This is a genomic window from Streptococcus marimammalium DSM 18627 (assembly GCF_000380045.1).
GTDB lineage: Bacteria > Bacillota > Bacilli > Lactobacillales > Streptococcaceae > Streptococcus > Streptococcus marimammalium.
The window spans coordinates 1-42,972 of record NZ_KB904361.1; the positions used below are offsets into that span (position 1 = coordinate 1).

A 42,972-nucleotide genomic window follows, 5' to 3' on the forward strand; every position below is an offset into this window, starting at 1 on the left:
AACTGTTACACCGCTTCCTGTGCCTGTGAAGCTTGGAACTGGTGTGAAGGTCACTGTGCCATCTGCTGCAACAGTATAGCTTCCTTCATTTTCAATAGTCTTAGTTTTACTACCGTCTTCAAAGGTCGCTGCAACAGCATCATCCATTGGAACGAGTGGGTCACCGGCACTAAAGACTGGTTGACCAGTTTGAACTTGTCCTTGTTTTCCTGAAGATGTGGCGTTTTCTCCAGTTGGGGTGACGATTTCTACCGTTGGAGTATAAGTTGCAGTTACTGCTGTGCCATTCTTATCAGTAGCTTGTATAGATATACTTGGAGCTGTCCCTATAAAGTATTTTTCGGGAGTAAAAACAACGGAAATTGATGCTTTATCTAAAGAATAAGTTCCAATTTTTTTACTTAATGCATCATAAACAATAACGGGTTGATTCGTAGCTTGCCCACTAGAATTCAATAAAGTGATTGATGAACTATCAATCTGGGCTTTAGGAGTCTTAGCTCCTGGAATAAAATTAACTGTTTGACCAGGGTTAGCATCATTTTCATCAATAGTCAAAATAATTGGTGATGTTTGTGCTTGGCCTTGTACTCCAGTAGTCTCAGAAGATCTAGATGATGGGATAATAGCTATGACAGTTGGTACATAAACACCATCCATAGTAGTAAATCCATTAATATTCTCGTTAATGTTGTCCAAACCGTTCAACGGTGTATTTGATGTCCAACCAGTTGTTTGACCATTTTTGTCTGTTGCTCTTAAGACAACACCATCGGCAGTTCCTACAAAACTTGAAACAGGTGTAAAAGTAACCGTACCATCTGGAGTAACAGTGTAAGTTCCTTGTTCTTGTTTTGTGTAACTTGTTACCAGATTTCCATCTGGATCAACAATTTTAATTGCTTGGATAGTATCAATAGCATTTTCTGAGTTAAAGTCAGTCTTTAGTTTCCCATAAGCCGTGAAATTAATAGTAGTTGTTTGTGGTTCACCTTGATTTCCCGAGGTTTCTTTTCGTTCACCTTTTGGTGGGTGAATTGTTTTTATTAGAAAATCTTCTACCTCGCCAGAAGTTGCCAAATCAATTGGTAATTCAATTTCTTCCAATTTCAAAGCAATCCTAACACGAGCTCCAAGTGCTGATATTTCTGAATCAATCACTTGAGGAGTATTTTGAAAAATAAGATTAATAGGTCCATCAGTAGTAACTTCTATCATTTCAGAGGATTCATTTTCTTCAAATCTTCCATTATTATTAAAATCAATCCACCCTTTAACAAAAGCTCTATCATTTCCATTTCTATTGGCTTTAATTGAAAGAGTGTATTCTTGTTTTTCAGCTTGATGAATGACAAATGGATTGCCATCAGCAGATAATTGATTATCCCCTTCATCTTCAACATCATTGTTATCATCTCTAACCCACGCATCACCTGTTTCTTGGGTATCTGTTTGAACTACATCAAAATCAGGTTTTTCTAAGCCAAGAAATGGAGAAGTTTCTCCTGGAGTGCTTTTAATCGCATGAGCAACATAACCATATGAAGCTGGAGCATCACCAACATCAGTCAGTAAAAATCCAAGTTGGACAGACTGTCCACCAGAAGTATTCATGTACATTCCAACTTCTGTAGCACCTGTAGTAGCTACTATAGGAACACTATGAGAGTTTTTAGATGTTCTAACCCCTCCAAAAACTTTTGATCCAAGACCACCCGTTACTTGATCAGGATTCGCCCAGTATTTTGGCTTGAATCCAGCATTTGAAATACTAGATAAACCAGATTCAGAATTCACAGTGTATCTAACATTACTATCTCTTTGCTTGATATTAGCAATTTCCTCAAAACCTGACCCATTTGTAGTAAAAATGTTGGTCTCGTGAGGCCCGGCTTCTTCACCATCAACCATAAGAATAGTAGCAGGAACTTCTTGTCCTTTATAAATTGCAGTTACTTTTAATTGTAACCCAACATTAAAGCCTCCTGCTTCCACACCAAAGTTCGTAAGTCTATTTCCTGTACTCAGGCCTGCTAATCTTAAATGTGACCAATTGGGATCTTGAGCTTTTAATACAACTCTTGCAGGTTGGTTTCTACGACTCAAATTACTATTATCTGAACGATACCTATTAATAGCGTTTGGATCATAACCTTTTGTAGGATCTCCTCCTGTAAGTTCTTTATAGTAATCAGTAGATTCAAAAGGTTTTAATCCAATGACTTCTGCTCTGACAGTAAAACCCGGAGAAATTTCTTTTTGAAAAACTGATCCAATATTAAGAGCTTTATTACCGTTAATAACATCTACATTAGAAACATCATTATTATCAGTAAAATCAACCCAAACAATTTGTTGACTTAGCTTAACTAAGTCAAGATTTTTCTCTCTTGGTATTGTTACACCCATCTGAGCAGTTGTGTCAGATCTAAAATTTGTACCATAAGGAATAGCCTTTCCTTCATTTGAAGGACGATTCATTTTAGAAGTAGGAGGAATCTTACTTTTTTCAACAGAAAATGCTTTTGTCACTCCAGATTTTGGTTCTATAATCTGATTATCAATATTTTGAGATAATTTTGAATCTTTTAACGTTATTATTGCTTGACTATCTTCAATAGCAACATTTTCATTCTTATCATTAAGATTATCACCTATTACTTGTTCATTTTTTTGGTTTTCAATTGAAGCTATGGTATCGGAATTTTCAGAATTTAGGACAGTCTTAGTTGAAACATCAGTTTCTTTAATAATGATAGTACTTTTTTCTAAAACATGTGAATCAATGATACTATTTTCAGCAACAATATCTTCAGAGTTGCTAAAATTATCTACAACTTCTGACCTTACTAAATCATTAGTTAAATTTTTCTCTTTATTTGATTCTATAATAGTGATTGTATTAGGCGGGTCTGCCATTTCCACAGTAGTTAGATTTTCGGTTTCTTCCGGATTACTAATTTGTATTAATGTATCATCCAAAGATGAAACTGAATCATCAGCTTGTACGCTACTAGAAAAAACAGCAAAAACTGTTCCAATCAAAACAGAAGCAACTCCTATTTTGAATTTTTTGATGGTAAATCTCTGCTTGCTTTCTAAATTCCTTTTTTCTTTTGACATATATTCTCCTTAAATTAAAAATGCTCAAAGATACTAATATCATAACAAGTATAGGCTTTATGAAAGTATTTGTCAATTAGTCTTTGTTAAATAATTAATCATTATAATTGATTTTATTCACTACTAAAATTTTTAAAAAACCTTTCATCTAATCAAATTTATGAAATATTTATTAGTAAAGTAACCCTCTAGTATCTTTCTATATTATAAAAAAAATAATAATCTAACTTTAAAAAATCCTTTATTTTTTCTTGCTTAATATAATTAATTTTTTCTTTTCTATGATTGAGAGATTGTTTTGCGTTATAAAAATAAAAAGTTATGAATAAAATATTCTTGATAAAATTAAAATATTTTTTTATCAAAATAATATCAATTATAAAACTTTTCATCCCTCTTTAATGATATCAAAGTAATAATCAATCATTAATTAATGAAAAAACTCTTTGCTTCTATTAAAAGCAAAGAGTTAAGAATTAGACTATTATTTATTGTATTTTATTTGATGAGCTCATAAATAGCTTCAGCATAGATAGCAGCTGCTCTGTATAAATCCTCTACATCAGTAAATTCATTGGCTTGATGCATAGTATTTTCATAGCCAGGAAACATAGCACCATAGGCAACACCACGCTTGAGAAGACGACCAAAAGTACCACCACCAATAATTTTTTCTTCACCTTTTAAGCCAGTATGTTTTTCATAAACTTTTAACAAGGTAGCAACAAGTGGATCATCCATTGGCACATAGTGTGGTACATGCCCATGTTCTGATATAGTCACCTTTTCAACTCCAGAAAGCTTCTCAAGTGTTTCTTTAATCTTTTGTGGGGTTGTACCTTGAGGATAACGCATGTTTAAAGCAATAGTATTATCATTAGACATTTCATCAAAATTGAAAACACCAGCATTCATCGTTAATTCACCCATCTTTTCATCAGTATAGGCAATACCAACTTTTTCTCCATAGTAATCTTTATGAAGAACTTTATCAATCAAGGTCAAAAAGGCTTTTGCAGGGCCGTCAAAATCAAAATTAGCAATAAAACGCGCTAAGTATGTTGCACCGTTGATTCCTACTTGTGGAGACATACCATGAGCAGATTTACCAACCACACTAATTAAAATTTTACCGTTTTCTTCGGTCACTGTTCCAGAAATTTCAGGATTTTCTGCCACATATTTGTCAAAAGCAGATTTTGTCTCAATAAGTGTCAAGTTACCTGAAATAGCAGCTGTAGCAGATTCAGGAACCATATTTTCGCGCAGCCCACCTTTAAAGCTATGGAGAATAAGATTTCCTGAATTCTTGCCAGAAAAATGGAGGTATTCTGTGATATTTCCTTTTTCACCGTTGATGATTGGAAATTCAGCATCTGGAGAAAAACCAAAGTCAGGTAATTTTTGGTCATTATGTTTGAAATAATAATCCATATCTCCCCAGCCAGACTCTTCATCAGTTCCAACGATAAAACGAACTTTTTTAGAGACCGGAAGAGCCAAGTCTTTAATTATTTTTAGACCATAGTAACACGCCATTGTAGGGCCTTTATCATCAGATGAGCCACGCGCATAGAGTTTACCATCTTTAATAACTGGATTATAGGGATCTGTTTCCCAGTCACTCCCTGCTGGCACAACATCTAGATGGGCAAAAATACCTAAAACTTCATCACCTTCACCATATTCAAATTGACCCGCATAATTGTCAATATTTTTAGTGGTATAACCGTCACGCTCAGCCATTTCTAAAAAATGGTTAAGTGCATTAACAGGGCCTGGTCCAAAAGGATGAGAGGTATCTGCTTTATCATCCTCACGCTCAGACTTAATTCTTAGTAAGTCGATTAAATCTTTCATCATACTATCACGACGTTTTGCTACTTCTTGTTTAAAATCTACAGTCATTATGTCTCCTTATCTTTTTTCAATTAATTCATCTACAGGTATACGGAAATTAGCTTCTAGTTTTTCATCGCAATAGCCAACACTTAAGACAATTTCAGGTCTAAATCTTGGATCAATTCCCAAAACTTCATTAGCTTTTGATTTGTCAAATCCCATTAAAATATTTGAACCAATTCCTTGGTCGGTTAAGGCTAAGGCAAGGTTCATCGTCACTAGACCAATATTAAAGGATAGAAATTCTCCTTTTGTTTTTTGATCATATTTTTCAAGTATTTTTGGATAGACAGTAACGTAATTGCTCAGTTGCTCATCAGAAATTTTGTTGACAGCAAAACGAGCAATCTTTCTAGCACGTTTAAAAAGGTCAGTATCACTAAAAATGACAATGGCACACTGTGCTTCATTAATTTGTTTGACATTACGACCAAGCATAATATCTGCAAGTTCATTTTTCTTTTCTTTTACAATAACAAATTTCCATGGTTGAATATTAAAAGCACTTGGTGCCAAAGTGGCAATCTCAATAGCTGTTCTCACATCACCTAAATCAACAAATTTGTCGTTGAAAGAGCGAATGGCGTGACGCTTTTTGTTCAATTCTAGGAATTTCATGTTCTTCCTTTCTAATGATGTTAATAATAATATTTTATCATTTTTTACAAAGGATTTCAGTAATTGACAAAATTATATTTAATGAATTACTGAAGATAATCCCTATTAATCCAATTATTTTGGAATGTCTTCTTTTTGTAATTCTTCCAAAAGCATTTTTGCTACCTTTTTAGGGATACCAAGCATGACAATCTCTTCAATACTAGCTTCTTTTATCTTGGTCATACTTTTAAAAGTTTTAAGTAGTTTTTGTTTTCTTTTGGGGCCAAGTCCTACGATACCATCTAATTTTGAAGAAAAGGAATTCTTACTACGAACTTGCCTATGAAAGGTTATAGCAAATCGGTGAACTTCATCTTGAAGGCGATGAAGAAGAAAAAACTCTTTAGAATTTCGCTTTAGATTTATTACTTGTAAGGGATCACCAAATAGTAATTCATGGGTTTGATGCTTATCATTTTTTTTGAGACCAGCAACTGGAATCGTTAATTCAAGTTCCTTTAGCACCTCCTTAGCAACGGTCATTTGCCCTTGTCCTCCATCAACAATAATTAAATCAGGTTGAGCTAGTCCTTCATTTTTTAAACGACTGTATCGTCTTTTAATCACTTCTTTCATTGAAGCATAATCATCTGGCCCATTGACTGTTTTAATCTTGTACTTACGATAGTCTTTTTTGCTTGGCTTACCATCAATAAAAACCACCATCGCTGAAACAGGACTCGTTCCCATAATATTCGAGTTATCAAAAGCTTCAATATGATGAGGAGTAGCAATGTTTAATTTTTTCCCAAGATTTTCAATCGACCCTTTTGTTTTTTTTATATCTTTTTCTAAAAGGTCAAATTTTTGTTGGAGATTCATCTCAGCATTTTTTGTTGCCAAATTAACCAACTGCTTTTTTTCCCCTCGTAGTGGTTTAACCACCTTACTTGAAACCAGGGCTGAAACCATTGTTTCATCAATATTTTGAGGAATAAAAATTTCTTTGGGTACTAGATGCTTATTTTCTTGATAGAATTGACCGATATAGGTTAAGAAATCATCCTCAGGTTCATTGTAGTAAGGAAATAGATTGACATCTCTTTCAATCAATTTCCCTTGTCTTACAAAGAAAACTTGTACACACATCCACCCCTTATCAATTGCATAAGCAAAGATATCACGATCAAGCATATCTTGGTGCATAATTCGTTGCTTGGTTCTTAGTGTGGCAATTGCTTGAATAAGATTACGATACTCCGCTGCTCTTTCAAATTCTAATGTCTTAGCAGCTGATTGCATTTTTTCTTTAATTTGATTGACAATCTTATCATCTTTTCCATTGAGAAAATGTTTAACATCATTTGCCATAGCCATAAAAAATGCCTTATCAACACGACAAATGGTATGAGCCATACACTGTCCTAAGTGATAATAAAAACATATTTTTGCTGGTGGATTACTACATTTTTTGAAAGGGAAAATCCGATCCAACATTTTTTTTATATCGTTAGCTGCTCCTGAATCTGGATAGGGACCAAAATAGCGACCCCCATCTTTTTTCACTTGGCGAGTTATAATAATTCTAGGATAATCTTCGTTAGTTATCTTGATAAAAGGATACGATTTATCATCCCTCAAGCGAATATTATATTTGGGCTTGTTTTCTTGAATGAGATTAATTTCAAGTAGGAGGGCTTCCGTGTTTGAATTAGTGACAATAAACTCAAAATCATCTATCTCAGAAACAAGCATTTCTGTCTTGGTGTCATGACTTCCTCTAAAATAAGAACGGACACGATTACGAAGATTTTTAGCTTTACCGACATAAATAATCTGACCATTTTTATTCTTATGAAGATAACAACCCGGATTATCGGGCAATAATTCTAATTTGTGTTTAATACGTTCATTCATAATTTTATTATAACAAAAAAGGAGCAAATGCTCCCAAATAGACTATGGTTTATTCAATATTTAAAACCACACTTAGCAATTCTTTCATGTTTTTAATTTCAAAAGTTGGTTTAATCTCTAGTGTGTTTACTTTATTATCAGGGTTATACCAAACAGTATCAATGCCTGCTTCTATACCTCCTTTAATGTCGGCTAAAAGATTATCCCCAATCACAAGAGCCTCATGAGCTTTAAATTCTTCAATAGCTCCTTCTACATAGTTAAAAAAAGCAATATCAGGCTTATGATGACCGATTTTGTCTGAAATAAATACCTGTTTAAAATAATGACTAATCGGTGAATGATTGAGTCGATTTTCTTGAATGGTGGTAATGCCATTAGTCACTGCATAAAGTTGAAAATTTTCTTTGCTTAGTCTCTCTAATAAACTTGGCACAAAAGGATAAACATCGCCTTGTTGACCAAGATAGTACTCATAACGTCTTGCCCAGAAAAGACCATCTTCTATACGATTAAAATAAGCAAATAAATTGGCAAAACGTGTTTTAACCAAAACTTCTTTTGTGATTTCTTTTTTTGATAAAGACTCCCACATTGCCTTATTCATCGGTTTATAATAAGCTATATAAGAAGAAATTTCAGAGACATTAGCTTCTTTTAATAGTAAGGTCAAAGCTTTTTCTTCAGCCAATTCAAAATCAAACAGGGTGTGGTCTAAATCGAAGAGAAGATACTTATAATACAATTTGTGAATTTTCCTTTCTAGGGTACAAAGAGTCAAAAAGGGGAAAATCATCTCCTTTGAACTTATTGATTTCATTATAACACAGATGAAAGAAAAGTATTAAGCTTTCAATAAATTATCTTTATGATCCCACCTAGAGTAATTTATTTTATGAGATACGTCAATATTTGGAACTAAACGTATTAAATCTTCGAAAGTATCAGGATCATTGGATATAGCTTGTTGAAGCATCGCTCTTGGAACTTCCTCCTCTCCCAGGTATAAGGGAACAACATTATAGTAAATACGTAAATGCCCATCTCTATTTTTTTTGGATTTTAGTGCATTCGAAATCAAATTCTCTGTTAGCGAAAAATCCACCCATTGTTGTCTTGAGGGCTAAATACTGTCTTATTAGACCATTTTGATTGAGGAAATATATTGTTAAGATTACTAGGTTTTGAATTAAAGTCTTTCATATTATGTACTAATTGATAACCAATAACATGCCCTGTGTTAAAATTGATTTTGGGTATTTAGAGGACCTACTTCTCCTTTAAACCTCAATGCCTTTTAAAGTATCAAGTAACAGTAAAGCACTACCTCCAGATGATAGGTTTCCTGTAACTAAATTCTTTGCAAATTCATCCTTCTTAAATATCTGACCATTAAGAATATCATCTTCTAAATTAACAAAGGTAGGTAATCTAAAACACCCCTTCTTATAAAAAGGCACTAAATCATCAAAATTACTAAAACCAATTTTTTCAAGTAATCGAGTATCTGATAAGATTGAACCAATCTCTTCCAAACTAGGATAAGGATTTTCTTCCATAAAATTAATTCTCCATCCTTCTTTCCTCACATAATAATAGTATGATCCTGAAAAGACAACATCTTGACAAATTCCCAATCAAGACGACTAGAAATTCCATAAAGTACCTCATTTGGGCATCATAACTGGTCACCTGCTCCTTATGATTGGTGGGAAATCTAGCCTGACCTGCTACCCTTCGTTTTATGAATTTGAGTCTTTCTGCTTTATTAGAGTGAACAGTTACTTCTATAGTAATAATTTTTTCATTTAAGCTGACCTTTCTAGAAATCTACAATATAATTATATCAAGTTGTGCAGAAATTACTAAGGATATATAAAAAAGACCTATACAATATGATAGGTCAAATCAAATTTATACATTATAATAAACCGATAAATCTTCATCTGAAATATAGTACTTCCAGGCGATCGAAAAACCATAGAGATGCTTATAACTTTCATACCATTCAACATAGAGTGGTAGCCCAACTGATGTCTCAGAGACCTCATCTTCCAAATAGGAGTATGGATGAGAAACTAGACCAATATCGTATTCCTTCACTTGCCAATTATAACCATCCTGATGTTCTCCGTTTAAATTATCAATCATTCTTGCACTTCTAAAGTCTATGTCGGTACAAAGACAAAGTTGCTTAAAATATTGAAAATCTGTCTGGTTGGGTTTAATAAAATAAGAACCTTCAACAAAATACTTGCTTGCATCAGTAGGATACTCTGTCTCAATAAACATTTTAATTGGTTGGTGATTTAATTCTAACCAGAAATGTCCGACTGGCGTTTTTAATAAATCATACGCAACAGAAGAATCTGCAGGCAATTTTTCTTTCGATAAATCGCAAATCAAACCGTTTTTACTTAATTCATTAACTATTTCTTCCACTTCTTGTGTTATGCTAGGCAATTTTTTAGAAACAGCTTTTATTTTGTTTAAAGGAAATGGTGGTATATTTGCTTGACTTTGAAACACTTTAATGACTTGAGCTTCTTTTTTAAGATTCTGTTTTCCAACTGGCACAGAAACCCAATCACCTTCACTGATTGACTCATCGGGGCAGTAATAGGTATAAGGCTTACCATTCTGATGATAAACAACCTGACAAAAACTTACTTTCTTGTTAGGTTTCCATAGCAAAGCAGGCTCCAAAGGACGTTTTTTGAAATAGTGGATGTTTTCTTTGTCCCAACAATCTTCGTGCAACCAATAGTTGCAAAAAGGACAAAAATACTCATCGTAATCATACAAATAACACTGGTTTGCAGCACAAATCTTACAATAACTATCTTCATCAATGAAGCCATCAAGTTCAACGCCATTAATAAATAGAGTACCATCTTCTTCTAATTCGAAGACATTCGGATCGACCGAATGCTTAGAAAAAGTCAACCAATCATCAAGTGATTGATCTGCAATCCCATAAATAATTACCTCAGACCATCGCTCCTTCAACGATTTTCCATCATAAATCTTAGCGTTAAAGAGCTCGTCAACTTCTTTAAATTGTTTACTATTTGGACTATCAGACAGTCCCAACCAATAAAACCCTTCCACATCGTCAGAAACACCAATAAATCTAAGCAAGTCATCACTGTCACTCTCAAAAGCAAAAGTAATCTCATTCACAATTTTTCTTGCTTTTATTTCTTGTAAGAGATAATCAAGCTGAATTCGTGAAATCTTTATGCCAAAGTCAGTAGCAGTTTTATGAGGAATCCCAAAGGAAAAAGAGGTTGCTTTAAATGAGAAGTAGCCATTGACCAATTGCACTTGAAAAATTTCACCATCAAATAGCAATTCACTGAGCCACCACTTAGACAAACCATCCATACTTTCTGCCACAAAATGGCTCACCCCCTGACAGGACAAATTCCAAACCAAAGCTGGTGCATTTGAAACATCGGATAAGGTGTAGTCTTCCTCAATAGTCAAATCTAATGTATTCATTTGACTATCAAAAGAAAATGAGCCAATAATAAAATCATGAAAACCATATTGTTTTTTCAAATAATCTTGTAACTGTTTCGACTCTGTTATATAAGCACACCTTTTTGTCCACATAACTTTCTCCTGACTATACTTTTAAAAATCTCGGTAAATTTAATTCGTCCGCCCACGAAATCCAAGGTACTTGATTCTCCTTTAGGAAATGTCATAAGAAAGATCTTCATCAAAGAGACCATCTTCGATTAGCTGGTATCCTTCAGACCAGACATAGAAGTCATCTCCAAGCAGTGCTATCCTTTCTTGGACACCTTGTTTCCAATAAAATCTAGAGACATAAAGATTATTTTCTTTAATAGCATACCAGTCAATAGAATCGTCTAACGTCAAGGCACCATGAATTGCTACTAATGGATAATCCGTTTTTGTTACAAATTTAAGAAGCTCCTATCATCTGCCAAGTCCTTATAGGAAAACCATAGCCATAATAGACATATTCACCAAACTTCTCTTTGTATTCATTTAAAATAGTTACCTCAACTATCCTATTGAAACTAATATAGGGTCTATCCATACGTTCATCCTTGTGAATTGGATAATGGTCAATAAAAATTTTTCAAAAAATTCTCTCCTACAAATCATTTGATAAAATACAAAAATTGCCCTTTCTACTCCTAAATAGTTGAGTCATTCACTAAAATGATTATACCATAATGAGTTTATTGATTATTACTTTTTAACGTTTACTATTTTACAAATGTCGCATAAACAATTAAGAGCACTTTGATATTAACTTTTCCTATAAGAAAAGAAAAAATTCTTGAAAATTACTGGTTTCAAGCTTTTAATACGTTAAATTGTATTACTTTTTGCTTGAGAACATTATTTTTTATATCACAAAAAGCAATCAAATTTTTTGACTGATTGATTTTTTTAATAAGTTGACACTTCTATATATAATAACGTTTTAAGCCGACAATAGCTATAGTTGACCAAACAAAAAGAACAAACATTGCTGAAATTGCAAGTGGTACTGAAATTGCTTCTGCATAATAGGTTCCAATAATCTGTAACAATGCAGTAATGACAGTCACTAAACCAACTATTTTTGAACGACTTAAAAAAGCAATGGTTATGACACATGGTACTAATGCCAGTGAAACCAAGTGTAATCCAGCAAATAATTGACTTGCTGAAAGTAGGGCGATATCATGTGTTAGTGATAAACCATTAACAGGATAGACCAATCTGCCAAGAGCAAATACAGTGTAGATAATTCCAATTGTTAAAACGATAAACAAAGCAAGCATAATCGATGATTGAAGAGGCATTTGTTTATTTATTTTACGATGTAACAATAGAACTGCTGATAATAATATTGGTGCACTAAACACTAATAATTCATCTGCCAACTGTAAAATAACTCGGTGTTTTTGCGCCCATAGAACGACACCACTAGCATCAGCTGACGGCATGGGAAGGGTTATAGCAATTAGTATTGAAGCAATAGCTAGTAAAGCAAAACCCAGAAACCATAAAATGCTATAAGTGACAAAAGGTCGTTTCTTCAAATGTTTCATACTGTCTCACTCCATTCATAAACTCTTTTTAAGAACATGACATCATTTAAAAACTTTTATATAGACGATAAACCAACAAGAAAATCAGCTAACATTTGTAAGATAATAAAGAGGTATGTCCTTTTATTTAGTTTATTACTTTATTAAAAAATTCAATAAATAGTAACGTTGTGTCTTTTAAAATTGAATTCAATCACTATTTCATAACCCTTATCATAACATTATTGTATCATAAAAAATAGTCAGACTTTTTGTACTGACTACTTTATTGTCATAAATCATTTAAGTATAACACTAGTTCTTTTTAAAAATGACTCTAAAGTCACTACCTTGATTTATTTTTGAATCCACACTAACTTGAGCTTTATGAAGATCTGCTATTTCTTTAACAAGTGACAAACCAAGTCCTACACCTTTTGTGTGTCTTGAGCTATCAATTCGATAGAAACGATGCCATATTTTTTCCAACTCATGTTTAGTGATCCCTTTTCCATTGTCTTTAATACTAAAAACAACATTATTTTTTGTTTGAGATAAATTGATATGAATTGTATCTTTCGTAAATTTGAGAGCATTTGAAATTAGATTGTCAATCAAGCGTCTTAACAAAATAGGATCACCAACCAAACTTATGCCTTCTTCAATTTGTACATTTAAAAAAATTGATTGTTCACTAAATAACCTTTTACTGTCTTCGACAAACTGTCTAACAAATTGAGAGAAATCAATGGTTTCCATTGTCAGTTGTGTCTTATTTTCTGCTCTGGTTAATTCTAAAATTTGCTCAACCAATTGTTTCATTAATTGTGATTGTCTATGGATGACATCAAATGATTCTTTAGCATCTGATAAATTTTCAGCGTAATTTTTACCATACTCACTCTCTGAAAGAATGACTGTTACAGGTGTTCTCAATTCATGCGAGACATCATTATTAAATTGTTTTTCTCGTTTAAAAGAATTCTCAATAGAGTCTAGCATAGTGTTTATCACTTGAGCTAGCGTAGTTATCTCATCTTTTCTATCAGAAATAGCAATGCGTTTACTGTAATCTTTTTTAGTTGTTATTTCTTGAGCAGTTTGAGTAATTTCTTCAATTGGTTTGAAAGAATTTTTAAGAATCAAGTAGCCTCCTAAAATAACGATCAACATCATCGTGGGTAATACAATGATGACAGTTAAAAGTAAGGTTTTTAACTCTTCATCCATCTGGTGTTTGATACGAATAGCTCTTAACCAGTTCCTACTATTTGGAATAGCAAAATCGTAATATTGAAAGGTTCGACCATTAGCTTTCACATCAGTAATTTGTCCAACATTTAATGGTGAATTGATGTCAAAATTCTGTGGATAACTCCCCTTTAAAACCTGACCACTACCATCATATATGACATAATAGATACCGTCATCAAAAGACTCAAAATCATCAAAATCATCATCGAATTCATCAATCATTTCTAGTGCACTTGACTGCAATTCTTTTTGACCTGATATTTCTGATATATTACTAGAAATAAAAAATGAGGCTACAAATACTGTTATTAATATACCAAAGATAAAAAAACTATACCAAAGTGTTATTTTCTTAATAATACTTTTTTTTCCTGAGAAAATCTCTTTATTCGGGAATGACATAACCAAGCCCTCGCCTCGTTAGAATAATCGATTGTTTTTGATTAGTGTCTAGCTTTCGCCTAAGATTTTTAATTAAAACATCGATTATATTTGATTCTCCGACATAATCTAGATTCCAAACGTGTTCGCGAATTTGTTCTCTCGAAAGCACTTGATTACGATGGCGTGCTAAATACACCAACACTTTATATTCCTTACTAGTTAGATTAATCAATTCCTTATTCTTTCTGACTTGTTTTAATGACAAATCAATCTCAATATTATGAATGCTAATAATATTAGAAAGAACATTTCGATTTCCCCGTCTCATCATCGCTCTAATTCGAGCCATCAATTCATCAAATACAAAAGGTTTTGTAAGATAATCATCTGCTCCCAAATCAAGACCAAACACCCTATCTTCAATAGCATCCTTGGCAGTAAGCATCAAAACTGGAACTTGATTTCCAGTGCTTCTTAGCCTTTTAAGAAATTCAAAGCCGTCCATTTGAGGCATCATGACATCTAATATAATGACATCATAATCACTAACAGCTACATAATCAAGAGCTTCTTGACCATTAAAGGCACAATCAGTTGTGTAGTGTTGAGTTTTTAATAATTTGGCGATACTTTTGTTTAAATCAATCTCATCTTCAACAATTAAAATTTTCATTTTGCAATCCCTTTCTTACCTATTATAACACAAGAAGTTTGTATGATATAAAGAAGAGGGGTTCCCCTCTTCTTTTAGCTACCTGATTGCAGATCTAAAAATTGATTTCTAATCATCCACTCTTTCAGAAATAATAGAAATGTCGTTAGCATTTATTATAATTTCTTTTTCAAAATTATCAGCGATAATAGTAACATCATAAACCAATTGATTTGGAAAATCAGAATCTAAAGAAATGCTTTTCAATTGTGCACCTTTATACTTGTTTTCAATTAAACTGATAATATTTGCCATAGATTGTTTTGGTTCAGTCAATGGGTAATCATCCTCATGTTCAACCCAACTTGAAATGATTTGCCCAGTTGTTGCATCAATCATATAAGATTTTTGCGTATTATTTTCTGTTACCTCAATATCATAATGAGGTTGATTATTTTCAAAATCTAATTCAATATCTGTTACAAATCCGGCTTTAGCATGTGCTAAAGCTGTTTTCATAGCTTTGTTAAAATCAACCTTAATAGTCATTGTTTGTGTTGGTTGATCAACGACTGGTGAGTCATTTTGATTTTCAATTCGATCTTCAGAAACATTATCAAAAATCGTCTCCACTTTCTCTTCTATTTGAGACTCTCTATCAAATAATTCATTAGCAATGACATAACCTCCAGCTGCTATAATGAGAATAGAAAAAATTCCAATTATTACCCATTTTTTTGTCAGTTGTTTCATTTTTGTTACCTCTTTCTATTTTAAAAAGTTATTTTTATTTACACTTTTATTATAGAATTCTTAAATGAATTGAAAATGAATTTTCAAATTTTTTAGATTTTCACTAATAAAAACTGGTTAAATTGATAACCAGTTTTTCATTTCATATTTCCTAAAATTATTTAGACTATTTAGAAATAGCATTATGTTTCTTAAAAAATTTTAATAATCAATTGCACCAATAATTCCAATTAATGTATTAAATAACAAATAATCATATCTCCAGATAGGAAGAAAGGGTATTGATAATAAAAATGGAATTAAATTAATGTCAGAATTCTTATAATGGTTGTCAATTTAAGGTAAGAAAAGCAATGAAAATTTTAATAAGAATCATAATAGTTAACCAATTTTTCATTACAAATAATTTTGAACAGTATTAAGTAGTTTTGAAATCGCAGAAACATCAGAACCACCAGCCATAGCCATATCAGGTTTTCCACCACCACGACCAGAAATAATTGGCGCTAATGCTTTAACAAGATTTCCAGAATGAATTTCTTTTGTTTTGCTTGCTACAAGAAGGTTTACTTTTTCACCAACTGCAGCTACCAAAATGAGTACATCTGAATGATCTTTTTGTTTCCATTGGTCAGCATAGGTTCTAAGAATACCAGCATCAGAAATATCAACTTTTTTGGCAATTAAACGAATCCCCTTAATCTCTTGAGGATTACTAAAGATTTCTGTTGCTGCTGCAGAGGCAACTTTTTCTTTTAAGATGGTATTTTCTTTTTGCAATTCACGTAATTGTTCTTGAAGACTTGCCACTTTATTTGACACTTCTTTTAATTGAGGAACTTTAATGGTTTTAGCAATTTCTTTAAGAGAATCTTCTTGGTCACGATAGGCAAGATAAGCTTCTTTACTTGTCACAGCAATGATACGACGAGTTCCTGAACCAATCCCTTCTTCTTTAATGATTTTAAACATTCCAATTTCAGAAGTGTTTTCCAGATGTGTTCCACCACACAGTTCAACTGAATAATCACTAATGGAAACAACACGAACAACCTTACCATATTTTTCACCAAACAGAGCCAGAGCACCCATTTTTTTTGCAGTATCAATATCAGTTTCTATTGTATTGATTGGAATGGCTTCCCAAATTTTACGGTTTATCTCTTCTTCAATTTGACGAAGTTCTTGATTCGTCAAAGCTTCAAAGTGAGTAAAATCAAATCGTAAGAAAGCTACTTCATTTAATGAACCTGCTTGAACTGCATGATCACCAACAATATGATGAAGTGCAGCATGAAGTAGATGCGTTGCCGTATGGTTTTTCATGACACGGTAACGCCGGTCATTGTCAATTTCTAGATAATAAGTTTGTCCTTCTTCAAGGAGTCCTAAAACCTCTACCTTATGAAGAGATTGTCCATTTGGCGCTGATTGAACATCAACTACTTTAGCAAGCACATCACCAGCAAGTGATTTAATGACACCATGGTCAGCAACTTGTCCACCTTTTTCAGCATAAAATGGTGTTTTTTCAAAAACCAAGAGTGCTTCATTTTCACAAACCTCTGAAACACGTTCATCATTTGTAACAATGGCTGACAAGGTACTTTCTAAAGCTTCAATGTCATAAATAAAACGTGATGGCTCAGTGATATTCGCTAAGGTTTCATTTTGCATGCCCATTGAACCGCCTTTAACAACATTAGCACGTGCGCGTTCTTGTTGTACTTTCATGGCCACTTTAAAACCCTCGTGGTCAATGGTAAAACCTTCATCTTCAGCTAATTCTTCTGTCAATTCTACAGGAAAACCATAAGTATCATAAAGTTTAAAGATATCTTTTCCTTGTAGTATAGTTTGTCCTTCTTTTTTTAGTGACGCCAATAATTGTTCAAGATGAATAGAACCAGAATCAATAGTCCTTGCAAAAGTCTCCTCTTCACGTTTAATGATTTTTTCAATAAAACCATGTTTTTCAAGAACTTCTGGATAATAGCTTTCCATGATTTGACCAACAATAACAACCAAACGATATAGAAATGATTCTTTAATACCTAAACGACGTCCATGCATAACCGCTCGGCGAAGAAGACGACGTAAAACATAGCCTCGTCCTTCATTTCCAGGAAGTGCACCATCACCTATTGCAAAAGCAAGCGAACGAATATGATCAGCAATAACTTTAAAACTCATGTTATTAGCATTTGCATCATAGGATTTTCCAGAAAGTTTTTCTAATTCTTGAATAATAGGCATAAAAAGATCGGTTTCAAAATTAGTCTTAGCCCCTTGAATGATTGCAACCATACGCTCAAGTCCCATGCCCGTATCAATATTTTTATTTGGTAATTCTTTATACTCACTTCTTGGGACACTAGGATCAGCATTGAATTGTGATAAAACAATATTCCAAATTTCAATATAGCGGTCATTTTCAATATCTTCTTCAAGTAAGCGAATACCAATATTTTCTGGATCAAAGGCTTCACCTCGATCGAAGAAAATTTCAGTATCAGGACCTGAAGGACCTGCACCAATTTCCCAAAAGTTCTCCTCCAAAGGAATCAAATGGCTTGGCTCAACCCCTAACTCTATCCAACGATTGTATGAATCTTTGTCAGCTGGATAATAAGTCATATAGAGCTTTTCTTTTGGAAAAGCAAACCATTCATCACTGGTTAATAATTCATAAGCAAAAGCAATCGCTTCATCTCTGAAATAATCTCCAATTGAGAAATTACCAAGCATTTCAAACATGGTATGATGCCTAGCTGTTTTACCAACATTTTCAATATCATTTGTTCTAATTGATTTTTGAGCATTGGTAATTCTTGGGTTTTCAGGAATCACTGAACCATCAAAATATTTTTTTAAGGTGGCAACACCTGAGTTAATCCATAACAGTGTGGGATCATTAACAGGTACAAGATTAGCTGAAGGTTCAACAGAATGTCCTTTTGATTTGAAGTAGTCTAAAAACATCTGTCTAATCTCTGCACTGGTCATTTTTTTCATTTTATATTTTCCTTTTCTTTTTCGTATTTATCTATTTGAAGAAGCAGAACTTGCTGCCGTTTCTTCTTTTACTCTATCTATCGCAATGACAAGAGAAATAACTAAATCACTATAGTTTTCATCAAAAACTTTCACATTGTAAGTTGACGTTAATTTAAACCATTTCTCTGAAATAATAGCTACTAATTTGCCATGTAAATATAGGCTAAAATTCATAGACCAAAAATCACCCTTAACGACCATTCCCAAGTTCTCAATACGATACTTTGGTTTAAAGAAAGACCATTCTTTGATGATAATAAAATGTCTGCCATCAGAAAGTTCTACATCAAATTTTGGTAGAAATGACCAAAGTCGTTTAGTAATATGACTGATGATATTACCATTCATATCAAAGATGGTATAACGTTTTGGAATTTCCAGAAAACTACCCCTAACTTCATAATGAGAGTTATTCTCGATATCTTTGATGAAAAATTTTCCACCAAGTGACCACATTTTTTGTTTGATTTGAAATATTTTCGTCATAACTATTCTCTTAAAAAAACAAGTCCACTAAAGAAGGGCGAAAACCGCGGTACCACCTTCATTCAATGAACTTGTCATTCTTCATAATTAAATATTTAATTTTCTATTAAGTAGCATATTTTTAGAGTTTGAATGGCTTGCATCAACCGCCAGTTTTCTAAGTCAAACCGATTAAAAATAATTCTTAACAAAATTATTATACGTTCTTTAAAGACTTTCGTCAATTAAAATCATTATTTATCGTCTGTTTTTTTATCATCAGATTCTTTACTGTTATCAGCTTGATTAGCATCTATTGGAGTAAATTGGGATAGAACATTTGCAAATGCATCATCAGTAATTTTAACATTAGCCTTATCAAGAGCTTCAGAAATCACAACATTCCTAAAAGTAGGGTCACTCTCTTTTTGAGAAAGAAACATTTCTTTCAAACGTTTTTTATATGTTTTCCAATCAGCATCTTTTTCAACTTTTTTTGTTGTTTTAATAATATAGTAATTAGTTCTATAAGTTGATGTATCAACGATTGGAACTACTCCAGAAATACTATTAACATCAAGAGCAAAAGCTGTTTTCATAACATCTGGCAAGACCTTATTGTCAGCAGAATCAAAGGTAACCTCAATGTTGTCTTTATCCATTGATTTTTCTTGAGCAATTTTAGAAAAATCTGCGCCTTCTGCTTTTACTTCTTCTAAAGTAGCATTAGCAGTTTCTTCTGAATCAAGAACAATGACCTGAGCAGTTGTTTCAGGGGTGTATGTTTCATAGGCCATTTTATAAGTATCATCATTTAATTCTTTTTCAGCTGCTTTATTAATAGCATATTTAAGTAATTTTTCTAAACGAATGGTTTTCTTATATTGTTCAGCTGTAGTACCTGCTTGAGCAAGAGCTTGTTCAAACTGATCGCCGTACTGTTTAGCATTTTCATTATAAGTATCTGTAACTTCTTTTTCAGAAACTTTATCACCATATTGATCTTCAAAAACACGTTCTAAAATCAAAGTAACCATTGTTTGTTGTGCAGCACTTGAAGATTTAACTTCATTATAAAAATCAGATAATGTGATAGTATCACCCTTCATTGTTGCTAATTTATCATCAACACCTTTACTTGTTGAACAAGCTGCCAATGTAACAACTGAAAACAAGGTCACTAAACCTGTTGTAAATAGACGTTTTTTCATTATTAATTTTACTCCTTATTTATCATTAACCTCATTATTATATCATAATGTCTTAAAAAAAACTTAATCTTCGATAGTAATCCTATCAGAATTTTTTCTCAAGAGCAATAAACCATCACCTAACGGTAGAATAGTTGCTGTTAACTCTTGATGACGCAAAGTTGTTTTAAATAGTTTTTGAAGCCCGCGATAAATTGTTCGCTGCCCTCTGCGAATTTCTTCAATTGGTTTTACAATATCGCCACCTTGAAAAATATCATCAAAAACGATAACACCTCCAACTGCTAAACGTTTTAAAATCTCTGGTAAAAAAATAATATACTTAGATTTAGCAGAATCCATAAAAACAAAATCAAATGTATCTTCAATAGTCCCTAAAAGCTCACTAGCATCACCTTCTAAAAGTGTGATTTGTCTTCTAGTATCATATTTAGCAAAATTACTTTTAGCAAAATCTATCATTTCTTCGTTTCGATCAATTGTTGTGATTTTAGCATCAGGAGCATTTTCAGCCATAAGAAGAGCAGAAAAACCAATAGCGGTTCCTACTTCAAGTATTTTTTTGGGCGCTAATGTTTGCATTAAAAATCTAAAATAAGAAACGATTTCTGGTTGAATAATTGGAATATTTTCTTTTCTTGCAAAAATTTCCAATTCTTTTAAATGACCAGTGTTTTCTTTTTGTGCCATTCTCATAAATGAGACCACTTCTTCTTTAATAACGGGACGTCTCATGTTATGATTTGCATTTTTACTATATGATTTCACCATAATTTATGTTATTCACTCTTTTTCTTCAATATTGATTTTAAATAGGCTTTTTATCTCTTCTAATTCAGTAATTTTTTGATTATCTTTTGATGTTTCTATACTAAGATTAATACTTCTAATACCACTATTAATGGCTAACTCTTTATCCAGCTTTCGGTCACCAATATAGTAAGTACTTGCTTTATCTAAATCGTATTTTTCAACTAGATAATCAATTCCTTCACGATTAGGTTTACGTTTGAAACCAGAATCACCTGTCAATACTTCTTCAAAATAATCAGAAATCCTCAATTTTTTTAAAACAGAAAATGTATTATCACCCTTGTGGGTGTACATGAAATTCTTAATACCTTGTGAACGTGCCCATTCAAGTACCGATAGTGCACCTGGCATAAGTCGAAGTTCATCATCTCTTTTTAAAATATCTTCTGACATCACTTTTTTAATATCCTCAAAAGAAAGACCAGTTTCAATCGATTTTTGAAATAAGAGTTTGCCAATAGATTCTTTCAAGATAAAGGTCCTTATTGTTTCTCTTTCAAATTTCCAGTTAAAATGGTTATAGGTTATTTTTAAAGAAGCAAGCATAGCATCATACGAGTCGATTAAGGTACCATCTAAATCCCAAATAAAAGTTATCATTTAGAAGCCCCTTCTATACTTATCCAATAGCGAGCCAATTGTTTCCCGTCACCTAAGGTAATAATATCTTGCAATTTGCCTCCAACTTTTTCAATAGTTCTACGACTTGCAATATTATCTTCTAGGGCTGTGATAAAAATATCATAAATATGCCTTTCTTTATATTTTTCAAAAGCAAAATATAATAGTTTAGTGACAATCCCTTGTCTTCGATAAGAAGAAAGAGTAACATAGCCAATATGCCCACCTATTTCAGACAAGTTTCCTTTTTCTAGTTCCCAACGACAAGAAATTTTTGCTAAAATCTTTTGATTACGAAAGTAATAATAGGAAGTCATCGTTGACCAATCAGATTTATCTGATAATGTTTCTAATTGTTTGGTTTTTTGGTAAAAACTAGAGTAATCGTCAATTAGTCTTGTTTGTATAAAAGGATTTCCTGCTTCTTTGTCTTTAGTCAACATGCGATTAAATGTGTAAAAAGCTTTTTCATCTGATAGACGAAGTGTTCTAATATCATCCATGACTTAACTCCTTTTCAAAAATCTCTTACGGAATTCTTTTTAACGGATGCCTTTTTTGACAAGTTCTTCAAATGCATCCAAACGCTCCTCAAAGACTCTGAAGGCTTCATCCAAATAGTCTGTTGTTGTCATGTCAACACCAGCTTTTTTGATAACATTTAATGCATAGTCAGAATTACCTGCCTTAAGATAATTAAGGTAATTTTCCTTATCAGTTTCGGTTCCATGAACAATTTTATTTGCGAGGTAACTTGCTGCTGCAAAACCTGTCGCATATTGATAGACATAAAAATTATAGTAAAAATGAGGAATTCTAGCCCATTCATATTGAATTTCTGGATTATCTTCTTTAGAAAGACCATAATATTTTTCGTTTAAATCAGCATATAAGTGATTCAAAAATTCACTGGTTAAGACCATACCATCTTGATCAGCTCTATGAATAGCTTCTTCAAATTCTGCAAATTGTGTTTGTCTATAAACAGTTCCTCTAAAACCATCCAAATAATGATTTAAAATAGCAAAACGTGTGTGGTCATCCGTCACTTCTTCTAATAATTTTTCTGTCAAAATATTTTCATTGGTAGTTGAAGCAATTTCGGCAAGGAAAATACTGTAATCTCCATAAACATAAGGTTGGTTTTCACGCGTAAATACAGAATGAAGACTGTGTCCAGTTTCATGAACCAAGGTATAGAGATTATCGAGATTGTCTTGCCAGTTAAGTAACATGAAGGCATTGGTATCATAAGAGCCTCCTGAATAAGCACCAGAGCGTTTGCCTTTGTTTTCATAGACATCAATCCAACGTTCACTAAAGGCTTTCTTAACACGTTCTGAGTAGTCTTTTCCTAAAATCGCTAAGACCTCTTCTGATTTTTTCAAAGCATCTTCATAAGTAATACTCATATCAGTTTTTGAAAGCGGTGTGTAAAGATCATACATCTTTAAATCCTCTAAACCTAGGATTTCTTTACGAAGTTTGATATAACGATGAAGTAATGGTAAATGCTTATGGACTGCCTTAACCAGAGTATCAAAAACAGTTTCAGGAATATGGTTTTGTGCTAAAGCAGCAGCCCTGGCTGTTTTATATTTTCTAAGCTTTGCGTTTAGATTATGAACCTTAACATTGGTTTGAAGTGTCTTTGCATAAGTATGTTGATATTGTTTATAGACACTATAGAGTGCTTTGTAAACAGATTTTCTAACGTCTCTATTTTTTGACTCTACTAAGCTTATATAGTTTCCGTGAGACAGTTGAACCTCATTACCTTCTTCGTCTTTAACCATTGGAAAAACGATATCAGCATTATCTAATATAGCAAAGGTTTCTGCTGGAGACTCAAAAATTTCACTACTTGCAGCAAGTAACTCTTCTTCTACTTGTGATAGAATATGATCTCTTTGTTTCAATAATTTATCAAAATAATGAGCATAGTCATTTAGTTTTTCTTCTTCAGTTAAAAAAAGTTCATAATCAGTCGTGTCTAAACTCATAAATTCAGGTTCATAAAAGGCAAAAGTTTCATTGAATTTGGCAAAAACAGAAGCTGCTTTAGCTTGAAATTCTTGGTATTTTGCAACAGTAGTATCTTGATCATTTTTCATTGAAGCATAAACATAAACCTTCTCAATGCGACGCATGAGGTCTAATTGTGCTTCAGTAATGATTAACAATTGTTTGCTTGAGTCAAGTAAATGACCCTCATATTGTTTAGCTACATCTAACTCATTTGATATTAATGTCAGTTCTTTTTCCCACAAATCATCGGTGGCAAAAATGGTTGTTAAATCCCATGTAAATTCTTCAGCGATATGTTTTCTATTATTAGACATTTGATTCTCCTTTTTTACTTTTGTCTTATTGTATCATAAAATTTTGGTGGGTATAAAATTTGTCGTTTTTTATTTTCAACTTTTTGATAGTAGCTTTCAAAATTTTGATAATAACTAGCTAGATTTGCAGTTATTTGAGCAAAGCCAATTTCAGATTTCAAAGGATTAACTTGGGGGTAAAAATCATCTTGTTTATTTAAAAGAATATTTTTACCATTTTGATAAGCTGATTCTTGCTTCTTCATCCATTTTTGTGATTTATAGTAAAGTTGTTTTTGAATATAAAACACAATATCCTCAGACATTTTAACCTGAAAATAATTCATTTTTTGTTTTAAATAGGGGAACCTTAAAAAAACTAAAAGATCTTCATCAAAAGAACAACTTTTTTCTAGATAGTGAATTTTCCCTTTCAAATCTTCATGAATAAGATATTTTAATCTCAAACATCTTTTTTTAAAATCAATTTCATAAAGATAGAACCCTATATTTTTTGAAAAATAGATTAATTGTTTTTGAAGAGTAGTAATCCTATCTCCTAACCAAAGTTTATTTCCCAGTAACCAAAGAACTGTATAATGATTATTTTGATAATTTTTTGTTCTTTCTTTAAGTCTTTTTTGTGACAAAGAACTGCATTGAATTTCTATTGCTAACGACTGATTAATTAATAAATCAGCTATTTGATTAAGTTTAGGTAAAACAGTTTCAATAGACACATCATGTTTTTTTGACAAAGCAAGATATAACTCAGATTTTAATCCAAGATGCTCATCTCCTTCATTTTCAGAGGCAAATAAACAATCTTTTAAACTGACATGGGCAAAATGAGCTTGATATATCTTACCAAATCTTAACCTTACAGATTGATTGCAAGCACAACAAGTAAATTTTTTTTTGATAAGTGTCTGTTTATCTTTGTCTGTCATTGTAATCAAATTAATTTTGTTATCGTCTTTATCTTTAGCTGTAAGCATACATCCCCTTTAACTTCTTTACCTTATTATTCGAAAAAAGTGAGCCTAATTGACTCACCCTGAAATTTTATAATAAGCTTGCAGCATCTTCATCAACGATGACATAAGCATCTTGATGATTTTGAAGAACACTTGCTGGAACCTCTTTGGTAACTGGCCCATTAACTGTTTTAGCGATTGCATCGGCTTTTGCTTTTCCATATGCCATCAAAATAATTGTTTCTGCTTTCAAAATAGAAGCAATTCCCATAGAAATAGCTTGTCTTGGAACATCAGATTCTTTTTCAAAAAATCGTGAATTTGCTTGGATAGTCTTATCTTGTAAATCTACCAAATGTGTTTTTGAGTTTAATGCTGTCCCAGGCTCATTAAATCCAATATGCCCATTGTTTCCAATTCCTAATATTTGAAGATCAACCGGATATTTTTCAAGAATTGCATCATATTCTTTGGTATGTGACTCAATGTCATTTGTCATACCATCAGGTAAGAAGCTTTCCTTAAATGGTTTTGTATCAAAAAGATGTTCTTTCATAAATTGATAATATGATTGAGGATTTTCTTTAGATAAGCCCACATATTCATCAAGGTTAACACTATACATATCTTTAAAATCTAAATCACTGGCAACCATTTTGCGATAAAGCTCAATTGGTGTACTTCCAGTTGCTAAACCAAGTGTTTTGGCACCATTTTCTATTTTTTCTTTTAAAATATCAAAAGCAATTTGTGCCCCTTCTAGTTGATCTTTCACTTTAATAACTTTCATGATAAACTCCTTTTGGTATGGATTAATTTTTAACCCCATTATATGGTATATACCAATTTTTGTCAATATTTCCATTAAAAAGTGTTATAATGAAAGAGATATTTTACTAAAGGAGAAATATGTTGAACACTAAGGATTTTGATTTTGACTTACCTGAGAAACTAATTGCACAAACACCACTCGAAAAAAGAGATGCATCAAGGCTACTTATTATTGACAAAGATGCAAAAACTTTTGTCGATAGCCATTTTGATCATATCATTAATGAACTTAATCCTGGTGATGCTCTTGTAATGAACAATACACGTGTCCTTCCAGCTAGATTATATGGACAAAAAGAAGAAACAAAGGGGCATGTTGAACTCCTGCTTTTACAAAATAAAAAAGGGGATTTTTGGGAAGTTCTTGCTAAACCATCAAAACGATTAAAGATTGGTACTACTATTAGTTTTGGTGATGGTCGTTTAAAAGCCACTGTTACAAAAGAATTGCTGCATGGTGGTAAAATTGTTGAATTTTCTTATAAAGGTATTTTTCTTGAGGTTTTAGAAAGCCTTGGTGAAATGCCTCTACCACCTTACATTCATGAAAAATTAAAAGATAAAGAACGCTACCAAACAGTTTATGCTAAAGAAAATGGCTCAGCGGCTGCCCCTACTGCTGGCTTACATTTCACTAAAGAACTTTTAGATAAAATTGAAAAAAAAGGTGTCAAATTAGTTTATCTTACTCTTCATGTTGGACTAGGAACCTTTAGACCTGTTGTTGTTGATAACATTGAAGAACATGACATGCATTCAGAATTCTACTATTTTTCTAAAGAAGCTGCACAGACACTAAATGAGGTTAAAGCATCTGGTCATCGTGTTGTTGCTGTTGGAACAACATCTATTCGGACACTTGAAACCATTGGTAACAAATTTAATGGTCACTTAAAGGCTGACTCTGGTTGGACCAATATCTTCATTAAGCCTGGTTATAAGTTTAAAATTGTTGATGCCTTTTCAACTAATTTTCACCTACCAAAATCAACTCTAGTCATGCTCGTTTCTGCTTTTGCTGGTAGAGAATTTGTGATTTCTGCTTATAAGCATGCCATAGAAGAACACTATCGTTTCTTTAGTTTTGGTGATGCTATGTTTATCAAATAAACTAAAAAAGCACCTCAATAGTTAGCGTATTGGCCTAACAATTGGGGTGTATACTTCTTGATATCCTATGGGTATCTTTTTTATTGACTTATGCTTTAGCAGCTTCATAAAGTTCGTTAACCTTGTTCCAGTTAATCACTTCAAAGAAAGCCTTAATATAGTTTGGACGAACATTGCGATAATTTAAGTAATAGGCATGTTCCCAAACATCTAGTCCTAAAATTGGTTTAAGACCATTTGAAATTGGGTTATCTTGATTTGCTGTTGAGGTAATTTCTAATTTTCCTTCTTTGTTAACAACTAACCAAGCCCAGCCTGAACCAAAGCGTGTAGCAGCTGCTTTTGAAAATTCTTCTTTAAAAGCTTCTAATGAACCAAATGTCTTTTCAATGTCTTCTTTAAGTGATGTAGACATTTCTGTTTTTTCTGGTGTCATTAATTCCCAAAATAGTGTGTGATTAATATGTCCACCACCATTATTTATCAAAGCTTGGCGAATATCTTCTGGAATAGAATTGACATCACTTAGTAAACTTTCTAAATCTTCACCAATCTCAGGATGTTTTTCTAATGCGGCATTAGCATTAGCAACATACGCAGCATGATGTTTATCATGATGGATAGTCATTGTTTCCACATCAATATGCGGTTCAAGAGCATCATACGCATAAGGTAATTCTGGTAATAGAATTGTCATTTTCATCTCCTTCTTTCTTAAAGTTATCTTAATCATACCTTAAATAAAGAGCGATATCAACTATTCTGCTTATCAAGACTTGCTATCTTTAGGAGCACTAAATCAAAAAGATAATCTTTTTCGTATTTACCAGATTTTATTTGATAATCCGTATCAATTAGATAGTAAAGAGTTTTCTTTAAAAAAGTAATCGATAAAACTCTTGAATCTCTAAGAGCAAATCTTATCTGATAAGGATTCACACGACGACCTAAGTAAAATGATAATTCCTCAATAATTTGACTTTCATCATAACCTTCTTGAAACAATAATTTAACTTGAAGCATTGTTCTTAATTGACTAATCATAATGGCAATCAATTTGACTTCATCCTCACCTTTAAGAATTAAATCATGAACAAGAAGTCTTGCTTTGTCAATCTCTTTTCTAAGAATAAACTGTGTTAAATCAAAAATATTATCTTTTAATGTTTTAGGTAAAGCATCAATGATATCTGCATGGCTAATATGACCACTAGATTGATAATATTGTAAAAATAGCAAATTTTTCATCATATCATCAAATTGTAAATTTGATGTCATCACTAACTCTTCAAAAACACCTGCCTCAAAAATTAAACCAAGTTGGTGGGCATATTTTTGAAAATAGGTCTTGAATTCTCTTTCTTTTAAAAAAGTTGCTTCAAAAATGGTAGCATCTCTTTTTAAAAGTTTGACCACGCGCCTTTTACTATCTAGCTTACCAGGCGCCAAAATAATTAATTTAGTGGCTTCAATAGGATGCTCAAGATAGTTTTCAAATTGTTTAAAAGCTTTTGTGTCTAGATAAGATTTTTTTGACGTTGTGAGGTCACTAAAATAATCAAAAATAACAATTTTCTCTTCAGCAAAAAAAGGCAAACTCTCTAGTTCCATTTGTGCATCCTGATAGTTAGCAGTTGATATATCAAAATAAGAAATACCTAAATCATTAGCCTGATAATCTAGTTGATCAAACAAAAGTTGTTTCATTTGAGCATATTGTCCTTGGTCATCTCCTGTTAGCACAGTAATTAATCCAAGATTATTTTTTGTTATTTTTGCAATTTTTTCTATATCTATCATGTTTCCATTATATCAAAAATAAGATAATTTAACGATTGTAAATAAAAATAAATATTTTTATTTATTGATAACATTAATAGTAACAATAATTTTTCAATATTTTTAATTTATTATTATTTCATTAATATGGACAAATTCAGGAAAAACATTAGCTGCTTATGACAGGCTTTAAATAAAAGTATTATCAAACACATTTTAAGGCTCTATCAACTGAGCACTAGATAAAATAGTGTTTAATTCTAGTCTTTGTTTTTCAAAATCTGAAGGATGTGTAGTGAATAAAACGATAGCAACAATATCTGGATTATCATCAAATGTTATGGCATTAAAAAAATAAATAAATTTAGTCTCATCTTTTACACCACTATAAATAATCTGAGAAATATTATTTTGACCATCTTTCTTTGTTGTGCTCAACGGTTCAACTTCTTCAACATTGCTTCTTTTTGACTTAATATCGTCAATATGAAAATTTAAAAGTTTGTCAGCACTATTCAAATTTTCAGAAAAATCACTTAAATGGTAAACCATAACACCCATATAGGTTGTATCGTAGATTAGTTGTAAATCAAAAGGGCCATCAGAAAGATCCTTTTGCCATTTTTCATCAGTTGTAAATTGTATCTCATCTCCAAAAGTTATATGTGTTTTTTGCTTAAGAGTTGTTTCTTCTTTAAGAGTGTCTTTTAATTCTACAGAATTTTGACTTGAACAAGCTACAAAAAATAAGCTAAATAAAATCAAAAAAACAATAACTATCATATTCTTTCTTTGCATGGTAAACTCCTTAATGGTCTTATTTTAATTTTAATATAGCATAATTCATCAATTTTTTCTATGTATTTCTTATAGATATCGTTATCTTTCTTTATCATTTTTAAAATTTAAAATCACAATTTTTACAAGTCCCTTAATAGAATAAGGTTTAAGAAAGGCTTTTCTTAAGTCAGACTTTATTTTATAATAAACATATCATTATAAAGGAGATTCCTCATGGAAATTATCAAGGACAAAAAAACAATTATCATTTCTGCTCTCTTGTTACTCTTAGCTGTTTTATTCTTTACCAAGGTTAGCTCAGCGCATCAGATACAAGAACTCAATCAAAACACCATTGCTGCTTTAGATGAGAAAAAAGAAAAAGTCATGCTCTTAGCCGCAACATCAACAGCTGCCTCTACTGCTATCACACTGATTCCAGGTGATGTTGGTATGCCGCTAGCTGAAAACTTGGCTGACGTTAGCGACTATCTACTCGTGGTTATTGGAGCCATCTGGTTACAAAAGTATTTGATTGCAATTGCAGGGATGGTTTCTTTTAAATTCTTTCTACCAGTTGCCTGTTTAGGCTTGATTATTTATCTCTTCACACGTAAAAAGGTTTTCTTAGAGTTAACCTATAAACTAGCTTTATTTGGACTCTTACTTTTTGGTATTGTTCCAACCAGTGTAGCTATCTCAAATCATATTGAAACAACTTTTCAAGCGTCCATTCAACAAACCATCGAACAAACTCAGAAAGAAAATGAAAAAATTGACAAAGAATTGGAAAAAGGAAAGGACAGTGATTGGTTTTCTGGTATAGTGGATACTTTTAAGGGTCAGACAACTAAAATCATCAATAACATGGAAAACAGCCTTAGCAATATGATTGATGCCGTTGCTGTTTTCATCGTCACCACTTGTGTCATTCCTGTGCTTGTTTTGCTATCTTTTATCTGGACAATAAACCTCATCTTTGGTTTATCAATAAATATGGACATTAGGCAATTTAGCTTAATCGGCAAAAAGATTAGAAACCGTCGGAAAGTAAGGAGCGAGTTATAACAAAAAGTTGGGGTAACCCAACTTTTTTTTGAAACAGTGAAAAATGAATTTTTTGTTAAATAACAATAGAATCACCAAACTTTTAAACTTTAAAATCCTCATCTGACTGTTTCAACGGTCCATTGGTTAATCCCTTTAAAACGAATGGCACCATTAGTATCTGTTCTCAGCACACTAATGTTTTCTTCTTGAAAGCGCTCCAGAGTTTCTTGATTTGGGTGGTGATAACGATTGTTGGCTCCTGCTGAGATGAGTGCTACTGAGGGTGAAAGAGCTTTTAAAAAAGCTGGCGTAGAACTGCCTGAACTGCCATGATGTCCTGCTTTTAAGATATCAACTTTTAAATCAGGATAGTGTTTTAGGAGGTCTTCTTCGCCTTCTCTTTCCAAATCACCAGTGAATAGAAAACTTTTGTTCAATAATTTACCGTATAATACGATGGAATCATTGTTTTTGCCATCACCAAGCTGATAAGGATATAGAACTTGGAGCTGACTGTTCATGATTGGTAACGTATCTCCTGCTTTTATAACACGAACATTGGCATCCATAGCTTTCAAGCGATTGAGAAAGTGTTGATTTGTCAGACTTCCCTCACTGACCAGAACTTCTCCAATCGTAAAATCGTTGGCAATTATCTCCATATCGCCAATATGGTCTGTGTCGGTATGGGTCAAAACGAGCTGATCAATTCTACTAACTCCTCTACTTTTCAGATAGGGAAGCAGAGTCCTTTCAGCATTTGACACACTGTATTTTTTCTGCCATGTTTCTTTAGGTAAAAAATCAAGTTTACCACCCACATCTATCAACATTGTTTTTCCTGTCATATCTCTGATAAAAAGACTATCTCCTTGACCAATATCAACCACAGTTACCTCATTTTCAAAAGGGTGTTTGATGTTAATAAAAACAAGAGATAGCCCCAAAACGATCCAGACAACTACTTTTTTCTGGTGCCGATAGTCATATAAAAGAACCAATCCAAGAATTAATAGGAGTAACTGTATCAAGTTTGGACTTCCAAAAATCAAGGGCTGTCCTAAGATTTGACTAAGTGCTGTAATCATCCTTTCTAACAAGATAAAAAATGGATTGAAAAAAACGAGCGGCAACACTGGTTGCACTAAAAAAGCAATTGATAAGAGGGGCAGTAAAAATACATCAAATAAAAGGGCAAAACAAGCTGTTAGGATAATCGAAAAAGGTTGAAAACCAGAAAAAAACCAGATTAAAAGAGGAAGAATTCCTAGTGAAATACTTAAACTTTTAAAGACTCTCTGCCGTAAAGGACTTTTGCTTTCAACATTAATTGCACTAATAATAAATGCAAAGGAAAAACTAAGGACTCCACCAGTGGTTTGTAAAAAAAAGGGCATCAAAATAATACAAACCATGAATGTGAACGCAAAATTATCTAGTCCTTTAACTTGCCATTTTGATAGTAGGGCTTGAATTAGGCTACGAATGACTGAAACTGAAAAACCTGTTAACCCAGCGTAGATAAAGGAGAAAACAGTTTGTAGGACGAGCAAGTGTTCCTGACAAATGCCTAGTCTGAGGAAAAATTTTCTAAAATAGCCAAGGAAAAAACCAACCTGCATACCTGATAAGGCAAACAAATGAATAATCCCCAGACTGCTGTATAAACTAGTCATTTCGGCAAATTCCTTGTCCAGATAACCAAACAAAAGCCCCGTCATATAGTGTTTCATAGGAGCAGGAAAGTTAGTTTGAATCATAACAATAGCGCGTCGCCTCAACATTGCAAGATACTCCAAAGGATTTCTTGCTTGAACCGTTTTAATTGCTTTTAACTCTTTGATATAAACAGTTTGATAGATGCCTTGAGTCTTTAAATAGTGTTGGTAGTTAAATCCTTTAAAATTACGTTGAGGAGTGGCTTTTTGCGTCTCTCCATCTACCGATAATAGAAGAGGTTGACTATTCTTAGCAAAAAAGCTTTTCTCTTTTTGACTTTTCAACTGGTAGAAAACTTGATAGGTCTGACCATTAAAACGACCTTTGAAACTCAGTTGATCACCATTAATAACAAGGCTATCAGTAATCATCTGAACTTCTGTTACTTGTCTTAGTGCTTCTTTTGACTGAAACTCACTTTGTTGTTTAATAAATAGAAAAAAACAAAAGAAGAGGCTTAAGAAAAGCCCTGTTTTAAAAATCGTTTTTCTAGAATACTGTTTGACTAGACAAAAAAGGCTTAGTAAAAACCATGCCAAAAGAAGGTAGGAAAAGAAAAAAACGTTAAAATAGAGTAAAACTATTAAAAAAGCCAAATATATTGGCTTAAGAGGAAACCACTTAATCAAAACTCACCACTTCTTTTAATTGATTAATCATTTTTTCACCAATTCCACTGACATTTTTTAAGTCATCAAGAGAACTAAAAGTGCCGTTTGCTTCTCGGTAATCAAGGATATCTTGCGCTCTTTTTTGACCTATACCTGAAAGACTTTTTAACTCCTCCAAACTAGCCGTATTAAGGTTAACTTTCCCATTTTCTTTTGACTTAGTTTCTGGTGTGATAACACTGATATTTTCACCCTGACTAGCAACATAAACTACTTGCTCATCTATCAATTTTTCAGCAAGATTGATTGATTTTTTATCAGCAGTTTCTAAAAAACCACCTGCTTTATTGATTAAATCATTGATACGACTACCACTAGGCATTTGATAGACACCTTCTTTAAGGACTGCACCTTTTAAATCGATGGTCACTTCTTGAGGAGGATTTTCTGAGCCACTGACTTCAGTTGTGGTTGTCTCTTGTGTCACGGGTGTTTCAAGAAATTCGGCTTGTGTCGTTTCTTTTTCAGGCATCATCATAGGGATAATCACACTGAGTGCTAAAACCACAATAATAGCTACTAAAATTGCCACTATTTTATTTTCTTTGAATTTTTCAATCATTGATTCCATACATCACCTCTTACCTCATTATTCGTAAATAAAAAAACTTTCCCGATAAGGAAAAGCTTTATTTGAAATGTTTTTCTGGGTCCCAAACGAAACTACCAATCAAGCTAAATAAAAAAGTGCAAATCACAATAACCAAAGCAATCAAAGCAAAAGGAACTCTAAAAAGATAAGTTAGGGGATTAATTCTCTTATTGTTGTGAAGTGGTCTAGTTTCTTCGTCTAAGCGATCAAACTCATTTTGAATACGACTAGCAACTTCTTTTAACCCTTCGTCATCTAAACGTTTGATGTCTGACACATCAATCGGATTCCCAAAATTAACATCGATGCGATCTCCTTTAAGCAAATCTTTAAAATGCATTGGTCCTTGATAAACAGCTGGCATGATTCTTACCTTGGCCATTTTGGCAATGGCTGCCACTCCACCTTTAATCTCAGTTGAATGACGGCTCCCACTCGGAAACATCATGAGCGAACGTTGACTGTTTTTCAACATTTTAATCGGGTAACGAATGGCTTTTTGACCAGGATTTTCACGGTCAACTGGAAAGGCACCACACATTCTAATCCACCAACTAATCAAACGATTTTCAAAGAGTTCTTTTTTTGCCATAAAAATGAACTGTTTTGGACGAGCGGCAAAAGCCATATAAACGGGATCCCACCATGTTCTATGAGGGGCGACAAAAATATAGTTTTCTTTTTGGTCAATAATCTTGTCTTGGTTGTGGTAATGAGCATTACCATTAACAATCCATAACAAAAAAACAACTAAGCCACGTAGGTAAGTATAAAACACGTTAAACTCTCCTTAAATTTTATGCTATAATTATAACATGAAATCAGTAAATCTAAAAGAAATGGAACGCATCGATCAATTATTTTCAACAGATGTCAAAATCATTCAAAACAAAGACGTTTTTAGCTATTCGATTGATAGTGTTTTGCTAGCTCGTTTCCCAAAATTTCCCAGTCGTGGCTTAATTGTTGATTTGTGTAGTGGCAATGGGGCTGTAGGCTTATTTGCCTCCACAAAAACACGCGCCAAAATTGTTGAAATCGAGCTTCAAGAACGTTTGGCTGAAATGGCTCAACGCTCAATTTTGTTAAACGACTTGGAAGAGCAAGTGACAATGATTAATGATGATTTGAAAAATCTTTTAAACTATGTGCCTAGATCTCAGGTGGATCTTATCTTATGCAATCCCCCTTATTTTAAGGCAAGCAACACGTCTAAAAAGAATCTGAGCGAACATTATTTACTGGCAAGACATGAAATCACAACCAATCTGGCTGAGATTTGTGAGGTGAGTCGTCACGCCTTAAAAAGTAACGGTCGCTTAGCTATGGTTCATCGACCCGACCGTTTTTTAGAAATTCTTGAAACCTTGAAGACATATAACTTGGCGCCAAAGCGTGTTCAGTTTGTTCACCCAAAAGCAGGAAAAGAAGCCAATATGCTCTTAATTGAAGCCATTAAGGATGGGTCAATTGAGGGGTTAAAAATCCTACCACCTCTAATTGTTCACAAAGACAATGGTGACTATACCAAAGAAATTTTTGAGATATACTATGGTCAATAAAACAAAAGCTTTTATCTACGTACTAAAATGTTCTGACGGAACGCTTTATACAGGATATACCACAGATGTAAAAAAACGCTTAGCCACTCATAATGCCGGTAAAGGCGCAAAATACACTAAACAACGCTTGCCGGTTAAACTTATCTATCAAGAAGAATTCGCCTCAAAAAGTGAAGCTATGAGTGCTGAAAGCTACTTCAAACAAAAAACTCGGCAAGAAAAACTAAACTATATTGCTCAACACTCAAAATTGAACGAGGATTGATGGAGACAAGGTGCCTTTGTCTTATAGTGTTTGTAACTATCTATCTAAAATAACAAAAAAACGCTAGTCTAGCGTTTTTCTTTGTCGTCATAAAACGTTTCTTTTATTAAATGATGCTATCATATTTTTTTAATTTTTCAGATAGGAGTGTCTCTAATTTATTCCTAACCTCACCTTTAATGGCTGTATCTAGTTGGCCTTTGATGGCTTCAATATTATTTTTAGTCGTATTTGAACTATTTTCAGTGTTCGTTTTAAAGTTTTCTTTTTCTTTTTTTCTACTCTGCTTAGCCAAACGAGATTCTGTTACAATACGAGCTATTTCTACATCTCGACGAATTTGTTTTAAAACTAACTCATATTCGTCGAAGTCAAAGGAATAGTAATCATTCATTATCATTGGCATACTCCTTTCTTAATGTTTTAAGCTCAATTTCCATTTGATTTTTTGACTGTTGGAACTTTCTCTTTGCCAGTTCTCTTTCTTCTTCTAACTGATGGTATTGTCTTTTAAATTGACTGTCTGATTCTGACAAGAGGTGTTCCATTTTATTAAAAAAATCAATAGCTTCACTTAGTGGTATAGATAAACGGTTTAAGGTTTGGGTCATCTTTTCTTTTTCTTCTTGAACCATTTGATGAAGTATAAATCTTCTGTATTCAAGATTTTCTTCTTTTTCTTGATATCTTTTCTTTTGTGTGTAATAGGTTGTTTCTTCAGCTTCTAATGCTATTTCTTTTTGACGAATGTCACTAATATCTATAGTTTTTCTTGCCATGCTTTAAATTCTCCTGCGAGTTTATCATCCAGTGCCACCTTGCTGTCAATGACTGTCTGAATTTCAGTGTCTAGTGTTTCAAAATCTTTAGCTAACTTTTCTATTTTTAATGCCGCTGCATTAGTATAAGATTGAAAAGAACCAACGAATTTGTCATATGTCACCCCTTGATTAGCAAAATGATTTTTAACTTCATAATAGGTTAATTCAGTATAAGAGTTAAAATCAATAGCATCCCAAACACTTTGTACTGCTTCATTAGCAGTAGTTCTATAATCAGAGACCTGAGCAGAACCGGCGCGAGCTGTTTTTGCCATTGATGACGCTAATATTTGGCCCTGAGCTGCATCTAAAAACAACTTCTCTGCTCCTGATAAACGACCACCACTTTCTTGCCAACGCTTCTTTAAGGTTTTAAAATGCTTCATTTTCTCTTTAGAAGAAATAAGGTTACCATAAAATTGACTATCTAAGTATTGTGTACCAATCACTTTACCATTTTCATCAACCATTTGCCCTTTACTATTGAAACGGAAAGCATCAATATCGTGGTTCTTAAGGATATCATTGAACGCATTGGGACTATTAATTCTTTTTGAAATTTCTAGTTTGTCATGGCCAAAATAGGCACCATAATTACCGAATAAATCGTTGTTAAGTCGAAAACTATTGTACAATTCTTGATTCTCTTTGACCCATTTAGTTGCTTGATTTGACAATATTCCTCCAGGATTAGGGGCATTAAAAACAGTAGCTGGCCAATGGGTTTCCGCTGCTACAAAAAGTGCTGTAAATCCTCCTAAAGAATGCCCAGTAAAGCTATAACTGGAATCCGGAAAATCTTTTTTTATCTGGAAATAAAAATTTTGTGCAGAAATCAGTTGAGATTCAGTACCTGTAATTGAGAGAGTTGGTGTTAAAAGATTTGGAAGTACAACCGAATTTTCTGAATGGTCATTAATCATTGAAGGAAACACAGGTTTGATATCAGTTATTAAGCCATGCTTTTGGTTTATAAGTATGTTTTGAAAATCAGTACCGAGATCACGAGCATCAGCAGTATTAGTCCCTGCATAGACGATGATAATTTTTGATGTGTCCACCTCACCATTTTCTAATGGTGCAACAGCCATGGCTTGCATCCCATTGTCATTAGAGGGGTCAGCATCATTGTTGTTGTCTTGAACAGCGATAACTTGGTATTGTTTTTGTGTTTTCTCATCAAGTATTAAAATATTTTCTTTAATTAGTTTATCATCATTTTCTTTAGCTTTACTTGGTTCTACATTATAAACCTCTTGAGCAAACTTCTTGTAACTACTATCTGGTATTCCCATTATAATCCTCTTTATAATTCCCATTATAATCTTTTGAATAAGTAATTTTAATATTTATAAGAGATATTTTTTCAATATCATCTACTCTAAAGCTAGCACCTGGAAGATTTTCCACTTCCGGTTTTTTTATTAGCTTAAATGTCTCTGGAGAATAAACAGCACCTGAAAAATCTTCTAAACCAGAAAGACCATCAAAAGATAAACTGATATCATTACTTTTATTGATAAGAACTATTATATTCCATGATCCGGTTTCTTTTGAATGACCCCATTTTGTAAATTCAATCTCTTCAACACCTTCATAGTCGCTGACAAGATATTTAGCAATACTTGTCTCTAGGGCATGTTGCTGTTCTGCTAGGTTTTCTTGGGTATCAGTTTTTTCTTGATTTAAACTAAACATTAATGTGATTCCTCCTATTAAAACGAGACTGCTAAGTATTATTGCTAAAAACGTTTTTTTCCGAAACATTTGACTACCTCATCTTTCTGCAATTTTATTGCTTTTCTATGATGTCTTTGAAATTATCATCCAAGAAGCAAACATTATCTCATCCTATTTAGTTGTTTCTAAATACAATCAGATTATTTTTGCTTCATTTAAACAGAAGAATTTTATCAAACATTATTATTGTCACCATTATATCAGAATATGGTTAAAAATACGGAATTTATCATTAAAAAAACTTAGACAGACATCACATTAATTGGNCCCCTATTAATTATTGCTGGATAATCAAAAAAATCAACACTATTAGTCCCTGCAAAAGCAATGATAATTTGTGATGTGTCCACCTCGCCATTGACTATTGGTGCGACAGCCATGGCTTGCATCCCATTGTCATTAGAGGGGTCAGCATCATTGTTGTTGTCTTGAACGGAGATGACTTGGTATGGTTGATTAGTTACAGTATCATATATTAAATCGTTTTCTTTAACTACCTTATCATTGTTTAATAATGCTTTACTAGCTTCAGTATTATAAACTTGTTTTGCCAATTCTTGATAGCTACTATCTGATATTCCAATATCAATCCCCTTTTTGATTATTTGAATAAATAATTTTTATACCTTCAATAGAAGTTTTTTCAATTTCATCTGCTTGAAATCGAGTGCCAGGAAGGTCTTCAATTCCAGGCCTTTCTTCCAACTTAAAGGTATCAGGGTTATACCTACTACTAGTAATATTCTCTAGACCTGAAAGACCATCAAATGAAAAACTCATCTGATTAGTACCATTAATAATTGCTACTGTTGTCCATGAACCTGTCTCAGGAGAGTGTCCCCAAGAATTAAATGAGACTTCTTCAACATCTTCATACTCAGTAACAATTAATTTGACTATACTTGTCTCTAGGGCATGTTGCTGCTCTGTTAAGTTTTCTTGGGTATCGACTTTTTCTTGATTTAAACTAAACATTAATGTCATTCCTCCTATTAAAACGAGACTGCTAAGTATTATTGCTAAAAATGTTTTTTTTCGAAACATATGACTACCTCATCTTTCTGCAATTTTATTGCTTTTCTATGATGACTTTGGAATTATCATCCAAGAAGCAAACATTATCTCATTCTATTTAGTTGTTTCTAAATACAATCAGATCATCTTTGCTTCATTNAAACAGAAGAATTTTATCAAACATTATTATTGTCATCATGATATCAAAAAATGGTTAAAAATACGAACAGTCTTAATTAAAAAGCTTAGACAGACATCACATCAATTGAAAACCTATTATCTGTTACAGGATAATCTAAACCATCTGTACTATTAGTCCCTGCATAGGCAATGACAATTTGTGTTGTGTCCACCTCGCCATTTACTACTGGTGCAACAGCCATGGCTTGCATCCCATTGTCATTAGTGGGGTCAGCATCATTGTTGTTGTCTTGAACAGCGAGAACTTGGTATTTCTTTAGGGTAACTTTATCTGTTAAAATTTTATTTGGATATACAACTTCTTTATTATTTGCCTTTGCTTTCTCTGGTTCAGTATTGTAAACTTGCTTTGCCAACACTTGGTAGCTACTATCTGAAATCCCCATATCAATCCCCTTTTTGATTTTTTGAATAAATAATCTTTATTCCTTCAATAGAAGTTTGTTCAATTTCTTCTACTCGAAATCTAACACCTGGAAGATCTTCTAAGCCCGGTTTTTCTTCTAATTTAAAAGTTTCTGGGTAGTAACCAGTATCAGTAAGCTCCTCAATCCCAGAAAGACCGTCAAATGAAAAATCCATTATATTATCCTTATTAATTGTTGCTATTGTCCCCCATGAACCTGTTTCTGGAGAATATCCCCAACCATTAAACGAGACTTCTTCCACGCCTTCATACTCACTAACCAATAATTTTACTATGCTTGTTTCTAGGGCATGTTGTTGTTCTGTTAGATTTTCTTGGGTGTCGACTTTTTCCTGATTTAAACTAAACATTAATGTCATTCCTCCTATTAAAACAAGTCCGCTAAGTATTATTGCTAAAAACGTTTTTTTCCGAAACATTTGACTACCTCATCTTTCTGTAATGTTATTGCTTTTCCTATGATATGTTTTTAACTGTCATCTAAGAACCAAACATCATCTCATCCTATTTAGTTTTTAATAAATACAATCAGATTATTTTTGATTCATTGAAACACTGGTGCGACAGCCATGGCTTGCATCCCATTGTCATTAGTAGAATCAGCATCATTGTTGTTGTCTTGAACAGCGAAAACTTGGTATTGTTTACCAGTTTTAGGATCTCTTATTTTCTTAGAAATATCAATAATATCTTCATTGTTTGATTTAGCTTTACTTGGTTCAGAATTATATACTTGCTTAGCTAATTCTTTATAACTACTATCTGGTATACTCATATTAATCGCCTTTATTGTCATTAGAATAAGTAACTTTTACTCCCTCTAATGAAGTTTTCTCTATCTGATTTATTCTTCCACTAATTGGATATTGAGGAATGTTATCAGTATACGTCTTTTCAACCAATTTGAAAGTATTATCATCAGTAACGATACCACTCATATCTTTTAAATCAGATAAACCATCAAACGAAAAACCTATTTTATCTTCTTTGTTAATAATAACAATTGTTCCCCATGAACCTGTTTCTGTCGAATGACCCCAGCCTGTAAATTCAAGCTCTTCAACATCTTCATAGTCGCTGACAAGATATTTAGCAATACTTGTCTCTAGGGCATGTTGTTGCTCTGTTAGGTTTTCTTGGGTGTCGACTTTTTCCTGATTTAAACTAAACATTAATGTCATTCCTCCTATTAAAACGAGACTGCTAAGTATTATTGCTAAAAATATTTTTTTCCGAAACATCTGACTACCTCATCTTTCTGCAATTTTATTGCTTTTCTATGATGTCTTTGGAATTATCATCCAAGAAGCAAACATTATCTCATTCTATTTAGTTGTTTCTAAATACAATCAGATCATCTTTGCTTCATTTAAACAGAAGAATTTTATCAAACATTATTATTGTCACCATTATATCAGAATATGGTTAAAAATACGGAATTTATCATTAAAAAAACTTAGACAGACATCACATTAATTGGACCCCTATTAATTATTGCTGGATAATCAAAAAAATCAACACTATTAGTCCCTGCATAGGCAATGACAATTTGTGTTGTGTCCACCTCGCCATTTTCTACTGGTGCGACAGCCATAGCTTGCATCCCATTGTCATTAGAGGGGTCAACATCATTGTTGTTGTCTTGAACNGCGATAACTTGGTATTGTTTTTTAGTAAGAACATCAACTATAGGGTCACCAGTAATAAGTTGATTTTTATTATTAGAAACAGCTTTATCAGGCTCAGTATTATAAACCTCTTTTGAAATGATTTTGTAACTACTATCTGGTATCCCCATTTCATTCTCCTTTATAATCCTTAGAATAATTAATTGCAATACCATTCAATGACGTTTTTTGAATACTTTCTAACCTATATCTTATAGGAGGAAGATTTTCAATCTCTGGCTTTTTCTCCAATTTAAATTCTTCGGGATGATAAGTTAAACCATCAATTTTTTCTAAGCCTGTCAAACTTTCTGCTGAAAGACTTATTCTATTATCCTTGTTAATAATAACAATCGTTCCCCAAGAACCTGTTTCAGAAGAATACCCCCAACCGGTAAATTCTATTTCTTTAACGTCTTCATAATCACTGACAAACCATTTCGCAATGCTTGTTTCTAGGGCATGTTGCTGCTCTGTTAGGTTTTCTTGGGTATCGGTTTTTTCTTTCTTCATTCTTGGCACTCCTTTTAAATTTTAAACAAATAAAAAGCGACTAGATCTTTTATTTCTAATCGCTTAATATCTAAAATTTATAAATAGCTTTCTACATCTATTTCTTGATCATTAATAATTTTATCAATAATATCTTCTAGTTGCTTTCTCAAATAGACTAATTCAAAAGAATTTTGAATTATCCCGAGTTCAGAATTTCTAAGTTTAGATTTTTCAACATAATTCGTCAGAGTAACAATTTCTTTGTCTTTTAAATTACTTTCTTTATAGTATTCTTCTATTATTTTCTTTCTAACATTTTCAGGGAAATTCAAAAATTTCAGTTCTGCAAAATCAGCAAGTTTCATCTCTTTCATCTTAGAACCTATCGAGATGCAACCACATATTTTTCTATATATTTCTGAATTTAATAAACTAACTGTAAACAGTTTTTCTTCTTTAGAATATTCAATCATACGGTACAATCCTTGATTATGATGTCCTACCATTGTAGCGATTTGGATCATATTTATACTTTTGGAATCTTGCTGCACCATTTTTAAAATGCTCTTTGTGTGCTTGAATATAGTCTTTAGTCAAATTCTATTAATCTTTTTTCTTGTCTATTATATCACAATAACAAAGAAGTGTTCGTATCACAAAAACAAGCTCACAAAATGTGAGCCTGTTGTTTAATCTTCTTTTGTTTTATTTTTTAAAGGTGAGACGTAATCATCTGGTAATTTGCCTTCTTCTTTAATCCATTCTTTTTCTGCAATAGGGATTAGTTCCTCTAGTTCTTTCTGAGTAAATAACATTCGAAGTTCAGAGCTAGTAATTAGTGGTGCTGGATCTTGTCTCACTATCCTTTTATTCATCTCTTTATATTCTTCCTCTGTTGGTGGCCAATTGCCTGTCTTAACTTTGAAACTAAGATCAAGTAAAGTTCTTTCCCCTTTTTCATATAAACGATAAAGATCTTCTGGTAGTTCATAAACCACTCGTTCGGCTGCAATTCCTTCTTCATTAACCAAATAATAAAGTCCATTATGACGCCAAATTTTACCATTAGGTTCCATTTGTTCATATTGACTAACTTCTTCCCATGTTATTTTACTACGTGCCATATAAAATCTCCTTC

At 32.7% G+C, this 42,972-nt stretch carries 42 protein-coding genes and 3 pseudogenes; 4 read left to right on the forward strand and 41 right to left on the reverse strand.

Features of this window, described 5'->3' with window-relative positions; translation table 11 throughout:
- The 22 genes from A3I1_RS08045 to nagB form a co-directional block, all read right to left on the reverse strand.
- A partial coding sequence (locus A3I1_RS08045; protein ID WP_018370576.1) for a YSIRK-type signal peptide-containing protein occupies window positions 1-3,123 on the reverse strand: 3,123 nt, incomplete at its 3' end.
- 498 nt (window positions 3,124-3,621) lie between these two features.
- Window positions 3,622-5,031 (reverse strand): dipeptidase PepV, encoded by a 1,410-nt coding sequence (gene pepV, locus A3I1_RS0107040; RefSeq protein WP_018370578.1) that lies wholly within the window; start codon window positions 5,029-5,031, stop codon window positions 3,622-3,624.
- A gap of 9 nt (window positions 5,032-5,040) precedes the next feature.
- Window positions 5,041-5,643 carry a nitroreductase family protein gene (locus tag A3I1_RS0107045; RefSeq protein WP_018370579.1) on the reverse strand — a complete coding sequence of 201 codons (603 nt, stop codon included), beginning with the start codon at window positions 5,641-5,643 and terminating at the stop codon, window positions 5,041-5,043.
- A 114-nt stretch (window positions 5,644-5,757) separates the two neighbouring features.
- A complete protein-coding gene (gene uvrC, locus A3I1_RS0107050) occupies window positions 5,758-7,542 on the reverse strand; it encodes an excinuclease ABC subunit UvrC (RefSeq protein WP_018370580.1) in 1,785 nt (594 codons plus the stop codon).
- A 49-nt stretch (window positions 7,543-7,591) separates the two neighbouring features.
- The gene (locus tag A3I1_RS0107055) at window positions 7,592-8,287 is read right to left on the reverse strand and encodes a YjjG family noncanonical pyrimidine nucleotidase (RefSeq protein ID WP_018370581.1); all 696 of its coding nucleotides are present in this window, start codon (window positions 8,285-8,287) and stop codon (window positions 7,592-7,594) included.
- Window positions 8,288-8,822: 535 nt separating this feature from the next.
- Entirely contained in the window at window positions 8,823-9,179 is a 357-nt protein-coding gene (locus A3I1_RS0107065) for a hypothetical protein (protein WP_149031816.1), read from the reverse strand.
- Between the two features lie 277 nt (window positions 9,180-9,456).
- A complete protein-coding gene (locus A3I1_RS0107070; protein ID WP_018370584.1) occupies window positions 9,457-11,160 on the reverse strand; it encodes a hypothetical protein in 1,704 nt (567 codons plus the stop codon).
- Between the two features lie 81 nt (window positions 11,161-11,241).
- Window positions 11,242-11,433: a hypothetical protein gene (locus A3I1_RS08450; protein ID WP_026216807.1), complete on the reverse strand. Its 192-nt coding sequence runs from the start codon at window positions 11,431-11,433 to the stop codon at window positions 11,242-11,244.
- A gap of 46 nt (window positions 11,434-11,479) precedes the next feature.
- On the reverse strand, window positions 11,480-11,617 hold the full coding sequence (locus A3I1_RS08540) for a hypothetical protein (protein WP_018370585.1): 138 nt from the start codon (window positions 11,615-11,617) through the stop codon (window positions 11,480-11,482).
- Between the two features lie 376 nt (window positions 11,618-11,993).
- Window positions 11,994-12,623, reverse strand: a complete 630-nt coding sequence (locus A3I1_RS0107085) for a hypothetical protein (RefSeq protein WP_018370586.1) — start codon at window positions 12,621-12,623, stop codon at window positions 11,994-11,996.
- Window positions 12,624-12,917: 294 nt separating this feature from the next.
- Window positions 12,918-14,258, reverse strand: a complete 1,341-nt coding sequence (locus A3I1_RS0107090) for a sensor histidine kinase (protein WP_018370587.1) — start codon at window positions 14,256-14,258, stop codon at window positions 12,918-12,920.
- Window positions 14,242-14,913: a response regulator transcription factor gene (locus tag A3I1_RS0107095; protein WP_018370588.1), complete on the reverse strand. Its 672-nt coding sequence runs from the start codon at window positions 14,911-14,913 to the stop codon at window positions 14,242-14,244. The genes A3I1_RS0107090 and A3I1_RS0107095 overlap by 17 nt, the downstream gene beginning before the upstream one ends.
- Window positions 14,914-15,021: 108 nt before the next feature.
- Window positions 15,022-15,645 (reverse strand): PepSY domain-containing protein, encoded by a 624-nt coding sequence (locus A3I1_RS08050; protein WP_018370589.1) that lies wholly within the window; start codon window positions 15,643-15,645, stop codon window positions 15,022-15,024.
- A gap of 396 nt (window positions 15,646-16,041) precedes the next feature.
- A complete protein-coding gene (gene alaS / locus A3I1_RS0107105; RefSeq protein WP_018370590.1) occupies window positions 16,042-18,660 on the reverse strand; it encodes an alanine--tRNA ligase in 2,619 nt (872 codons plus the stop codon).
- A gap of 27 nt (window positions 18,661-18,687) precedes the next feature.
- The gene (locus tag A3I1_RS08455) at window positions 18,688-19,188 is read right to left on the reverse strand and encodes an LURP-one-related/scramblase family protein (protein ID WP_018370591.1); all 501 of its coding nucleotides are present in this window, start codon (window positions 19,186-19,188) and stop codon (window positions 18,688-18,690) included.
- A gap of 233 nt (window positions 19,189-19,421) precedes the next feature.
- On the reverse strand, window positions 19,422-20,378 hold the full coding sequence (locus A3I1_RS0107115; RefSeq protein WP_018370592.1) for a peptidylprolyl isomerase PrsA: 957 nt from the start codon (window positions 20,376-20,378) through the stop codon (window positions 19,422-19,424).
- 63 nt (window positions 20,379-20,441) lie between these two features.
- On the reverse strand, window positions 20,442-21,149 hold the full coding sequence (locus A3I1_RS0107120) for an O-methyltransferase (RefSeq protein ID WP_018370593.1): 708 nt from the start codon (window positions 21,147-21,149) through the stop codon (window positions 20,442-20,444).
- A gap of 12 nt (window positions 21,150-21,161) precedes the next feature.
- Window positions 21,162-21,791 (reverse strand): HAD-IA family hydrolase, encoded by a 630-nt coding sequence (locus tag A3I1_RS0107125; protein WP_018370594.1) that lies wholly within the window; start codon window positions 21,789-21,791, stop codon window positions 21,162-21,164.
- Window positions 21,788-22,315, reverse strand: coding sequence for a GNAT family N-acetyltransferase (locus A3I1_RS0107130; protein WP_018370595.1), 528 nt, complete (start codon window positions 22,313-22,315; stop codon window positions 21,788-21,790). Before A3I1_RS0107130 ends, A3I1_RS0107125 begins: the two co-directional genes overlap by 4 nt.
- A gap of 39 nt (window positions 22,316-22,354) precedes the next feature.
- The gene (pepF, locus tag A3I1_RS0107135; RefSeq protein WP_018370596.1) at window positions 22,355-24,154 is read right to left on the reverse strand and encodes an oligoendopeptidase F; all 1,800 of its coding nucleotides are present in this window, start codon (window positions 24,152-24,154) and stop codon (window positions 22,355-22,357) included.
- Window positions 24,155-24,168: 14 nt separating this feature from the next.
- The gene (locus A3I1_RS0107140; RefSeq protein WP_018370597.1) at window positions 24,169-25,131 is read right to left on the reverse strand and encodes a competence protein CoiA; all 963 of its coding nucleotides are present in this window, start codon (window positions 25,129-25,131) and stop codon (window positions 24,169-24,171) included.
- 67 nt (window positions 25,132-25,198) lie between these two features.
- Window positions 25,199-25,900, reverse strand: a complete 702-nt coding sequence (gene nagB / locus A3I1_RS0107145; RefSeq protein ID WP_018370598.1) for a glucosamine-6-phosphate deaminase — start codon at window positions 25,898-25,900, stop codon at window positions 25,199-25,201.
- A gap of 122 nt (window positions 25,901-26,022) precedes the next feature.
- Here nagB and queA point away from each other — a divergent pair, with 122 nt between their 5' ends.
- Window positions 26,023-27,051 carry a tRNA preQ1(34) S-adenosylmethionine ribosyltransferase-isomerase QueA gene (gene queA, locus A3I1_RS0107150; RefSeq protein ID WP_026216808.1) on the forward strand — a complete coding sequence of 343 codons (1,029 nt, stop codon included), beginning with the start codon at window positions 26,023-26,025 and terminating at the stop codon, window positions 27,049-27,051.
- Window positions 27,052-27,139: 88 nt separating this feature from the next.
- Here the strand turns inward: queA and A3I1_RS0107155 are convergent, their stop codons facing one another.
- The 3 genes from A3I1_RS0107155 to A3I1_RS0107165 all read right to left on the reverse strand — a co-directional run bounded on the left by A3I1_RS0107155 (window position 27,140) and on the right by A3I1_RS0107165 (window position 29,628).
- Window positions 27,140-27,748, reverse strand: coding sequence for a superoxide dismutase (locus A3I1_RS0107155; protein WP_018370600.1), 609 nt, complete (start codon window positions 27,746-27,748; stop codon window positions 27,140-27,142).
- Between the two features lie 56 nt (window positions 27,749-27,804).
- Window positions 27,805-28,851, reverse strand: coding sequence for a DNA polymerase III subunit delta (gene holA, locus A3I1_RS0107160; protein ID WP_018370601.1), 1,047 nt, complete (start codon window positions 28,849-28,851; stop codon window positions 27,805-27,807).
- Window positions 28,852-29,046: 195 nt separating this feature from the next.
- A complete protein-coding gene (locus tag A3I1_RS0107165) occupies window positions 29,047-29,628 on the reverse strand; it encodes a hypothetical protein (RefSeq protein ID WP_018370602.1) in 582 nt (193 codons plus the stop codon).
- Between the two features lie 216 nt (window positions 29,629-29,844).
- Here A3I1_RS0107165 and A3I1_RS0107170 point away from each other — a divergent pair, with 216 nt between their 5' ends.
- The gene (locus tag A3I1_RS0107170; RefSeq protein WP_018370603.1) at window positions 29,845-30,678 is read left to right on the forward strand and encodes a hypothetical protein; all 834 of its coding nucleotides are present in this window, start codon (window positions 29,845-29,847) and stop codon (window positions 30,676-30,678) included.
- 98 nt (window positions 30,679-30,776) lie between these two features.
- Here A3I1_RS0107170 and A3I1_RS0107175 read toward each other — a convergent pair whose 3' ends face one another.
- The 3 genes from A3I1_RS0107175 to A3I1_RS0107185 are packed head-to-tail and all read right to left on the reverse strand — an operon-like array spanning window position 30,777 to window position 34,420.
- Complete coding sequence (locus tag A3I1_RS0107175) at window positions 30,777-33,008, reverse strand: DNA internalization-related competence protein ComEC/Rec2 (RefSeq protein ID WP_018370604.1); 2,232 nt, start codon at window positions 33,006-33,008, stop codon at window positions 30,777-30,779.
- On the reverse strand, window positions 33,001-33,621 hold the full coding sequence (locus tag A3I1_RS0107180) for a helix-hairpin-helix domain-containing protein (protein ID WP_018370605.1): 621 nt from the start codon (window positions 33,619-33,621) through the stop codon (window positions 33,001-33,003). Before A3I1_RS0107180 ends, A3I1_RS0107175 begins: the two co-directional genes overlap by 8 nt.
- Before the next feature lie 58 nt (window positions 33,622-33,679).
- Window positions 33,680-34,420: a lysophospholipid acyltransferase family protein gene (locus A3I1_RS0107185; protein ID WP_018370606.1), complete on the reverse strand. Its 741-nt coding sequence runs from the start codon at window positions 34,418-34,420 to the stop codon at window positions 33,680-33,682.
- A 37-nt stretch (window positions 34,421-34,457) separates the two neighbouring features.
- Here A3I1_RS0107185 and A3I1_RS0107190 point away from each other — a divergent pair, with 37 nt between their 5' ends.
- A complete protein-coding gene (locus tag A3I1_RS0107190) occupies window positions 34,458-35,204 on the forward strand; it encodes a tRNA1(Val) (adenine(37)-N6)-methyltransferase (protein WP_026216809.1) in 747 nt (248 codons plus the stop codon).
- Window positions 35,194-35,469, forward strand: a complete 276-nt coding sequence (locus A3I1_RS0107195; RefSeq protein ID WP_018370608.1) for a GIY-YIG nuclease family protein — start codon at window positions 35,194-35,196, stop codon at window positions 35,467-35,469. Before A3I1_RS0107190 ends, A3I1_RS0107195 begins: the two co-directional genes overlap by 11 nt.
- Before the next feature lie 106 nt (window positions 35,470-35,575).
- Here A3I1_RS0107195 and A3I1_RS0107200 read toward each other — a convergent pair whose 3' ends face one another.
- The 13 genes and pseudogenes from A3I1_RS0107200 to A3I1_RS0107265 form a co-directional block, all read right to left on the reverse strand.
- Window positions 35,576-35,869, reverse strand: coding sequence for a hypothetical protein (locus A3I1_RS0107200; protein WP_018370609.1), 294 nt, complete (start codon window positions 35,867-35,869; stop codon window positions 35,576-35,578).
- Window positions 35,856-36,248, reverse strand: a complete 393-nt coding sequence (locus A3I1_RS0107205) for a hypothetical protein (RefSeq protein ID WP_018370610.1) — start codon at window positions 36,246-36,248, stop codon at window positions 35,856-35,858. The genes A3I1_RS0107200 and A3I1_RS0107205 overlap by 14 nt, the downstream gene beginning before the upstream one ends.
- Entirely contained in the window at window positions 36,230-37,585 is a 1,356-nt protein-coding gene (locus A3I1_RS0107210; protein WP_018370611.1) for a hypothetical protein, read from the reverse strand. The genes A3I1_RS0107205 and A3I1_RS0107210 overlap by 19 nt, the downstream gene beginning before the upstream one ends.
- A complete protein-coding gene (locus A3I1_RS0107215; protein ID WP_018370612.1) occupies window positions 37,569-37,988 on the reverse strand; it encodes a hypothetical protein in 420 nt (139 codons plus the stop codon). Before A3I1_RS0107215 ends, A3I1_RS0107210 begins: the two co-directional genes overlap by 17 nt.
- A 332-nt stretch (window positions 37,989-38,320) precedes the next feature.
- A pseudogene (locus A3I1_RS0107220) lies at window positions 38,321-38,614 on the reverse strand (hypothetical protein); the annotation flags it as partial.
- A 1-nt stretch (window position 38,615) separates the two neighbouring features.
- Complete coding sequence (locus A3I1_RS0107225; protein WP_018370614.1) at window positions 38,616-39,005, reverse strand: hypothetical protein; 390 nt, start codon at window positions 39,003-39,005, stop codon at window positions 38,616-38,618.
- Between the two features lie 332 nt (window positions 39,006-39,337).
- Window positions 39,338-39,631, reverse strand: a pseudogene (locus tag A3I1_RS0107230) (hypothetical protein); the annotation flags it as partial.
- Window position 39,632: 1 nt separating this feature from the next.
- On the reverse strand, window positions 39,633-40,022 hold the full coding sequence (locus A3I1_RS0107235; protein ID WP_018370616.1) for a hypothetical protein: 390 nt from the start codon (window positions 40,020-40,022) through the stop codon (window positions 39,633-39,635).
- 203 nt (window positions 40,023-40,225) lie between these two features.
- Window positions 40,226-40,447: pseudogene (locus tag A3I1_RS0107240) on the reverse strand (hypothetical protein); the annotation flags it as partial.
- A gap of 1 nt (window position 40,448) precedes the next feature.
- Window positions 40,449-40,844 (reverse strand): hypothetical protein, encoded by a 396-nt coding sequence (locus A3I1_RS0107245; protein WP_018370618.1) that lies wholly within the window; start codon window positions 40,842-40,844, stop codon window positions 40,449-40,451.
- Between the two features lie 627 nt (window positions 40,845-41,471).
- The gene (locus tag A3I1_RS08175; protein WP_018370620.1) at window positions 41,472-41,852 is read right to left on the reverse strand and encodes a hypothetical protein; all 381 of its coding nucleotides are present in this window, start codon (window positions 41,850-41,852) and stop codon (window positions 41,472-41,474) included.
- 77 nt (window positions 41,853-41,929) lie between these two features.
- Window positions 41,930-42,388, reverse strand: a complete 459-nt coding sequence (locus A3I1_RS0107260; RefSeq protein ID WP_018370621.1) for a hypothetical protein — start codon at window positions 42,386-42,388, stop codon at window positions 41,930-41,932.
- A 135-nt stretch (window positions 42,389-42,523) separates the two neighbouring features.
- Window positions 42,524-42,958 (reverse strand): hypothetical protein, encoded by a 435-nt coding sequence (locus A3I1_RS0107265; protein ID WP_018370622.1) that lies wholly within the window; start codon window positions 42,956-42,958, stop codon window positions 42,524-42,526.
- Between the last annotated feature and the right edge of the window lie 14 nt (window positions 42,959-42,972).

Coding starts and splice junctions, on each gene's coding strand:
- A3I1_RS0107130 (WP_018370595.1), bottom strand. CDS start 22,315: ATGGATGATATTAGAACACTTCGTCTATCAGATGAAAAAGCTTTTTAC.
- A3I1_RS0107200 (WP_018370609.1), bottom strand. CDS start 35,869: ATGATAATGAATGATTACTATTCCTTTGACTTCGACGAATATGAGTTA.
- A3I1_RS0107140 (WP_018370597.1), bottom strand. CDS start 25,131: ATGCTTACAGCTAAAGATAAAGACGATAACAAAATTAATTTGATTACA.
- A3I1_RS0107205 (WP_018370610.1), bottom strand. CDS start 36,248: ATGGCAAGAAAAACTATAGATATTAGTGACATTCGTCAAAAAGAAATA.
- alaS (WP_018370590.1), bottom strand. CDS start 18,660: ATGAAAAAAATGACCAGTGCAGAGATTAGACAGATGTTTTTAGACTAC.
- A3I1_RS0107215 (WP_018370612.1), bottom strand. CDS start 37,988: ATGTTTAGTTTAAATCAAGAAAAAACTGATACCCAAGAAAACCTAGCA.
- A3I1_RS0107070 (WP_018370584.1), bottom strand. CDS start 11,160: ATGTGGACAAAAAGGTGTGCTTATATAACAGAGTCGAAACAGTTACAA.
- A3I1_RS0107170 (WP_018370603.1), top strand. CDS start 29,845: ATGGAAATTATCAAGGACAAAAAAACAATTATCATTTCTGCTCTCTTG.
- A3I1_RS08050 (WP_018370589.1), bottom strand. CDS start 15,645: ATGAAACAACTGACAAAAAAATGGGTAATAATTGGAATTTTTTCTATT.
- A3I1_RS0107190 (WP_026216809.1), top strand. CDS start 34,458: ATGAAATCAGTAAATCTAAAAGAAATGGAACGCATCGATCAATTATTT.
- A3I1_RS0107165 (WP_018370602.1), bottom strand. CDS start 29,628: ATGCAAAGAAAGAATATGATAGTTATTGTTTTTTTGATTTTATTTAGC.
- A3I1_RS0107180 (WP_018370605.1), bottom strand. CDS start 33,621: ATGGAATCAATGATTGAAAAATTCAAAGAAAATAAAATAGTGGCAATT.
- A3I1_RS0107155 (WP_018370600.1), bottom strand. CDS start 27,748: ATGACAATTCTATTACCAGAATTACCTTATGCGTATGATGCTCTTGAA.
- A3I1_RS0107235 (WP_018370616.1), bottom strand. CDS start 40,022: ATGTTTAGTTTAAATCAGGAAAAAGTCGACACCCAAGAAAATCTAACA.
- uvrC (WP_018370580.1), bottom strand. CDS start 7,542: ATGAATGAACGTATTAAACACAAATTAGAATTATTGCCCGATAATCCG.
- A3I1_RS08540 (WP_018370585.1), bottom strand. CDS start 11,617: ATGGATAGACCCTATATTAGTTTCAATAGGATAGTTGAGGTAACTATT.
- A3I1_RS0107265 (WP_018370622.1), bottom strand. CDS start 42,958: ATGGCACGTAGTAAAATAACATGGGAAGAAGTTAGTCAATATGAACAA.
- A3I1_RS0107125 (WP_018370594.1), bottom strand. CDS start 21,791: ATGATAACTTTTATTTGGGATTTAGATGGTACCTTAATCGACTCGTAT.
- A3I1_RS0107245 (WP_018370618.1), bottom strand. CDS start 40,844: ATGTTTAGTTTAAATCAGGAAAAAGTCGACACCCAAGAAAACCTAACA.
- A3I1_RS0107120 (WP_018370593.1), bottom strand. CDS start 21,149: ATGGTGAAATCATATAGTAAAAATGCAAATCATAACATGAGACGTCCC.
- A3I1_RS0107095 (WP_018370588.1), bottom strand. CDS start 14,913: ATGAAAATTTTAATTGTTGAAGATGAGATTGATTTAAACAAAAGTATC.
- A3I1_RS08175 (WP_018370620.1), bottom strand. CDS start 41,852: ATGAAGAAAGAAAAAACCGATACCCAAGAAAACCTAACAGAGCAGCAA.
- nagB (WP_018370598.1), bottom strand. CDS start 25,900: ATGAAAGTTATTAAAGTGAAAGATCAACTAGAAGGGGCACAAATTGCT.
- holA (WP_018370601.1), bottom strand. CDS start 28,851: ATGATAGATATAGAAAAAATTGCAAAAATAACAAAAAATAATCTTGGA.
- A3I1_RS0107225 (WP_018370614.1), bottom strand. CDS start 39,005: ATGTTTAGTTTAAATCAAGAAAAAGTCGATACCCAAGAAAACTTAACA.
- A3I1_RS0107210 (WP_018370611.1), bottom strand. CDS start 37,585: ATGGGAATACCAGATAGTAGTTACAAGAAGTTTGCTCAAGAGGTTTAT.
- A3I1_RS0107195 (WP_018370608.1), top strand. CDS start 35,194: ATGGTCAATAAAACAAAAGCTTTTATCTACGTACTAAAATGTTCTGAC.
- A3I1_RS0107090 (WP_018370587.1), bottom strand. CDS start 14,258: ATGTCATTCCCGAATAAAGAGATTTTCTCAGGAAAAAAAAGTATTATT.
- A3I1_RS0107045 (WP_018370579.1), bottom strand. CDS start 5,643: ATGAAATTCCTAGAATTGAACAAAAAGCGTCACGCCATTCGCTCTTTC.
- A3I1_RS0107085 (WP_018370586.1), bottom strand. CDS start 12,623: ATGAAACATTTGAAGAAACGACCTTTTGTCACTTATAGCATTTTATGG.
- pepV (WP_018370578.1), bottom strand. CDS start 5,031: ATGACTGTAGATTTTAAACAAGAAGTAGCAAAACGTCGTGATAGTATG.
- A3I1_RS0107115 (WP_018370592.1), bottom strand. CDS start 20,378: ATGAAAAAACGTCTATTTACAACAGGTTTAGTGACCTTGTTTTCAGTT.
- A3I1_RS0107260 (WP_018370621.1), bottom strand. CDS start 42,388: ATGGTGCAGCAAGATTCCAAAAGTATAAATATGATCCAAATCGCTACA.
- pepF (WP_018370596.1), bottom strand. CDS start 24,154: ATGTCTAATAATAGAAAACATATCGCTGAAGAATTTACATGGGATTTA.
- A3I1_RS08455 (WP_018370591.1), bottom strand. CDS start 19,188: ATGACGAAAATATTTCAAATCAAACAAAAAATGTGGTCACTTGGTGGA.